General features: G+C 70.7%; 51 protein-coding genes (1 of these 51 only partly in view). 27 read left to right on the top strand and 24 right to left on the bottom strand.

Features of this window, described 5'->3' with window-relative positions:
• The 5 genes in view from opcA to tkt are tightly spaced (at most 43 nt apart) and all read right to left on the bottom strand, a layout consistent with a single transcriptional unit that may run on beyond the window.
• Positions 1-922, bottom strand: partial view of a glucose-6-phosphate dehydrogenase assembly protein OpcA gene (gene opcA / locus FXO23_RS34285; protein ID WP_158889999.1) — the 5' portion only. Its footprint begins 62 nt before the window's first position; 922 of the gene's 984 nt are visible here — the first part of the coding sequence; its start codon is at positions 920-922; the stop codon falls past the left edge of the window.
• Positions 919-2,448: a glucose-6-phosphate dehydrogenase gene (gene zwf / locus FXO23_RS34280; RefSeq protein ID WP_158889997.1), complete on the bottom strand. Its 1,530-nt coding sequence runs from the start codon at positions 2,446-2,448 to the stop codon at positions 919-921. Before zwf ends, opcA begins: the two co-directional genes overlap by 4 nt.
• The gene (locus FXO23_RS34275; RefSeq protein ID WP_158889995.1) at positions 2,445-4,070 is read right to left on the bottom strand and encodes a glucose-6-phosphate isomerase; all 1,626 of its coding nucleotides are present in this window, start codon (positions 4,068-4,070) and stop codon (positions 2,445-2,447) included. The genes zwf and FXO23_RS34275 overlap by 4 nt, the downstream gene beginning before the upstream one ends.
• A gap of 4 nt (positions 4,071-4,074) precedes the next feature.
• Complete coding sequence (gene tal, locus FXO23_RS34270) at positions 4,075-5,190, bottom strand: transaldolase (RefSeq protein ID WP_158889993.1); 1,116 nt, start codon at positions 5,188-5,190, stop codon at positions 4,075-4,077.
• 43 nt (positions 5,191-5,233) lie between these two features.
• On the bottom strand, positions 5,234-7,336 hold the full coding sequence (gene tkt / locus FXO23_RS34265; RefSeq protein WP_158889991.1) for a transketolase: 2,103 nt from the start codon (positions 7,334-7,336) through the stop codon (positions 5,234-5,236).
• Between the two features lie 320 nt (positions 7,337-7,656).
• Here tkt and FXO23_RS34260 point away from each other — a divergent pair, with 320 nt between their 5' ends.
• The 3 genes from FXO23_RS34260 to FXO23_RS34250 all read left to right on the top strand — a co-directional run bounded on the left by FXO23_RS34260 (position 7,657) and on the right by FXO23_RS34250 (position 11,650).
• Positions 7,657-8,634, top strand: coding sequence for a heme o synthase (locus FXO23_RS34260; protein ID WP_158889989.1), 978 nt, complete (start codon positions 7,657-7,659; stop codon positions 8,632-8,634).
• Between the two features lie 89 nt (positions 8,635-8,723).
• Positions 8,724-11,030 carry an ATP-binding domain-containing protein gene (locus FXO23_RS34255; RefSeq protein WP_158889987.1) on the top strand — a complete coding sequence of 769 codons (2,307 nt, stop codon included), beginning with the start codon at positions 8,724-8,726 and terminating at the stop codon, positions 11,028-11,030.
• Positions 11,031-11,065: 35 nt separating this feature from the next.
• Complete coding sequence (locus tag FXO23_RS34250; protein ID WP_158889985.1) at positions 11,066-11,650, top strand: FKBP-type peptidyl-prolyl cis-trans isomerase; 585 nt, start codon at positions 11,066-11,068, stop codon at positions 11,648-11,650.
• 237 nt (positions 11,651-11,887) lie between these two features.
• Here FXO23_RS34250 and FXO23_RS34245 read toward each other — a convergent pair whose 3' ends face one another.
• Positions 11,888-12,859 (bottom strand): quinone oxidoreductase family protein, encoded by a 972-nt coding sequence (locus tag FXO23_RS34245; protein ID WP_158889983.1) that lies wholly within the window; start codon positions 12,857-12,859, stop codon positions 11,888-11,890.
• Positions 12,860-12,956: 97 nt separating this feature from the next.
• Here FXO23_RS34245 and FXO23_RS34240 point away from each other — a divergent pair, with 97 nt between their 5' ends.
• From FXO23_RS34240 to FXO23_RS34230, 3 genes are read left to right on the top strand one after another with little or no spacing between them, the layout of a single operon-like run.
• Entirely contained in the window at positions 12,957-13,274 is a 318-nt protein-coding gene (locus FXO23_RS34240; RefSeq protein ID WP_158889981.1) for a hypothetical protein, read from the top strand.
• Positions 13,271-14,143, top strand: coding sequence for an ATP-grasp domain-containing protein (locus tag FXO23_RS34235; protein ID WP_158889979.1), 873 nt, complete (start codon positions 13,271-13,273; stop codon positions 14,141-14,143). Before FXO23_RS34240 ends, FXO23_RS34235 begins: the two co-directional genes overlap by 4 nt.
• 54 nt (positions 14,144-14,197) lie before the next feature.
• Positions 14,198-15,154 (top strand): DUF6528 family protein, encoded by a 957-nt coding sequence (locus FXO23_RS34230; protein ID WP_158889977.1) that lies wholly within the window; start codon positions 14,198-14,200, stop codon positions 15,152-15,154.
• A gap of 42 nt (positions 15,155-15,196) precedes the next feature.
• On the opposite strand, the gene FXO23_RS34225 is transcribed toward FXO23_RS34230, so the two are convergent.
• From FXO23_RS34225 to mptB, 6 genes are all read right to left on the bottom strand, one after another.
• Entirely contained in the window at positions 15,197-16,771 is a 1,575-nt protein-coding gene (locus FXO23_RS34225) for a CocE/NonD family hydrolase (protein WP_158889975.1), read from the bottom strand.
• Between the two features lie 134 nt (positions 16,772-16,905).
• The gene (locus tag FXO23_RS34220; protein ID WP_158889973.1) at positions 16,906-17,838 is read right to left on the bottom strand and encodes an acyl-CoA desaturase; all 933 of its coding nucleotides are present in this window, start codon (positions 17,836-17,838) and stop codon (positions 16,906-16,908) included.
• A 139-nt stretch (positions 17,839-17,977) separates the two neighbouring features.
• Positions 17,978-18,946 carry a COX15/CtaA family protein gene (locus FXO23_RS34215; protein ID WP_158889971.1) on the bottom strand — a complete coding sequence of 323 codons (969 nt, stop codon included), beginning with the start codon at positions 18,944-18,946 and terminating at the stop codon, positions 17,978-17,980.
• A 90-nt stretch (positions 18,947-19,036) separates the two neighbouring features.
• Positions 19,037-19,843, bottom strand: a complete 807-nt coding sequence (locus FXO23_RS34210; RefSeq protein WP_158889969.1) for an ABC transporter permease — start codon at positions 19,841-19,843, stop codon at positions 19,037-19,039.
• On the bottom strand, positions 19,840-20,766 hold the full coding sequence (locus FXO23_RS34205; RefSeq protein WP_158889967.1) for an ABC transporter ATP-binding protein: 927 nt from the start codon (positions 20,764-20,766) through the stop codon (positions 19,840-19,842). The genes FXO23_RS34210 and FXO23_RS34205 overlap by 4 nt, the downstream gene beginning before the upstream one ends.
• Positions 20,767-20,771: 5 nt before the next feature.
• Entirely contained in the window at positions 20,772-22,469 is a 1,698-nt protein-coding gene (gene mptB, locus FXO23_RS34200; RefSeq protein WP_179956963.1) for a polyprenol phosphomannose-dependent alpha 1,6 mannosyltransferase MptB, read from the bottom strand.
• 52 nt (positions 22,470-22,521) lie between these two features.
• Between mptB and FXO23_RS34195 the strand changes: the two genes are divergently transcribed.
• Genes FXO23_RS34195 through FXO23_RS34160 form a run of 8 tightly spaced genes read left to right on the top strand, consistent with a single transcriptional unit; the run spans position 22,522 to position 29,528 of the window.
• Positions 22,522-23,340, top strand: a complete 819-nt coding sequence (locus tag FXO23_RS34195) for a helix-turn-helix transcriptional regulator (RefSeq protein ID WP_179956962.1) — start codon at positions 22,522-22,524, stop codon at positions 23,338-23,340.
• A complete protein-coding gene (sufB, locus tag FXO23_RS34190; protein ID WP_158889965.1) occupies positions 23,337-24,785 on the top strand; it encodes a Fe-S cluster assembly protein SufB in 1,449 nt (482 codons plus the stop codon). Before FXO23_RS34195 ends, sufB begins: the two co-directional genes overlap by 4 nt.
• Entirely contained in the window at positions 24,785-25,957 is a 1,173-nt protein-coding gene (gene sufD, locus FXO23_RS34185; protein WP_158889963.1) for a Fe-S cluster assembly protein SufD, read from the top strand. Before sufB ends, sufD begins: the two co-directional genes overlap by 1 nt.
• Positions 25,958-26,001: 44 nt before the next feature.
• On the top strand, positions 26,002-26,772 hold the full coding sequence (sufC, locus tag FXO23_RS34180) for a Fe-S cluster assembly ATPase SufC (RefSeq protein ID WP_158889961.1): 771 nt from the start codon (positions 26,002-26,004) through the stop codon (positions 26,770-26,772).
• Between the two features lie 52 nt (positions 26,773-26,824).
• On the top strand, positions 26,825-28,102 hold the full coding sequence (locus tag FXO23_RS34175) for a cysteine desulfurase (protein WP_158889959.1): 1,278 nt from the start codon (positions 26,825-26,827) through the stop codon (positions 28,100-28,102).
• Between the two features lie 2 nt (positions 28,103-28,104).
• Complete coding sequence (gene sufU, locus FXO23_RS34170; protein ID WP_158889957.1) at positions 28,105-28,554, top strand: Fe-S cluster assembly sulfur transfer protein SufU; 450 nt, start codon at positions 28,105-28,107, stop codon at positions 28,552-28,554.
• Positions 28,551-28,961 carry a metal-sulfur cluster assembly factor gene (locus FXO23_RS34165; RefSeq protein ID WP_158889955.1) on the top strand — a complete coding sequence of 137 codons (411 nt, stop codon included), beginning with the start codon at positions 28,551-28,553 and terminating at the stop codon, positions 28,959-28,961. Before sufU ends, FXO23_RS34165 begins: the two co-directional genes overlap by 4 nt.
• Positions 28,962-29,021: 60 nt before the next feature.
• The gene (locus FXO23_RS34160) at positions 29,022-29,528 is read left to right on the top strand and encodes a hypothetical protein (protein ID WP_158889953.1); all 507 of its coding nucleotides are present in this window, start codon (positions 29,022-29,024) and stop codon (positions 29,526-29,528) included.
• 59 nt (positions 29,529-29,587) lie between these two features.
• Here FXO23_RS34160 and FXO23_RS34155 read toward each other — a convergent pair whose 3' ends face one another.
• The 3 genes from FXO23_RS34155 to FXO23_RS34145 form a co-directional block, all read right to left on the bottom strand.
• Complete coding sequence (locus FXO23_RS34155; RefSeq protein WP_158889951.1) at positions 29,588-30,493, bottom strand: S41 family peptidase; 906 nt, start codon at positions 30,491-30,493, stop codon at positions 29,588-29,590.
• A gap of 107 nt (positions 30,494-30,600) precedes the next feature.
• Positions 30,601-32,574, bottom strand: a complete 1,974-nt coding sequence (locus tag FXO23_RS34150; protein WP_158889949.1) for an ABC1 kinase family protein — start codon at positions 32,572-32,574, stop codon at positions 30,601-30,603.
• Positions 32,575-32,691: 117 nt separating this feature from the next.
• Entirely contained in the window at positions 32,692-33,000 is a 309-nt protein-coding gene (locus FXO23_RS34145; RefSeq protein WP_158889947.1) for a hypothetical protein, read from the bottom strand.
• 154 nt (positions 33,001-33,154) lie between these two features.
• On the opposite strand from FXO23_RS34145, the gene FXO23_RS34140 reads away from it, so the two are divergent.
• From FXO23_RS34140 to FXO23_RS34130, 3 genes are read left to right on the top strand one after another with little or no spacing between them, the layout of a single operon-like run.
• Complete coding sequence (locus tag FXO23_RS34140) at positions 33,155-33,691, top strand: snapalysin family zinc-dependent metalloprotease (RefSeq protein ID WP_158889945.1); 537 nt, start codon at positions 33,155-33,157, stop codon at positions 33,689-33,691.
• Between the two features lie 57 nt (positions 33,692-33,748).
• On the top strand, positions 33,749-34,981 hold the full coding sequence (locus FXO23_RS34135) for a sensor histidine kinase (RefSeq protein ID WP_158890083.1): 1,233 nt from the start codon (positions 33,749-33,751) through the stop codon (positions 34,979-34,981).
• Positions 34,978-35,634 (top strand): response regulator transcription factor, encoded by a 657-nt coding sequence (locus tag FXO23_RS34130; RefSeq protein ID WP_158889943.1) that lies wholly within the window; start codon positions 34,978-34,980, stop codon positions 35,632-35,634. Before FXO23_RS34135 ends, FXO23_RS34130 begins: the two co-directional genes overlap by 4 nt.
• Here FXO23_RS34130 and FXO23_RS34125 read toward each other — a convergent pair.
• Both FXO23_RS34125 and FXO23_RS34120 read right to left on the bottom strand, forming a co-directional pair.
• Positions 35,601-36,071, bottom strand: a complete 471-nt coding sequence (locus FXO23_RS34125; protein ID WP_158889941.1) for a helix-turn-helix domain-containing protein — start codon at positions 36,069-36,071, stop codon at positions 35,601-35,603. The genes FXO23_RS34130 and FXO23_RS34125 overlap by 34 nt on opposite strands.
• Complete coding sequence (locus tag FXO23_RS34120; RefSeq protein ID WP_158889939.1) at positions 36,064-36,261, bottom strand: hypothetical protein; 198 nt, start codon at positions 36,259-36,261, stop codon at positions 36,064-36,066. The genes FXO23_RS34125 and FXO23_RS34120 overlap by 8 nt, the downstream gene beginning before the upstream one ends.
• A gap of 94 nt (positions 36,262-36,355) precedes the next feature.
• Here FXO23_RS34120 and FXO23_RS34115 point away from each other — a divergent pair, with 94 nt between their 5' ends.
• Positions 36,356-37,117 (top strand): GntR family transcriptional regulator, encoded by a 762-nt coding sequence (locus FXO23_RS34115; protein ID WP_158889937.1) that lies wholly within the window; start codon positions 36,356-36,358, stop codon positions 37,115-37,117.
• On the opposite strand, the gene FXO23_RS34110 is transcribed toward FXO23_RS34115, so the two are convergent.
• On the bottom strand, positions 37,114-38,823 hold the full coding sequence (locus FXO23_RS34110; RefSeq protein WP_158889935.1) for a GGDEF domain-containing protein: 1,710 nt from the start codon (positions 38,821-38,823) through the stop codon (positions 37,114-37,116). The two genes, FXO23_RS34115 and FXO23_RS34110, sit on opposite strands and share 4 nt — an antisense overlap.
• Before the next feature lie 245 nt (positions 38,824-39,068).
• On the opposite strand from FXO23_RS34110, the gene FXO23_RS34105 reads away from it, so the two are divergent.
• From FXO23_RS34105 to FXO23_RS34085, 5 genes are all read left to right on the top strand, one after another.
• On the top strand, positions 39,069-40,637 hold the full coding sequence (locus tag FXO23_RS34105; RefSeq protein ID WP_158889933.1) for a deoxyguanosinetriphosphate triphosphohydrolase family protein: 1,569 nt from the start codon (positions 39,069-39,071) through the stop codon (positions 40,635-40,637).
• Between the two features lie 165 nt (positions 40,638-40,802).
• Positions 40,803-43,709: a S8 family serine peptidase gene (locus FXO23_RS34100; protein ID WP_246258200.1), complete on the top strand. Its 2,907-nt coding sequence runs from the start codon at positions 40,803-40,805 to the stop codon at positions 43,707-43,709.
• Between the two features lie 85 nt (positions 43,710-43,794).
• Positions 43,795-44,463, top strand: a complete 669-nt coding sequence (locus tag FXO23_RS34095) for an acVLRF1 family peptidyl-tRNA hydrolase (RefSeq protein ID WP_158889931.1) — start codon at positions 43,795-43,797, stop codon at positions 44,461-44,463.
• Positions 44,464-44,661: 198 nt separating this feature from the next.
• Positions 44,662-46,290, top strand: coding sequence for an ABC-F family ATP-binding cassette domain-containing protein (locus FXO23_RS34090; protein ID WP_158889929.1), 1,629 nt, complete (start codon positions 44,662-44,664; stop codon positions 46,288-46,290).
• Between the two features lie 179 nt (positions 46,291-46,469).
• A complete protein-coding gene (locus FXO23_RS34085; protein WP_005437638.1) occupies positions 46,470-46,679 on the top strand; it encodes a helix-turn-helix domain-containing protein in 210 nt (69 codons plus the stop codon).
• Here the strand turns inward: FXO23_RS34085 and FXO23_RS34080 are convergent.
• Positions 46,666-47,967 carry a glycosyltransferase 87 family protein gene (locus FXO23_RS34080; RefSeq protein ID WP_158889927.1) on the bottom strand — a complete coding sequence of 434 codons (1,302 nt, stop codon included), beginning with the start codon at positions 47,965-47,967 and terminating at the stop codon, positions 46,666-46,668. The genes FXO23_RS34085 and FXO23_RS34080 overlap by 14 nt on opposite strands.
• A gap of 185 nt (positions 47,968-48,152) precedes the next feature.
• Between FXO23_RS34080 and FXO23_RS34075 the strand changes: the two genes are divergently transcribed.
• Entirely contained in the window at positions 48,153-50,018 is a 1,866-nt protein-coding gene (locus FXO23_RS34075; RefSeq protein ID WP_158889925.1) for an ABC transporter ATP-binding protein, read from the top strand.
• 79 nt (positions 50,019-50,097) lie between these two features.
• On the opposite strand, the gene FXO23_RS34070 is transcribed toward FXO23_RS34075, so the two are convergent.
• Positions 50,098-50,826 (bottom strand): sugar isomerase domain-containing protein, encoded by a 729-nt coding sequence (locus FXO23_RS34070; protein ID WP_158889923.1) that lies wholly within the window; start codon positions 50,824-50,826, stop codon positions 50,098-50,100.
• 86 nt (positions 50,827-50,912) lie between these two features.
• On the opposite strand from FXO23_RS34070, the gene FXO23_RS34065 reads away from it, so the two are divergent.
• Complete coding sequence (locus tag FXO23_RS34065) at positions 50,913-51,599, top strand: alpha/beta fold hydrolase (protein WP_158889921.1); 687 nt, start codon at positions 50,913-50,915, stop codon at positions 51,597-51,599.
• Between the two features lie 113 nt (positions 51,600-51,712).
• Positions 51,713-52,891, top strand: a complete 1,179-nt coding sequence (locus FXO23_RS34060) for an LCP family protein (RefSeq protein WP_158889920.1) — start codon at positions 51,713-51,715, stop codon at positions 52,889-52,891.
• Here FXO23_RS34060 and FXO23_RS52360 read toward each other — a convergent pair.
• Entirely contained in the window at positions 52,888-53,121 is a 234-nt protein-coding gene (locus FXO23_RS52360; protein WP_281356669.1) for a DJ-1/PfpI family protein, read from the bottom strand. The two genes, FXO23_RS34060 and FXO23_RS52360, sit on opposite strands and share 4 nt — an antisense overlap.
• Entirely contained in the window at positions 53,016-53,477 is a 462-nt protein-coding gene (locus tag FXO23_RS52355) for a DJ-1/PfpI family protein (protein WP_281356666.1), read from the bottom strand. The genes FXO23_RS52360 and FXO23_RS52355 overlap by 106 nt, the downstream gene beginning before the upstream one ends.
• 72 nt (positions 53,478-53,549) lie before the next feature.
• Here FXO23_RS52355 and FXO23_RS34050 point away from each other — a divergent pair, with 72 nt between their 5' ends.
• A complete protein-coding gene (locus FXO23_RS34050) occupies positions 53,550-54,086 on the top strand; it encodes a GNAT family N-acetyltransferase (protein ID WP_158889918.1) in 537 nt (178 codons plus the stop codon).
• Between the two features lie 42 nt (positions 54,087-54,128).
• Here FXO23_RS34050 and FXO23_RS34045 read toward each other — a convergent pair whose 3' ends face one another.
• Positions 54,129-54,590 (bottom strand): peroxiredoxin, encoded by a 462-nt coding sequence (locus FXO23_RS34045; protein ID WP_158889916.1) that lies wholly within the window; start codon positions 54,588-54,590, stop codon positions 54,129-54,131.
• A 10-nt stretch (positions 54,591-54,600) separates the two neighbouring features.
• Positions 54,601-56,388: a putative bifunctional diguanylate cyclase/phosphodiesterase gene (locus tag FXO23_RS34040; RefSeq protein WP_158889914.1), complete on the bottom strand. Its 1,788-nt coding sequence runs from the start codon at positions 56,386-56,388 to the stop codon at positions 54,601-54,603.
• Between the last annotated feature and the right edge of the window lie 309 nt (positions 56,389-56,697).

Genomic DNA, 56,697 nt, shown 5'->3' with positions numbered 1-56,697 from the left:
CGGTCCCGGCGGACAGTTTGGCCAGCCCGCCCAGCGCGGCCTCGTAGATCTCGTCCGGGTCCAGGCGCCGCAGTTCCTCCACCAGGCAGTCCTTGTTGTCGCGCCGCTGCAGGGCGATCCGGCGGGTGGGCTGCCCCGGCTGGGTCAGCGTGCCGACCCGGCCGTCCGGGCGGCGCAGTTCGATCGCGCCGGAGCGGCGTTCCAGCGACACCGAGATGATGCCCTGCGCGCTCGAGCTCTTCACCCGCTTCACCGGCACCTTCAGGTACGCGGCCAGCCAACCGGCCAGCAGTTCGGTGGACGGCGAATCGGCTTCACCGGTCACCGTCGCCCCGTTGACCTTCTCGTAGGGCGGCAGGTCGAGCGCCGAGACGAGCTGGGCCCGCCAGTTCGTCAGCCGCGTCCAGGCCAGGTCGGAGTCGCCGTCGGCGTACGACTTCGAACGTGTGGTCAGCGCTCTTATCGGGTTCCGCTCCGCCGCCGAGTCGGTGATCCGGCGCTGGGCGAGCTGGCCCAGCGGGTCCTTGGCGGGGTCCTTCGGGCCGGTGCCCGGCCACCAGGTCACGATCGGCGCGTCCGGCAGCAGCAGGGGAACCACGGCGCTCTGCCCCTGCGCGGCGAGCGGGCCGTACAGGCGCAGCACGATCACCTCGCTGGCGCCCGCGTCCCCGCCGACGCGGATCTGGCCGTCGATGCGGGGCGCCGCGGTACGCGCGCCCTTGGCCACCACGATCACCCGCGACGGATGCTCCCGGCTGGCCTCGTTGGCCGCGTCGATCGCCTCCTCGAGCCGCTCGTCGTCCTCCGCGGCGATGACCAGGGTCAGCACCCGGCCGAGGGCGACCTGGCCGCCCCGCTCACGCAGTTCGACCAGCTTCTGGTTGACCTGCGAAGTCGTGGTCGAGGGCAGGTCGATGATCAAGGTCGCCTCCACTTACGTCCACTGCGGGCCAGCATCTCGTCGGCGGACGGTGGTCCCCAGGTGCCTGGGGCGTAGGACTCCGGGGCGCCCCGCTTGGCCCAGTGCTCGAGGATCGGGTCCAGGATCTCCCAGGAGAGTTCGACTTCCTCGTTCACCGGGAACAGCGAGGGCTCGCCGAGCAGCACGTCCAGGATCAGCCGTTCGTAGGCCTCCGGCGAGGACTCGGTGAACGCGTGGCCGTAACCGAAGTCCATCGTGACGTCCCGGACCTCCATGGTGTTGCCGGGCACCTTGGAGCCGAAGCGCAGGGTCACGCCCTCGTCCGGCTGCACCCGGATCACCAGCGCGTTCTGCCCGAGCTCCTCGGTCGCCGTGGAGTCGAAGGGCAGGTGCGGCGCGCGTTTGAAGACCACCGCGACCTCGGTGACCCGGCGCCCGAGCCGCTTGCCGGTGCGCAGGTAGAACGGCACCCCGGCCCAGCGCCGGTTCTGCACCTCCAGGGTCACCGCCGCGTAGGTCTCCGTGGTGGAGTCCTTGGCGAAACCCTCCTCCTGCAACAGGCCCGGCACCTTCTTGCCGCCCTGCCAGCCGCCGGCGTACTGCCCGCGCGCGGTGGTCTCGTCGAACGGCCCGGCCGGTTTGGTCGCCGCCAGCACCTTGACCTTCTCCGCCCGCAACTGCTTGGGCTCGAAGGAAAGCGGCTCCTCCATCGCGGTGAAGGCGAGCAACTGCAACAGGTGGTTCTGGATGACGTCCCGCGCCGCGCCGATGCCGTCGTAGTACCCCGCGCGGCCGCCGAGGCCGATGTCCTCGGCCATGGTGATCTGCACGTGGTCGACGTAGTTGGCGTTCCAGATCGGCTCGAACAGCTGGTTCGCGAAACGCAGGGCGAGGATGTTCTGGACGGTCTCCTTGCCGAGGTAGTGGTCGATGCGGAACACCGACTCCTCGGGGAAGACGTCGTTGACGATCGCGTTGAGTTCCTTGGCGCTGCGCAGATCGTGGCCGAACGGCTTCTCGATCACGACCCGGCGCCAGACGTCCTCACTGGACTGGGCCAGCCCGGACCGCGCCAGCTGCTTGGTCACCACCGGGAACGCGCCCGGCGGGATCGACAGGTAGAACGCCGTGTTGCCGCCGGTGCCGCGCTCCTCGTCCAGGGTGCGGACCGTTTCGGCGAGCCGGTCGAAGGCGTCGTCGTCGTCGAAGGTGCCCTGGACGAACCGGATCCCCTCGGCGAGCCGGTTCCACACCGACTCCCGGAACGGGGTGCGCGCGTGCTCGGCGACCGAATCGTGCACGAGCTCGCCGAAATCCTGGTCCTCCCAGTCCCGGCGGGCGAAGCCGACCAGCGAGAAACCCGCGGGCAGCAGGCCGCGGTGCGCGAGGTCGTAGATCGCCGGCATCAGCTTCTTGCGGGACAGGTCCCCGGTGACGCCGAAGATCACCAGGCTGGACGGCCCGGCGATCCTCGGCAACCGCTTGTCACGCGGATCCCGCAACGGGTTGTGCCACGAGCGATTCACTCGAAGGCCTCCTGTAGAGCCTTGATCAGGTGGGCCAGGCCCGCCGCCCGGTCGGTGAAGTGCAGCCGCACCACCGGTCGCCCGTGTCCGGCCAGCACCTGACCGTCGCCGAGCGCCTGGGCCAGTTGCAACGTGCCCAGAGTGTAGGGCCGGTCGGGCACCTCGAGGTCCGTTTCCACCGATCCGGTGAGCTGCAGGAAATTCCCGTTCTCGTGCCCGCCCTTGTGGTACTGGCCGGTCGAGTGCAGGAACCGCGGGCCCCAGCCGAACGTGGTCTGCACACCCGCGCGCTTGGCGATCTCGGCCCGCAGCAGGCTCGCCGACGCGTCGTCGAGCCGGTCCAGGTACGCCTGCACCGCGACGTACTGGCCCGCCGGATCCGAAGCGGCGCCGAGGAAACTCCGCAGCGCCTCGGCGAGCGACGAGCCGTCCAGCCCGTACACCTCGACCGGTCCGTCCACAAAGGATGGAGCTTGGTCGTCGCCGGAGCCCGCCGGTTTGTCCAGCAGGGATCGGGCGGCCTTCTTCGCCGCCTCCACGTCCGGCTGGTCGAACGGGTTGATTCCGAGCAACCGGCCGGCGACCGCGATCGCGTACTCCCACAACAGGAACTGCGCGCCCAGCGGCCCGGTCACCGAGACCTTGGCGGTGCCCGAAGCCGGGCCCACGGCCACCGGGGTCGCATCGGCTCCGGCGTCGGCGAACCCGGGCGCGGCCGGACCGTCCACCGCGACCGGCAGCAGTCCGGTGCCAAGTTTCCCGGTCGACTCGGCGATCAGCTGCTCGACCCAGTCGGCGAATCCGGTGATGCCCGAGCCCGTGTCGGCGAGCACGACCTTCTCGGCGCCGTCGGCGTGCGCGGCCCCGAGCGCCGCGGCCAGTCGCAGCGCGGGATTGTCCGCGCTGTCGGCGGCCAGCGTGTCGGCGACCCCGGCGGCCTGGTCGAGCAGCCGCGCCACGTCGGCCCCGGCGAGACCCGCCGGAACCAGGCCGAACGCGGTCAGCGCCGAGTAGCGCCCGCCGACGTGCGGATCGGCGAGGAACACCTTGCGGTAGCCCTCGGATTCGGCCAGTTCGGACAGCGGCGAACCGGGGTCGGTGACCACCACGATCCGCCTCGCCGCGTCGATCCCGGAGTCGGCGAACGCCTTGGCGAAGATCCGCCGGTGGCTGTCGGTCTCGACCGTGCCGCCGGATTTGGACGACACGACGAGCACGGTCCGCTGCAGGTCGCCGGCGAGCGCGTCGGCGACCTGGCCCGGGTCGGTGGTGTCCAGCACGGTCAGCGCGACGCCTTCGGTACCGGTGATCACCTCCGGTGCGAGCGACGAGCCGCCCATCCCGGCCAGCACGACCCGATCGACGCCCTCGCCGCGCAGTTCCGTGCGCAGCGCCTCGATCTCACCGATCAGCGGCCGGGACGATTTGTGCAACGTCGTCCAGGACAACCGGATCGACGCCTCGGACTCGGCCTCGGCGCCCCACAGGGTGGCGTCCTGCGCGGTCAGCTTCGACGCGACCTGGTCGGCGACCAGCTTGTCGACCAGGGGCGCCGCCTTGCCGCGTAGTTCGCCGTCGACGATCTCGACGGCCGTTTCGGCCGCCTGCGCTTCCGCCGCCATCGATTCAGCCCTTCGCCTTCTCGAGCTGGCCGGTGACGGTCGCCAGGAGCTCTTCCCAGGACTTCTCGAACTTCTCGACGCCCTCGTTCTCCAGCAGCAGGTAGACGTCGGCCAGATCGACGCCGGCCGCGGCCAGCTCGTCGAACACGGCCTTGGCCTGCTCGCCGGTGCCGGAGACCTGGTCGCCCTCGATCCGGGCGTGCTCGGCGACCGCGTCCAGGGTCTTCTCCGGCATGGTGTTCACGGTGTCGCGCACCACGAGCTGGTCGACGTACAGCGTCGGCGAGTAGTCCGGGTTCTTCACCCCGGTCGAGGCCCACAGCGGACGCTGCGCGTTGGCGCCCTCGGCGGCCAGCGCCTGCCAGCGATCGGTCGCGAAGCGTTCCTCGAACGCGGCGTAGGCGAGCCGGGCGTTGGCGATCGCCGCCTGGCCGCGCAGCGCCTTGGCCTCGTCGGTGCCGATCGCGTCCAGCCGCTTGTCGATCTCGGTGTCCACCCGGGACACGAAGAACGAGGCCACCGAGTGGATGCCGCGCAGGTCGTGGCCGTTGGCCTTGGCCTGCTCCAGTCCGGCGAAGAACGCGTCGATGACCGCCTTGTACCGCTCCACCGAGAAGATCAGCGTCACGTTCACGCTGATGCCTTCGCCGAGCGTCTTGGTGATCGCGGGCAGACCTTCCTCGGTGGCCGGGATCTTCACCAGGATGTTCGGCCGGTCCACGGTCTTCCAGAGGTCCTGCGCCTCGGCCACGGTCTTGTCGGAGTCCTTGGCCAGCCGCGGGTCCACCTCGATGGACACCCGGCCGTCCACCCCGTTCGTCGCGGTGTAGACGTCCCGGAACAGGTCCGCGGCGTTGCGCACGTCGGTGGTGGTCAGCTCGCGCACCGCGGCGTCCAGGCCCGCGCCGCGCGCGGCCAGCTCCCGGACCTGCTCGTCGTAAGCGTCCCCTTTGGACAGTGCGTTGGCGAAGATGGTCGGGTTGGTGGTCACACCCACGACGTGCTTGTCGCGGATGAGCTCGGCGAGATTGCCGGAGGTGAGACGCTCCCTCGACAGGTCGTCGAGCCAGATCGACACGCCCGCTTCGGAAAGCTGGCCCAGGCGATCGTTGCTGCTCATGACTTCCTCATCCCCTTCGAGACGGTTGCGAGTCGGTGTGGAGTTACTTTCCTGCCTTCTTGAGCGAGCGGCGCGCGGCGTCGACCACGGCGTCGGCGGTGAACCCGAACTCGCGGAAGAGGGTCTGGTAGTCGGCCGAGGCGCCGAAGTGCTCGATCGACACGGTCTCCCCGGCGTCGCCGACGAAGCGGTACCAGGGCTGCGCGATGCCCGCCTCGACCGCGACCCGGGCCTTGACGGTCGGCGGGATGACCGCGTCCCGGTAGGACTGGTCCTGCTGGTCGAACCACTCGACGCACGGCATCGACACCACGCTGGCCGGAATGCCGTCGGCCTCCAGGGTCTTGCGGGCCTCGACGGCCAGCTGCACCTCGGAACCGGTGGCGATCAGCACCACCTCGGGCGTGCCGTTGGACGCCTCGGCGAGCACGTACCCGCCCTTGGCCACGCCCTCGGCGCTGGTGCCCTCCAGCACCGGCACGTTCTGCCGGGTGAGCGCCAGGCCGGACGGGTGGTGGATGTCCTCCAGCGCCGCCTTCCAGGCCGCGGCGGTCTCGTTGGCGTCGGCCGGGCGGACCACGTTCAGGCCGGGGATCGCCCGCAGCGAGGCGAGCTGCTCGATCGGCTGGTGCGTCGGGCCGTCCTCACCGAGCCCGATCGAGTCGTGCGTCCACACGTAGAGGACCGGCGCCTTCATCAGCGCGGCGAGCCGGACCGGCGGGCGCATGTAGTCGCTGAAGATCAGGAACGTGGCGCCGTAGGGCCGGGTGCCGCCGTGCAGCGCGATCCCGTTGAGGATCGAGCCCATGGCGTGCTCGCGGACGCCGAAGTGCAGCGTGCGGCCGTACGGGTTGGCGCTCCACATGTCCGTGGACGCCTTCTCCGGACCGAACGAGTCGGCGCCGGAGATGGTGGTGTTGTTGCTCTCCGCGAGGTCGGCCGAACCGCCCCACAGTTCGGGCAGCGCGTCGCCGATCGCGTTGAGCACCGCGCCGGAGGCCTTCCGGGTCGCGACGCCCTTGGCGTCCGGCTCCCAGGTCGGTAGGTTGTCCGCCCAGCCCTCGGGCAGGGAGCGGGTGCGCAGCCGGTCGGCCAGCGCCTTGCGCTCCGGGTTCGCGGCGCCCCACGCGTCGAACTTCTCCTGCCATTCGGCGTGCGCCTTCTTGCCGCGCTCCAGGGCCTTGCGGGCGTGCTCGATGACCTCGTCCTCGACCTGGAAGTCCTTTTCCGGGTCGAAGTTCAGGATCTTCTTGACCGCGGCGACCTCGTCGGCGCCCAGCGCGGCGCCGTGCGCCTTGCCGGTGTTCATCTTGTTCGGCGCCGGGTAGCCGATCACCGTGCGCAGCAGGATGAAGGACGGGCGCTGGGTCTCCGCCTTGGCGGCCTTGATGGCCTCCTCGAGGGCGACCACGTCCTCACCGCCCTCGACGACCTGGACGTGCCAGCCGTAGGCCTCGTAGCGCTTGGCGGTGTCCTCGGACAGCGCGATGTTCGTGTCGTCCTCGATGGAGATCTTGTTGTCGTCGTAGATGACCACGAGGTTGCCGAGTTCCTGGCGGCCCGCGATGGAGGAGGCCTCGGAGGTGACGCCCTCCTCGATGTCCCCGTCGGAGGCGATCACGTAGATGAAGTGGTCGAAGATGCTCTCGCCCGCCGGGGCGTCCGGGTCGAGCAGGCCGCGCTCGCGGCGGGCGGCCATGGCCATGCCGACCGCGTTCGCCAGGCCCTGGCCGAGCGGCCCGGTGGTGGTCTCCACCCCGGGGGTGTGCCGGTACTCCGGGTGGCCCGGGGTCTTCGAGTCCCACTTGCGCAGCTGCTTGAGGTCCTCCAGCTCGAGGCCGTACCCGGCGAGGTAGAGCTGGATGTACAGGGTCAGGCTGCTGTGCCCGGCGGACAGGATGAACCGGTCGCGCGCCGGCCACTCCGGGTCGGCGGGGTCGTGGCGCATGATCCGCTGGAAGAGCGAGTAGGCCGTCGGGGCGAGGCTCATCGCGGTGCCGGGGTGGCCACTGCCACAGTTCTCCACGGCGTCGGCGGCGAGGACGCGGACGGTATCCACCGCGCGGGTGTCCAGGTCGGTCCAGTCGCCGGGCACGTTACGCCGGGTTAGAGGGTTGTTCTCGCTGGTAGAGGCGATTTCGGACACTGACTCGAACTCCCCGTCCTGAAGGTTGTTGCTGACACTTGGCTCCGTCGAGCCGCTGGGCGCGCCCGCACTTGTCTCAATCGATCCCGAAGACAAGATATTCCTGCTCCGGGCCGTGCGCACGGTTACCGACGAGCCGACGCGCGCCAGCCTAATGGTTGGGGTTTCACCGGCCACGTCCCCCGACACGCGGGTACCCGCGATCATCTCGACGTAACACCGCGTCTAACATTCGGAGCGGGCGTCAATCCCGACCCGTGCTGGGGTTCCACCACAAACCGCCGGGAGCCTGCGCCCCCCGATCTGACGCAGGGAGTGAAATGTCGTTGGTGAACGCTGCGCACGGCCGCAGTGACAGCACCAGCGCCGTGCATCCAACCGGCGAGCGACCGCACGGACGGCGAAGCTTCCGCCAGGTGGTCGGCGCCTATGCCGCGCTCGCGAAGCCGCGGGTCATCGAATTGCTGCTGGTGACCACGATCCCCGCGATGTTCCTCGCCGGGCGGACCATCCCGTCGCCGTGGCTGGTGCTCGCGACCCTGGTCGGCGGCACCATGGCGGCCGGCAGTGCCAACGCGTTGAACTGCGTGATCGACGCGGACATCGACAAGGTGATGAAGCGCACCAAGCGGCGGCCGCTGGTGCGCGACTCGGTGCCGCGCCGCGGCGCGCTGATCTTCGGGCTGGCGCTCGGCGTCGCGTCGTTCGCCGTGCTCTACCTCACCGTGAACCTGCTCGCCGCGGTGCTCGCGATCGCGACGATCCTGTTCTACATCTTCGTGTACACGCTGCTGCTCAAGCGCCGGACCGCGCAGAACGTGGTGTGGGGCGGCGCGGCCGGGTGCATGCCGGTGGTGATCGGCTGGGCCGCGGTCTCCGGGACCGTGGAGTGGCCCGCGTTCGTGATGTTCGGGGTGATCTTCTTCTGGACCCCGCCGCACACCTGGGCGCTGGCGATGAAGTACCGCGAGGACTACGAGCGCGCCGGGGTGCCGATGCTGCCGGTGGTCGCGCCGCCGCAGCACGTCGCCAAGCAGATCGTCATCTACTCGTGGGTGATGGTCGGCTGGACGCTGCTCCTGCTGCCCGCGACGAGCTGGCTGTACGCCTCGTTCGCCGCGCTGGCGGGCGCCTGGTTCCTGTTCTACGCGCACCGGCTCTACGCCTCCGTGCGCGCCGGGGCGGAGACCAAGCCCATGGCGTTGTTCCACCGGTCGAACACCTACCTGATGATCGTGTTCTGCGCGCTCGCGGTCGACTCGGCGATCGGGCTGCCGACGCTCGGCCTGCCCTTCTGACGGGCACTTTTCTTCGCTCGGCGGGAATCACTCCGCGGTTCCGGTCGTTGAGAAGCAGGAATCTCCCCCGAAGCGAAGGCAGGCCCTGATTGTCCGTGGCTTCCAGAGACCGGGAACCCGACACCACCACCGAGATCGCCGCCGAGCAGGACTATGTCTCGGCGCTGTACCGCAAGCTCGACGCCGAACGCGAGGACGCGCAGCGGCGGCTGACCGCGACGCTCGCCGAGACCGGGGGCACGCCGCAGGCCCGTACCGAGCGGGACGTGTCGACCACGATGTACTCCGAGCGGCTCGCCCAGTTGAGTTCGGTCGAACAGGGACTGTGCTTCGGCCGCCTCGACTTCCACGCCGGTGAGACCGCCTACATCGGGCGCCTCGGCCTGTTCGACGAGGAGCGCGACTACCACCCGCTGCTGATCGACTGGCGCGCCCCGGTCGCGCGGCCGTTCTACCTGGCCACCGCCGCGTCGCCGGACGGGGTGCGCCGGCGGCGGCACATCCGCACGCTCAGCCGCCGCGTGGTCGGTGTGGACGACGAGATCCTCGATCTGCACGCCGCCGACCAGGGTCACGACCTCGGGCTCGCGGGCGAGGCGGCGTTGCTGGCCGCGCTGGAGCGCAAGCGCACCGGTGAGATGAGCGACATCGTCGCCACCATCCAGTCCGAGCAGGACGAGATCATCCGGGACGGGCTGAACGGCGTGGTGGTCGTCCAGGGCGGTCCGGGCACCGGGAAGACCGCGGTGGCCCTGCACCGCGCCGCCTACCTGCTCTACACCTACCGCCGCCAGCTCAGCACGCGCGGGGTGCTGGTGGTCGGCCCGAACCCGACCTTCCTCCGGTACATCGGCCAGGTCCTGCCGTCGCTGGGGGAGACCGGGGTCCTGCTGCGGACCATGGGCGGGCTGTTCCCCGGGATCACCGCGGACGGGACGGACACCGCGGCGGCGGCCGCGGTCAAGGGGCGCGCGGTCATGGCCGAGGTGCTCGCGGACGCGGTCGCCGATCGGCAGATCCTGCCCGGCGACGTCCTCGAGATCGACGTCGAAGGGGATGTGCTGACCCTGGACCGCGCCACCGTCGACCACGCCCGGGGCAAGGCCCGGCGCACCCAGCGGCCGCACAACCTGGCCCGGCGGGTGTTCGTGGACGCGCTGCTCGACGCGCTCACCGACCAGTCGGCGGAGCGGACCGAGAACGACGTGTTCGAGGGGCTGCCGGAGATCCCGTTCGAGGAGGACGAGCAGCCGGACACCGAGGTGCTCGACGCGCGCGACCACGCCGCGATCCGGGCGGAGTTGGCCGCGGACCAGAACGTGCGGGCCGCGCTCGATTCGCTGTGGCCGACGCTCACCCCGCAGCGGCTGCTGCGCGATCTGCTGGGCTCGGCCGAGCGGCTGGAGTCGGCGGCGGGGGAGCGGCTCACCGCGGCCGAACGGGCCGCCGTGGCGCGGGAACCGGGTTCGCCCTGGACCCCGGCGGACGTGCCGCTGCTGGACGAACTGGCCGAGCTGCTCGGCGAGGACGACACCGAGGCCCGCGCGGAGCAGGCGCGCCGCGAACGGGAGGAGCGGGCCTACGCCGAGGGCGTGCTGCACATCCTCGAACAGGACGAGGAGATCATCGACGAGGAGGTGCTCCGGGTCAGCGACATCCTGGACACCGAACTGCTGGCCGAACGCCAGCAGCGGCGCAGCGACCTGACCGCGGCGCAGCGGGCCGCCCTGGACCGGACGTGGACGTTCGGGCACGTGATCGTGGACGAGGCGCAGGAACTGTCCGCAATGGACTGGCGGCTGCTGATGCGGCGCTGCCCGAGCCGGTCGATGACCCTGGTCGGCGATGTCGCCCAGACCGGCGCCCCGGCGGGCGCTTCGTCGTGGCACGAGGTGCTCGGCCCGTATGTCGAGGACCGGTGGCGGCTGCGTGAGCTGACCGTGAACTACCGCACCCCGGCCGAGATCATGGAGCTGGCCGCGCACGCACTGGCCAAAGTGGACCCATCGCTGAGCGTGCCCGCCTCGGTGCGGGAAACCGGGGTCGCGCCCCGGCATCTCCGGGTGGACCCGGCCGGGCTTACCGCCCAGCTGGGGGAGCTGGTGGCACGCGAACTCGACGCCGTCGACGGCGGCACGGTCGCCGTGCTGACCCCGGCAGGCCGGTTGGCGGAGGTCCGCGACGCGCTGCCGGAGGATCCGCGGCTGTCCGTTTCCGGGGTCGAGGAGGCCAAGGGCCTGGAGTTCGACGCGGTGGTGCTGGTCTCGCCGGACGAGATCGTCGCCGAGTCCGCCCGCGGGTGGAACGACCTCTACGTCGCCCTGACCCGGGCGACCCAGCGCCTCGGCGTCCTGCACACCGGCCCCGAGGTGCTGCCCGTGTCCCGGATGTCCTGAACGTTCCCGGTCAGCGCCCGGATAAGGTGATCGCCATGCGTAACGCTGGCAAGATCATGATCGTGGTGGCCGCCGCCCTGAGCCTGGGCGCCTGTGCCAATTCCGAGGAGGCGTCCACCGCGCCGGCCGTCACCGGCCCTCCGCTCGTGGGAACGCCGCCGCCGTCGTCGTCCGCGAGCAGCAGCGCGGCCGCCGAGCCGGACAACCACGCCAGGGAGTGCACCGCCGAGGACATCAAGGTCACCGGCGACCCGGGCAAGAAGCCGGAGATCACCATTCCGGACACCTGCAAGGCGCCGACCAAGCTGCTGTCCAAGGACCTCCAGGCGGGCACCGGCGCCGAGGCCAAGGCCGGCACCGCGGTGCAGATGAACTACCAGCTCGTCGCCTGGTCGACCAAGCAGCAGAAGGACAGCTCCTTCGACCGGGGTGAGCCGTTCCCGCTGACGCTCGGGCAGGGCCAGGTCATCCAGGGCTGGGACCAGGGCCTGGTCGGGATCAAGCAGGGCGCCCGCCGTCTGCTCGTCGTGCCGCCGAACCTGGGCTACGGCGCCGCGCCGAACCACCCGCTGAAGACCGAGACGCTGGTCTTCGTGGTCGACGCCGTAAAGGTCGGCTGACCGCCCCCGGCGACTTCCCCCACCGAAACGGGGAACTCACGGCGCTTGGGCAAGCACGCACGCCCCGAAAGCCGCATTGGGAACCTTCAACGTCCCCAATGCCGCATCGGCGCGCGGCAGGCGGGGCCCACAGGCGCGAGTTCCCCGTTCCGGGCGTGCGAGTTCCCCATCTCGGTAGGTCGGCCCATCCCACGAGCACGGCGCGAAGCCACACCTCAGCGCGGGACCGGAGTCGTATCAGGGAATGAGCAGCACCTTGCCGGTCGTCTTGCGGGCCTGCAGGTCCTCGTGGGCCTGTCGTGCGTCGGCGAGCGGGTACGTGGCGCCGATCCGCACCTGGAGCGAGCCGTCGGCCACCGCCGCGAACAGCTCGCCGATCCGCCACTCCAGCTCCTCGCGGGTCTGCACGTAGTCGCCGCTCGTCGGCCGGGTCAGGTACACCGAACCGGCCTTGTTGAGCCGTTGCGGGTCGATCGGCGGCACCGGCCCGCTGGACGCGCCGAACAGCGCCAGCAGCCCCCGCTTGCGCAGACTGGCCAGACTGCCGTCCACAGTGGACTTGCCGACCCCGTCGTAGACGACGTGCACCCCCTCGCCGCCGGTGAGCTTCCGGGTGGCCTCGGCGAAATCCACCTGGTCGTAGCGGATCACCTCGTCGGCCCCGGCCTCGCGGGCGAGCGCCTCCTTCGCGGCGGTGGACACCGTGCCGATCACCCGGGCGCCCCGCGCCTTCGCCAGCTGGATGAGCAGCAGCCCGACCCCACCGGCCGCCGCGTGCACCAGGATCGTTTCGCCCTCCTGGACCGGATAGGTCGAGGCGACCAGGTAGTGCGCGGTGATCCCCTGCAACGGCAGCGCGGCGGCGAGCTGATCGGATACGCCGTCCGGGACGCGCACCGCGGAGTCGGCGGGCACCAGCGCCCGCTGCGCGTAGCTGCCGGGCACGCCTTGCCAGGCCACCCGGTCGCCCGGGGCGAACCCGTTCACGTCCGAGCCGACCGCGGCGATCTGCCCGGCGCCCTCCAGGCCGAGGGTGTGGGGCAGCGGGATCGGGTAGATCCCGGCGCGCTGGTAGGTGTCGATGTAGTTCACGCCCGCGGCCGCCACGTCGACCAGGAGTTCGCGCGGGCCCGGCTCGCCGGTCTCCACCTCGGCGACCTCGAGCACCTCGGGGCCTCCGGTCTGCCGAACCTGCACTGCCGTGGGCATGCGTCCTCCTCGCTTCGGGTCACGTTCTCGGCCAGTACAACTATGGCCGCCGACACGATGTTCCACCTCCCGGGCACTGGACGCCTAAGATCGGGTCGTGGCTGAAGAGAAGACCGAAGAGACCCCGGCGCCGACCGCGCGGCAGCTCGCCGCGGCCCGGCGCTTCGTGGCCGCGCACGGCAAGCCCTCGCGGGCGGTCGTCGAGAACATCGGCCGCGCCGGCGCTCGCGTGGTGCTGGTCGGCGCGGACGGCGCGCTCGGCGACGTGGTCGTGCCCGGCCCCGCGACCGGCGAGGCGCTCGTCGAGGCGGTCGCCGATCTGGGGTCCGCCACCTGGGACGCGGACACGGTGAACGCGACCGTGATCGGCCCGGAGCACCGGCGCCGCATGGCCGGTCCCCGCGCCCGCCGGTGACCGCGCACGCGATTCTCGTCGGCTGCGCCAAGCTGCCCGAGGGGGACGGCGACGAGCACGCCGTGCCCGCCGCCCTGGGCGACCTCGGCTTCACCACGGCCTGGTCCGCCTGGGACGATCCGGAGACCGACTTCGCCGCCGCCGAGGTGGTGGTCCTCCGCGCGACCTGGGACTACCCGGATCGCCGGGCCGAGTTCCTGGACTGGTGCGAGTCCGTCCCGGCGCTGCGCAACGCGGCGCCGGTGGTCCGCTGGAACACCGACAAGGCCTACCTGGCCGATTTGATCGCCGCCGGGGTCCCGGCCGTGCCCACCGAACTGGTCGAACCGGGCGCCGCCGCGCGCTGGCCGGACCGGGAGTTCGTGCTCAAACCGTCGATCGGGGTCGGTTCGATCGGCGCGGCGCGGTTCGCCCCCGGCGAGGCCGACGCCGCGGCCGCGCATCTGGCCAGGCTGCACGACGCCGGGCAGACGGCCCTCCTGCAGCCGTATCAGTCCGCTGTGGACAGTTCGGGGGAGACCGCGCTCGTCTTCTTCGGTGGCGTGTACTCGCACGCGTTCGCCAAGGGCGCCATGCTCACCGGGTCCACAGTGGACGGATCGGGGCTGTATGTCGCGGAGGAGCTCGGCGCGGCCGAACCCGCGGCGGCCGAGCGGAAACTCGCCGAGGACGCGCTGGACGCGGCCGCGGACCTGCTCGGCATCCTGCGGGCCGAACTGCTCTACGCCCGGGTGGACGTGGTGCGCGGGGACGACGGCGCGCCGGTCGTCCTGGAACTCGAGCTGGCCGAGCCTTCGCTCGGGTTCGGCCAGGCCGACCGGGGTGCGCCGCTGCGGTTCGCCTCGGCGGTGCGGCAGCAACTGGCCTGATCTTGTTCGGCGGCCGGTCACCTGCCGGTCAGCCGCACGCGGTTGGGTGGGGGAATGCGGAGATTCCGAAGACTCACCACCCTCGCGTTCGTCCTGCTCGCCGGGCTGCTGACCCCGGTCACCGCCGCCGAGGCGCACGGCGATCCCGGTTCGATCGCGATCACCGAACAGGCGTCCCGGCGCATCCTGGTGCTCCCGGCGACCCGGGCGGCCTGGACCGGCGCGAAACCCAGCTGGGCGTGGGCGCCCAGCGCCACCAACGGACTCGGTGACCTCGCCCGCGCCTGGACCAACCCCGACGAGGCCAAACTCGCCACCCGCGACGGCCGGAAGTACCTGCTGACCACCGCATCCGGCGGATTCGCCGCGGTGGTGCCCTATCCCGAGGGGAACACCGCCTACTGGGCCGCCGACGTCGAGGCCAGGAACAACCCGCACAGCATCGAACTGCTGCCGGACGGCAACGTCGCCGTCGCGGCCAGCACCGGCGGCTGGGTGCGGATCTACACCGCGTCCCAGGGCGCCCGTTCCACTACGTTCGCCGAGTTCCCGCTGACCGGCGCGCACGGCGTGGTCTGGGACGCCGAGCGGAACGTGCTGTGGGTCCTGGGGACTCACGAACTGGTGGCGCTCAAGGTGACCGGGACGGCGGCGGCGCCGAAGCTGACCGCCGTGCGGACGTTCGCGTTGCCCACCGAGGGCGGGCACGATCTGCAGCCGGTGCCCGGGCGGGCGGATCTGCTGTGGCTGACCACCGAGACGCGGGTGTACCAGTTCGGCAAGGACTCCGGGCAGTTCTCGCGGCGGTATCGCGGCTCGGGCGAGATCGACCGGCCGGACGTCAAGAGCGTGACCACCAGCCCGGCGACCGGCCGGGTGCTCACCGCCTCGGTTCAGCCCGGGCACGTGTGCACGTGGTGCACGGACACCGTGGATCTCGCGCTGCCGCACGGAAAGCTGACCCTGCGCGGCGCCTGGATCTACAAGGCCCGGTGGTGGCCCGGGGCCTGAGGCGAGGGGCCGCGCTCGGCGGTGAGCGCGGCCCCTTTCCGTTCAGGCTTGCGGAATTCGCAACCAGGAAGGGTCCGTTGTGGACGATCCGAACCCGACGGTCGAACCCGGCGCGCTCTTGCTGCCGTAGCGCCCGTCGACCGTGTCGACGACCAGCGCGAGGTGGTGTCCGGCCGGGACGTCCCACACGGTGGGCTCCAGGTCGAACTCGAGGCCCTGCGGTTGCCCGGGCGTGGCGCCGCGCAGCGTGTAGGGCTTGGTGCTGACCAGGCGGCCGGAGCCGCGGGCGTCCACGTCGTACAGGTAGGCGAACAGGGTCGCCTCCGGCGCGCTCGTGGTCACCGTCGTGTGCAGGCGGGGCGCCCCGCTGATCCGGGTGTTCGCGGGATACGCCGGTCCGGACCAGACCGCGGCGGCCTTGCGGTCCACCTGGCCGATCGACACCCCGGTGGGAATGTTGAACAAACCCTGCAGGTACCCGTTGACGAGGATGAATCCGCTGTCGGCGCCGGTGGCCACCCCGCCCTTGATCGAGGAGTTCCAGGCGCCGGGATTTCCTTGCAGCGACTCGGATCCGCCGAGGTAGAGGGTGGACGTGGTCGCGGTGGCCGAGGCCCAGTCCGGATAGCTGCGCCAGGTGCCGCCGTCGATGGCGGGCTTGAGGTGGACCGGGTTGTCCGCATCGATGCCGTTGTGCACCCCGCGCAGGTAGTGGTCGAACCACCGGGTGGCGTTGTCCCACACCTCGTTGGGCAGGCCGATCGCGCCGATGGCCTCGTTCAGCGCGTGGTCCCCGGCGGCGAGCATGAGCCGTTTCGGGCCGGTGAGCTTGGTGAAGAAATCGGTGAGCTGGCTGGGCGGGAACATCGACTCGTTCCACGCGTTGGCCAGGAACACCGCGGGTTTGCGGGCATTGATCGCGGCCAGTTGCGTGGCGGCCGAACGTTCCGGGTTCAGCGGCACCAGGGCCTCGTAGTTGCCCTTCAGCGCTTCCTTCTCGTAGGGCACGAATTCCGGGTCCATCCGCCCGGTGAGGTGGCCGGCCGCGAGCAGCCCGTACCCGGCCTGCAGGCTGGGCGTGTGGTTCGGGTACAGCGAGGCGACCAGATCCGCCCAGCCGCTCAGCGCGGCGACCGCCTTGACCCGCGGATCCGCGGCGGCCGCGAGCAGGGACTGCCCGGCGCCGTAGGAGATCCCGGCGACGCCGACGCGTTCGGCGTCCCCGCGGGCGTGGGTGATGCCCCAGTCGATCACGCGGCTGACGTCGGCGGTCGTCTTGCGGCCCGCCACGTCGATCCCGCCGCCGGAATCCCAGAAACCGCGGCTGGTGTAGCTGATCACCGCGTAGCCGCCTTCGCGGGCGAGTTTCTGGCCCGCGCCCACATATTCCACCCACGGCGCGCTCCAGCTCGCCGGGAGCACCAGGAGCGGATGCGGGCCGGGACCCCAGCCGGTCGGCTCGATGACCGCGGCGCTGATCTCGATGCCGCCGTCCCCGGGGATCTTCAGCACCCTGGTGGTGGACCCCGCCGATTCGGCGCTGCCCGGCGGCGCCCCGGCGATCAGCCCCGTCAGCGCCACCACCACGGCGATCGCGACAACCCGTGCCCTGCGCATCAAACCTCCTCGTATGACCCGGACCGGATGAAACGTCGATGCGCCGGGTCAAACGAGGCTACCGGTTAGTAGGTAACGCGTCTTTTCAGATTTGGTCAGGACGTGACAGGTTGCGGGCGGTGCGTGCCGGTGGGCTAGGCGGGTTTCACCCGTTTGGCCGCGAGCCGCTCGGGTTTCGGCCAGCGGACGTTCCGCGCCCAGCCGAGCTTCTCGAAGATCCAGATCAGCCGTGCCGACACGTCGATCTGGCCGCGCAGCACACCGTGCCGGGCGCAGGTCGGGTCGGCGTGGTGCGAGTTGTGCCAGGACTCGCCCATGGACAGGATCGCCAGCGGCCAGAAGTTCGCCGCCTTGTCCCGGCTGGCGAACGGCCGGTCACCGACCATGTGGCAGATCGAGTTCACCGACCAGGTCACGTGGTGCGAGAACGCGATGCGGACCAGCCCGGCCCAGAAGAACGCGGTCACCGCGCCCCACACCGACCACGTGAGCAGCCCGCCCAGCGCGGCGGGCAGCACCAGGCTGAGCGTGATCCAGAGCCAGAAGAACCGGTTCACCACGCGCAGGTCCTTGTCGGCCATCAGATCGGGGGCGAACCGCTCGTAGTTCGTCAGCTCGCGCTTGAACATCCAGCCCATGTGCGCGTGCCAGAACCCGCGCAGCAGCGCGACCGGCGAGGAGCCGAACAGCCAGGGGGAGTGCGGATCGCCTTCCCGGTCGGCGAACGCGTGGTGGCGGCGGTGGTTGGCCACCCAGAAGATCACCGAGCCCTGGACGGCGAAGCTGCCGGTGATCGCGAGGGCGACCCGCAGGGCGCGGTTGGTCTTGAAGGCGCCGTGCGTGAAGTAGCGGTGGTAGCCGACGGTCACACCGAGCGTGCCGACCGTGTAGAAGACCGCGGCGAGGCCGAGGTCCACCCAGTTCAGGCCCCAGCCCCAGGCGATGGGCAGCGCGGCCACCAACGCGAGGAACGGGACCAGCAGGAAAGTCTTGAGGACGATCATCTGTGCGGTGGATCGTTCGCCGGAAACCAGCGGTTTCACGCCGCTTCGCTCGTCGATGGTCATGGGCGGGGAGGACCTCACTTCGGTCGGCACCAAAAGGGACATTCTTCGCGGAGAGTTCCCGCCCGCGAGCCTAACGGCACGGTCTGGCGCGCACGCCGCGCGTGCGTTACGGAAGTATGACCGTCGCCCTACCGGACGGTCACCGCGCGGGGGTCAGTTCCGGGGACTCGGCGGGTGCGGACGCGAACACGCCGCGGTCGCGCGCCGCGCACCACAGCGCCGCGGTGGCGACGATCACCACGGCCGAGCCGAACACGTGGAACGACACCAGCTCCTCCGGCACGCCCAGGAGGTACTGCAGCGAACCGAGCCCGCCCTGGGCGAGCGCGACCACCCAGGCGACTCCGTAGCGGCGCCACAGCTTCGCGGGCGCCCCGGAGCGCAGCAACTGCACCCCGAAGGCGGCCAGGACGAGCAGGTAGACGACCAGCAGCGCGCCGTGGATCTGCGCGAGGGTTTCGATCGGCGCCTGCAGGCGGTGCGTGTCCGGGTCGCCGCCGTGCGGGCCCGCGCCGGTCACCGTGGTGCCCGCGATGAGAACCGCCCACAGCGCGACCACGAGGGCGATCAGCAGGGCGCGGCCGGAGGCCGGGATGAGCCAGCGGGGTGGCTGCTCGCCCTCGTTGAACGCGTGCAGCAGCAGCACCGCGCACCACACCAGGGGAGTGGACGCGAGGAAGTGGATCGCCACCGTCCACCATTCCAGCTTGGCGAGCACGGTGATCCCGCCGACGATCGCCTGCAGCACCACCCCGCCCGGCATCAGCCAGGCGAGCTTGACCAGGCGGCGGCGTTCCGGGTGGTCGATCTGGATCCGCCACGCGGCCAGCACGCACAGCGCGGCGACGACGATCACGACCCCGGTGAGCATCCGGTTGCCGAATTCGATCCACTGGTTCAGGGCGTGGTGCTCGGGGTGGTCGACCGGGAACATGCTGCCGGAGACGCATTGCGGCCAGGTGGGGCAGCCGAGCCCGGACCCGGTGACCCGGACGATCGAGCCGGTGACTCCGATCCCGCCCTGGGTGAGCACCGCGGCGATCGCGATGGCCCGCTGGACCGCGGGCGAGGGGTAGGGCAAACGAGCGACGAGAGAGCGGAGCTGCACGCTCCGATGGTAGGCCGCCCTCCCTGAGAACCCGGCCGGACCCCACGCCTCACCGAAAACGGCGGCACTTCCGGCGCGCCGTGGCCCCGGTCAGGTGAGACGGGTGGTGCGGGTCGCCAGGGCGGCGGCCGCGGCGCCCCAGACGGCGAGAACCGCGATCGGACCGCCCGCGAAGCGGCCGTCGAGCAGGGCCGCGCGCAGGCCCTCGGCCAGGGCGCCGGACGGCAGCAGCTCCACCACGGTGGCGACGCCGGAGGGCAGCGTCGCCGGCGCCAGCAGGATGCCGCCCGCCAGCAGCAGGACGAACCACACGATGTTCGCCAGCGCCAGCACGGCTTCCGCCCGCAGCGAGCCGCCGAGCAGCACGCCCAGCGCGCCGAACGCGAGCGTCCCGATCACCAGCAACGGCACCGCCAACGCGAGCCCCGCCCCGGACGGCGTCCACCCCAGCAGCGCCGCGACCGCGCCCAGCACCAGGACCTGCAACACGACGACAACCAGCGCGGCCACCACCCGGCCGGCCACCAGCAGCCAGCGGGGGAGCGCGGTCGCCGAGAGCCGTTTGAGCACGCCGTAGCGGCGGTCGAACCCGAGCGCGATCGCCTGCCCGGTGAACGCCGACGACATCACCGCGAGCGCGAAGATCCGCGGGGTCACCCAGTCCACTTTGGACGCCGAGCCGAGGTCGCCGGTGGGCAGGATGTCCAGCAGGCTCAACCCGATCAGCAGCGCCAGCGGGATCAGCAGGGTGAGCAGGATCTGCTCGCCGTGGCGCAGGGTCAGGCTGGTTTCCACCCGCGCGTGGGTGAGCAGCATCCGCCCCAGTTTCCCGGCGCCGGGATCGGGGGTGAACGTGCCGGGCGCGAAGCGGGCCTCGGCGCCGCGTGTGGTGGTCATCCGCGTAGTTCCCGTCCGGTCAGCTCCAGGAAGACCTCTTCGAGATCCCGCCTGCCGACGTGCAGTTCCTCGGCGAGCACCCCCTGCTGCGCGCACCACGCGGTGACCGTGGACACCACCTGCGGGTCGACCCGGCCGAGCACGCGGTAGGCGCCCGGCGCGGATTCGTGCACCAGGTAGCCCTCGGGCAGCGCCGCGGACAGCAGTTCGGTGTCCAACCCCTTGCGTGCCTTGAACCGCAACTGCGCGACCTCGGAGTCCTCCTCGGTCAGCGCGCGCGGGGAGCCGGTGGCGATCACCTTGCCGTGGTCGACGATCACCACGTCGTCGGCCAGCGCCTCGGCTTCCTCCATGAGGTGCGTGGTGAGCAGCACGCTCACCCCGTCCGACCGCAACGCGGCGAGCAGGTCCCAGACCAGCCGCCGCGCCTGCGGGTCCATCCCGGCCGTCGGCTCGTCCAGGAACACCAGTTCCGGGCGCCCGACGAGCGCGCAGGCGAGCGAAAGCCGTTGCTGCTGGCCGCCGGAGAGCCGTTTGAACGGGGTGCGCCGGACCGACCCCAGCCCGAGCACCTCCAGCAGCCACATCGGGTCCAGCGGATGCGCGGCGCACGCGGCGACCAGGCGCAGCATCTCCTCGGCGCGGACGCCGGGGTAGGCGCCGCCGCCCTGCGGCATGACCCCGATCCGGGGGCGCAGCGCGGCCCCCTGCCGGGCCGGGTCGAGCCCGAGGACCCGGACCGTACCGGCGTCGGCGCGCAGGAATCCTTCGCAGACCTCGACGGTGGTGGTCTTCCCGGCGCCGTTGGGGCCGAGCAGCGCGAGCAGGCTGCCCCGGGGCATCCGCAGGTCGAGCCCGTCGACCGCGGTGGTGTTTCCGTAGCGCTTCACCAGCCCGGTGATCTCGACGGCGGCTGTTCCCACGACGGTCAAGAGTACGCAGTCGGCTCGGCGAGCTTCTCCGTGGTCCGGTCACCGCGCCGGAGCAGGCCCGGCGCGGCCCGGCGGGCGAGCAGCAACGCCAGCACGACCACCACCGCGCCCGCCAGATATGCCTGGGGCACCACGTAGATCCGGCCGCCGTACGAACCGCCGTTGGGGAACGCGGGAAACGCGAGCGCCACGCTGACGATCGTGGCCGCGACCCGGAAGCGCGAGGTCCCGGCCGCCGCGGCGAGCGGGATCACCGCCCAGAGCATGTACCAGGGCTGCAGCGCGACGTGCAGGACGCTGACCGCGCCGAGGGACACGCCGAGCCCGATGATCGGCCGGTACCGCCACTGGAAGCTGTCCCACAGGAACTTGACCGTGATCGCGGCGGCCACCAGGTAGCCGAGCAGGCTCAGGATCGGCACCAGCGCGTCGGTGTGGTTGCCCAGGCCGAGCGCCATGCCGAGCAGCCCGCCGAGATTGGACAGCTCCGAGATGGGCGAGATCCAGCTGCGCACCATGCCCGGGGTGCCCATATTGCCGACCCAGCCGAACCCCAGTCCGGAACCCAGGCACACCACGACCATGACCACCGCGCCGATCCCGGTGACGAACACCGCGGCCCGGAACAGGTCCTTCAACCGGCCGTGCCATCGCCGGGCGATCATCACCCCGAGGAACGGCAGCGCGACCAACGCCTGGAACTTCACCGCCCCGCCGAGCGTGATCACCACCGCGCCGAGGATCAGGAACCGCAGCTCGCCGGGCGCCAGCGGGGGCGGGGTGTCGCCCTTGACCCGGATCGGCAGCTTGCGCAGCCCCAGTTCCAGCCCGGCCACCATCAGCCCGAGCGCCAGGGAGTCGTTGTGCGCGCCCGCGACCAGGTGGAACAGCACCAGCGGGTTCACCGCGCCGAGCCACAGCGCGGTGACCGGCTGCACGCCGAACCGCCGCGCGAGCCGGGGCAGCGCCCACACGATCAGCACGACCCCGATCAGCGCGAGCCCGCGGTGCAGCAGGACGCCGGTGACGATGTTGTTGCCGGAGATGCTGGCGAGCCAGCCGCCGAAGCGCAGGTACAGCGGGCCGTAGGGCGGGGAGGTTTCCCGCCACATGTTCGAGACCCCGGCGGTGAGCGGATCACCGACGCCGAGCGCGTCCGCCGGACCGAGCGAATACGGGTCCATGCCGCGGTGCACGATCTCGCTCTGCGCGAGGTAGGCGTAGACGTCCCGGGAGAACAGCGGGGGGATGAACAGCAGCGGCGTCAGCCACATCACCAGCGTGCGGCTCATCTGACCGCTGGTGGCCAGGCGGTTCCGGCCGGGGCGGGCGAACCGGCCCAGCAGCAGCCAGCCGATCACCATCATGGCCATCCCGGCGAAGGCGATGGCCAGCGAGACGGTCGGGATCCGGATGAACAGCCGCAGCACCGGGATGTTCTGCACCGGGTTCACCACCGGGGCGGCGCCCGCGCCGAGCGAGCCGACCGCGAGGAGCAGCGCGCCGACCGTGCCGAACCGGCGCACGATGTCCAGGGTTCGTCGCTCTCCGTGTTCGAGTGGATCCGCGTCGCGTGGCCGCACCGGTGACTCGGCCGCCACGGTCGTGCGGCCACCGGCCTCCGGCTGGGTTTCCTGCTCGCCAACTGCCACGTGCGGAGCGTATCGACTCCCGGCGGGCGTGACTCCGGTCACCACTTGTTGACCTCTCTTTGCCCGTGCCGGGGAAATACGACACACTTATGTTGTGAAAAAGACGGGCACTGGCGAGCACCGGGACGGCGAAGACCGCCGTGCCGAGGTGAGCGGTGTGCCCGTGCAGGTCACGGCCGAGGGCCGCACCCGGCACGAGGTGGCCAGGCTGCTCCTGGAAGAGGGGCCGTTGACCGCCGTGGTGGTCGCCGAACGGCTGGGCATCAGCCCGACCGCGGTGCGCCGCCACCTGGACGCGTTGCTGGCCGACGGGGAGGCCACCACCCGGGACGCGCCGCGGCGCGGTCCGCGGGGCCGGGGCCGTCCCGCGAAGCTGTTCCTGCTCACCGAGGCGGGGCGGGCCCGGTTCGGGCACGCCTACGACGACCTCGCGGTCGCCGCGATCCGCTTCCTCGCCGAGCACGTGGGGGAGGAAGCGGTGCGCGCGTTCGCCGAGCGCCGGGTCGCCGCGCTCGTCGAACCGCACAAGGAGGCGGTCACCGGCGAGGCCGAGCCGGCCGCGCGGGCCGAGGCCCTCGCGACCGCACTGACCAGGGAGGGTTACGCTGCGTCGACCCGACAGGTCGGTGCCGGGGAGCAGCTGTGCCAGCACCACTGCCCGGTCGCCCACGTCGCGGCGGAGTTCCCGCAGCTGTGCGAGGCCGAAACCGCGGCCTTCGCCAAGCTGCTGGGCACCCACGTGCAGCGGCTGGCGACCATCGCACGCGGTGACGCCGCGTGCACAACCCACGTACCCGCCGCGGCGGGTAGCCCGGACACACCAAGGCCGGGGAGCACGGAACCCGCCGGAACGGCCGAGCCGGACGGCGGGCGGAACGCACCACGGATCCCGAATGGAGGGAAACCCGCATGACTGCCGCTGCCGAGCAGCGCACCCCCACCACGGCGCCCCTGAGCCAAGAAGAGACCATCGAGTCCCTTGGCAAGTACGCCTTCGGCTGGGCCGACTCCGACGAGGCGGGCGCCAGTGCCCGTCGCGGGCTCAACGAGGAAGTCGTCACCGACATCTCCGCGAAGAAGTCCGAGCCGGAGTGGATGCGCGAGACGCGCCTCAAGGCGCTGAAGCTGTTCGACCGCAAGCCGATGCCCAACTGGGGCGCGGACCTGTCCGGGATCGACTTCGACAACATCAAGTACTTCGTGCGCTCGACCGAGAAGCAGGCGACGAGCTGGGAAGACCTTCCCGAGGACATCAAGAACACCTACGACAAGCTGGGGATCCCGGAGGCGGAGAAGCAACGCCTGGTCGCCGGGGTCGCCGCGCAGTACGAGTCCGAGGTCGTCTACCACCAGATCCGCGAGGACCTGGAGGCCCAGGGCGTGATCTTCCTGGACACCGACACCGGTCTCAAGGAGCACCCGGAGCTGTTCAAGGAGTACTTCGGCTCGGTCATCCCGGCCGGGGACAACAAGTTCTCCGCGCTGAACACCGCGGTGTGGTCCGGCGGCTCGTTCATCTACGTGCCGAAGGGCGTGCACGTCGACATCCCGCTGCAGGCCTACTTCCGGATCAACACCGAGAACATGGGCCAGTTCGAGCGGACCCTGATCATCGTCGACGAAGACGCCTACGTGCACTACGTCGAGGGTTGCACCGCGCCGATCTACCAGTCCGACTCGCTGCACTCGGCGGTCGTGGAGATCATCGTGAAGAAGGGCGGCCGCTGCCGCTACACGACCATCCAGAACTGGTCGAACAACGTCTACAACCTGGTCACCAAGCGCGCCAAGGCCGAAGAGGGCGCGACCATGGAGTGGGTCGACGGCAACATCGGCTCCAAGGTGACCATGAAGTACCCGTCGGTGTTCCTGATGGGCGAGCACGCCAAGGGCGAGGTGCTCTCGGTCGCGTTCGCCGGTGAGGGCCAGCACCAGGACGCCGGGGCGAAGATGGAGCACCTGGCGCCGCACACCTCCTCGACGATCGTGTCGAAGTCGGTGGCGCGCGGCGGCGGGCGGACCTCGTACCGCGGCCTGGTCAAGGTGGCCAAGCGGGCGCACCACTCGCGCTCCAGCGTGGTGTGCGACGCGCTGCTGGTGGACACCATCTCGCGTTCGGACACCTACCCGTACGTGGACATCCGCAACGACGACGTGTCGATGGGCCACGAGGCGACCGTGTCCAAGGTCAGCGAGGACCAGCTGTTCTACCTGATGTCCCGCGGCCTCACCGAGGAAGAGGCGATGGCCATGGTGGTGCGCGGTTTCGTCGAGCCGATCGCGCGCGAGCTGCCGATGGAGTACGCGCTGGAACTGAACCGCCTGATCGAGCTGCAGATGGAAGGGGCCGTCGGCTGATGACGGTGGCAGAGAACAACGTCGCCGAGACCTTGCGGGAGGGCGCCGTCATCCCGGCGTCTTCCCGCGGCGAGCGATTCACCTCCTACGACGTCGAGGCCTTCGAGGTCCCCGGCGGGCGCGAGGAGAACTGGCGGTTCACGCCGATGAAGCGGCTGCGGGGCCTGCACGACGGTTCCGCGGTCGGCACCGGTGAGATCAAGGTCGAGGCGGACGCCGCACCCGAGGTCACCGTCGAGACGGTCGGCCGCGACGACGAGCGGCTCGGCCAGGCGGGGGTGCCCAGCGACCGGATCGCGGCGCAGGCCTACTCGTCCTTCCCCGCGGCGACCCTGGTCACCGTGCCGAAGGAGACCAAGGCGTCCAAGCCGACCACGATCACCCTGACCGGTCCGGGCGAGGGCCACACCGCCTACGGCCACGTCCAGGTGCGCGCGGAGGCGTTCGCCGAGGCCGCGATCGTGCTCGACCACGTCGGCTCCGGCACGTATGCGGACAACGTGGAGTTCGTGATCGGCGACGGCGCGAAGCTCACCGTGGTCAGCGTGCAGGACTGGGCGGACGACGCGGTGCACGTGTCCGAGCAGCACCTCAAGCTGGGCCGGGACGCGACCCTCAAGCACATCGTGGTCACCCTGGGCGGCGACCTGGTGCGGGTGTCGCCGACCGCGACCTTCGCCGATCGCGGCGGGGACGTGGAGATGCTCGGGCTGTACTTCGCCGACGCGGGGCAGCACCAGGAGAACCGGCTGTTCGTCGACCACGCGGTGCCCAACTGCACGTCCAACGTGATGTACAAGGGCGCGCTGCAGGGCGAGGACGCGCACGGGGTGTGGATCGGGGACGTGCTCATCCGGGCCGCCGCCGAGGGAACCCAGACCTACGAGCTGAACCGGAACCTGGTGCTCACCGAGGGCGCCCGCGCCGACTCGGTGCCGAACCTGGAGATCGAGACCGGTGAGATCGAGGGCGCCGGGCACGCCAGCGCGACCGGCCGGTTCGACGACGAGCAGCTGTTCTACCTGCAGTCGCGCGGGATCCCGGAGGAGTCGGCGCGCCGCCTGGTGGTGCGCGGGTTCTTCCACGAGATCCTGATGAAGATCGACATCCCGGAGGTGCGGGAGCGCCTGCAGGACGCGATCGAAGCCGAACTCGAAGCCGTCGGCGCCTGACCGACCCCGTACTTTTCCGCCGCAGAATAGAGAAACGAAGAAGAATGGCCACTCTGGAAATCAAGGACCTGCGCGCCGCCGTCACCACCGACGAGGGCGCCAAGGAGATCCTCAAGGGCGTGAACCTGACGATCAAGTCGGGGGAGACGCACGCGATCATGGGCCCGAACGGCTCCGGCAAGTCCACTTTGTCCTACGCCATCGCCGGGCACCCGAAGTACGAGGTGACCTCCGGTGAGGTGCTGCTGGACGGCGAGAACGTGCTCGAGATGAGCGTCGACGAGCGCGCCCGCGCCGGGCTGTTCCTCGCCATGCAGTACCCGGTCGAGGTGCCCGGTGTGTCGATGTCCAACTTCCTGCGCACCGCGGCCACCGCGGTCCGCGGCGAGGCCCCGAAGTTGCGCCACTGGGTCAAGGAGGTCAAGGAGGAGATGGGCCGCCTGGACATCTCTTCCGAGTTCGCCGAGCGCAGCGTGAACGAAGGCTTCTCCGGCGGGGAGAAGAAGCGCCACGAGATCCTGCAGCTGGCGCTGCTCAAGCCGAAGTTCGCGATCCTGGACGAGACCGACTCCGGCCTGGACGTGGACGCGCTGCGCGTGGTTTCCCAGGGCGTCAACGAGTACAAGGCGAACAACGAGGTCGGCGTCATGCTGATCACGCACTACACCCGGATCCTCAAGCACATCACCCCGGATTTCGTGCACGTGTTCGCGGACGGGAAGATCGCCGAGTCCGGTGGCGTTGAACTGGCTGACGAGCTGGAGGAGAACGGCTACGTGAAGTACGCGGGCAAGAGCGAGCCCGCGGCGGTCTGAGCGACCGGCCCCCGTTCCCGAACTGACCTGCCACCGAGAGGAGTTGGCGCGGATGACCACCACCGCTGCGCCGCTTGATGTCGCCGCCCTGCGCGCCGACTTCCCCATCCTGTCCCGTACCGTGCGGGACGGGAAGCCCTTGGTGTACTTGGATTCTGGGGCTACCTCGCAGCGCCCGACCCAGGTGCTGGACGCCGAGCGGCGGTTCCTGGAGACCTCGAACGCCCCGGTGCACCGCGGTGCGTACCAGCTCGCGGAGGAGGCCACCGACGCCTACGAGTACGCCCGGGCGCGTACCGGGGAGTTCGTCGGCGCCTCGCCGCAGGAACTGGTGTTCACCAAGAACGCCACCGAGGGCGTGAACCTCGTGGCGTACGCGATGAGCAACGCCGCGACCGCGGGCCCGGAGGCCGAGCGGTTCGTGGTGGGGCCCGGTGACGAGATCGTGGTCACCGAGATGGAGCACCACGCGAACCTGGTGCCGTGGCAGCAGGTGTGCCAGCGGACCGGCGCGACCCTGCGCTGGCTCGGCCTCACCGAGGACGGGCGCCTCGATCTGTCCGACTTGGACGAAGTGGTGAACGAGCGGACCAAGGTCGTCGCGTTCGTGCACCAGTCGAACGTTCTCGGCACGGTCAACCCGGTCGAGCCGATCGTGCGGCGCGCCCGGCAGGTCGGCGCGCTGACCGTGCTCGACGCGTGCCAGTCGGTGCCGCACGGCCCGGTCGACTTCCGCGAGCTGGGTGTGGACTTCGCGGTGTTCGCGCCGCACAAGATGCTCGCGCCCAGCGGCATCGGCGTGCTCTACGGGCGCCGCGAACTGCTCGAGGCGATGCCGCCGTTCCTCACCGGCGGCTCGATGATCGAGCTGGTCACCATGGAGCGCACCACGTTCGCGCCGCCGCCGCAGCGGTTCGAGGCCGGATCGCCGATGACCTCGCAGGCCGTCGGGCTCGGCGCGGCCGTGGACTACCTCACCTCGGTCGGCATGGACCGGGTCGCGGCGCACGAGCACCTGCTGCTCGAAGCGGCGCTGCCGGGGCTGGCCGGGATTCCCGGGGTGCGGATCCTCGGCCCGGCCGACACGACCGACCGTGGCGCGACCGTGGCCTTCGCGATCGACGGGGTGCATCCGCACGACGCCGGTCAGGTGCTGGACAGCCTGGGCATCGCGGTTCGGGTGGGGCACCACTGCGCGTGGCCGCTGCACCGGGCCTGTCACGTTCCCGCCAGCATCCGCGCCTCGTTCTACCTGTACAACGATCTGTCCGAAGTGGACGCTCTGGTGGACGGGGTGCGCGAGGCGCAGCGGTTCTTCGGGGTGGCGTGACGATGAACCTGGAGAGCATGTACCAGGAGATCATCCTGGACCACTACAAGAACCCGCACGGCCGCGGCCTGCGGGAGCCGTTCGACGCCGAGTCGTTCCAGGTGAACCCGACCTGCGGCGACGAGGTGACCCTGCGGGTGAAACTGAACGACGGCAAGGTCGCCGACATCTCCTACGAGGGCCAGGGCTGCTCGATCAGCCAGGCTTCCACGTCGGTCTTGACTGATCTCGTCGTCGGGCACACGGTGGAAGAGGCGTTCACGACGATGGACGCGTTCGTCGAGCTGATGCAGGGACGCGGTCAGGTGGAACCGGACGAGGACGTGCTGGAGGACGGCGTGGCGTTCGCCGGGGTCGCCAAGTACCCGGCCCGGGTGAAATGCGCGCTGCTCGGCTGGATGGCGTTCAAGGACGCGGTTTCGAGCGCCGGTGCGAACGGAGAGGCTTCATGACAGAAGAGCAGACGCAGACCAAGGCTCCCGAACATCGCGAGGGCCGGACGGCTGCCGACCTGCCGGAGCAGGCGCAGGCGAGTGCCGACGTCGCGAAGGTGGAGGACGTCGAGGAGGCCATGCGGGACGTGGTCGACCCCGAGCTCGGCATCAACGTGGTCGACCTGGGCCTGGTCTACGACATCCGGGTCGAGCCGGACAACACGGCGACCATCGACATGACCCTGACCTCGGCGGCCTGCCCGCTGACCGACGTGATCGAGGACCAGACGGCCTCGGTGCTCACCGGTGGCGCGGGCCTGGTCAGCGACTTCCGGATCAACTGGGTCTGGATGCCGCCGTGGGGTCCGGAGAAGATCACCGAGGACGGCCGCGAACAGCTGCGGGCCCTCGGCTTCACCGTCTGAGCATTCCGCGGGCGGAGAAATCGGGCTGCGACACACCCGGCGATTGGGCACAATCGCCGGGTGTTCGGCATCGAGGGATACCGCCCGGAGTGGCTCAACGGCCTGCGCGCGATCGAGGCCGCCCACCGCGACCGGCTCGGCGCCCTCATCGGCCGGAGGCTCAGCCACGCCTGGCTGGTCTGGGACGCCGAGGACGACGAATGGTTCGCCGACGGGCCGGTTCTCCTCGACTTCGAAGGTGAACGGGCCGAGGTCGCGCACCAGAAGTTCGACGAACTCTCCATCACCTGGAACACGATGGATCCGGGCGAACCGATCGCCCGGGACGAGTTCTTCGACCTCCGGTGGCGCGACGACGCCCACGCCGAACTCGCCGCGCTGCACGGCGAGCCGCTCCGGGCCGTCGAGTTCCTGGAGTGGTCGGGGGACGATCTGGCCCGCGGCATGGTCGCCGTGAGTTTCCTCTTCACCCGGGGGCAGGTGACGATCAGCAACGGCCTCGACGAGAACCAGCTCGACTTCGGCCCGCCGGATCCTTGCTACCGCTGCCACCCGCTCAACGCCTGAGCCAGCCGTATAACGACCTATACAGCACCGCTTTGTAGAATTCGGTCCGCTGTAGCCGGTCAGCGCTCGGTAGTCGCCTTCAACCACGCCACGGAGGCGGAGAGGGCAGCGCCCTCGTCGACCGGTTCATCCGGTTCGATGGGATCGTTGCCGTATACCCGGCCCGTCCGGTCGGCCTCGACGGCGGTGGTGACCGCGAGGAGGGCGCCGTCCGGCAGTTCGAACGCGGCGTTCCCGGTGGCCAGCCCGGCGGTGGGGGAGCCGAAGGTGCGCACGTTCGGCAGGCCGAGGAACGCGATCAGGGTGGCTTCGCCCGCGCTGCAGGTCTGTTCCCCGATCAGCACCGCGATCGGCGCGCCGGGTTCGGCCAGGCGGTACTCGTGGGCGACCGGTGACTGCGCCGTGTCCTCCACCGACACCACGCCGCCGTGCAGCCGCCACTCGGTCTGCCGCCCTTCGGCGTCCACGAACGCCCCGAGCGTGCCGTCGCCGAGCAGGGGAGCGAGCACCGTGAGCATCGGGTACATGTTGCCCCCGGTGTTCGCGCGCAGGTCGACGATCCACCCGGCGGGCCGTTGCTCGTCGAGTTCGCGCACGAGCGCCATCCCGGTCCGCACGTACCGCTCGTCGGCCTCGTCGCTCGCCCTGGCCTCGGGGATGTTCAGGTATCCGAAGCGCTTTTCGACGAGCTGACCGGAAGGCATCGGCTCGTCCGCACCCGTTCCGCCGAACGCCTCGGCGGCGATTTCGGGCGGGACCAGGACCGTGTGCGGATTGCCCAGCCGGGCGATGACGCGGTCGATCACCCGGTAGGTGTCCCGCGGCCCGCTCGCGCCGTCGAGCCGTGCGAGCGCGTCGGCGCGGACGGCCGGCCAGTCGAGTGCCGTGCGGTCGAACGCGTGCTGCTCCAGCAGGTCGAGGGCGTGGTCCAAATAGTCCCGCGCCGATCTGTCGTCGTCGGTCATCCCTGACCCCCAGTCGGTTGCCTCCCGCCAGGTTAGCGACCGATCCGGCACTCCGGGGGAAGAGCGCCGCCTTTGCGCGTGCGAGGACTGACCGTCCTTTGCGGACATCACTCCCGGGAGCGGCCGGAGTTCCGGCGCTGAGTGCGGAAGACGACGAACAGCAGCCGCAGCCCGACCAGAGCGCTGATCACCAGCAGGTTGTAGCCGAACATCTGGTTCAGCGTCACCTCGTCGAGGACCTTCGGCCCGCCGGTACTGGCCAGCAGGAGCACCGCCATCAACCCGGTCGCCGCGCCGACGAACGCGAGCAGGATCTCGTGCACCAGCCCGGTCACCACACCGCGATCCCGCTCGTCGGCGAACAACCGGACGTTCACCGACAACCGGCCCTGCTCCAGCGCGCCGCTGATCCGGTCGAGGCGGCGGGGCAGCCGCCGGAGCACCGGCAGCAGCGCCATCAGCTCGTCGGTCGCCGCCTGCCGCAACGAATCCGGCCGCAGCCGGGCGCCCAGTTGCGCGGTCGCGAACGCCCGCGACTCGACCACGATGTTGAACCCCGGCGCCAGCAGGGCGAGCGTGCCCTCCAGGGTGGCGAGCGCGCGGAACACGGCCGCGATCGGCGGCGGTACGGCGAGCCGGAACTCCGCGATCACCCGGAACAGATCGGTGAACATGTCCAGATCCGGCGCCTGCCCGGCGGAGAAGTGCTTGGCCACCAAGGCACCGAGCACGCGCTCCAGGCGTTGCTCGTCGATCTCGTCCGGCCGGTCCACGATCTCCAGCAGCCCGTCCCGCAACGCGGCGGCGTCGCCGCGGTCCACCGCCAGCAGCAGCGCCCGCAACCCGTCGCGGAGCCCGGCGTCCAGGCGCCCCACCGAACCGAAGTCGAGCAGGCCCAGCCGCCCGTCGGCCAGCAGCAGCACGTTTCCGGGATGCGGATCGGCGTGGAACACCCCGTGCAGCATCACCTGGCGCAGCAGGCATTCCAGCAGCGACCGGGCGAGCGGGGTGCGCTGGTCGGCGGCGACCTCGTTCCCGGCGGCGCCGAGCGGCACCCCGTCCAGCCGCCGCATCACCAGCACCCGCTCGGTCGAGAGCTGCTCGTGCACCCGGGGCAGGGACACGGCGCCCTCGCCGTACGCGGCGGTGACCGTGCCGATATTGCGCGCCTCCACGCGGAAATCGAGTTCCTCGGTGAGCGCTTCGGCGAAACCCTCGGCGAGTTCGACGACGCCGAGCGCCCGGGCCCACTTCGCGCGCTGGTGCAGGGAAGCGGCGACGCGGTGCACGATGTCCAGGTCCCGTTCCACGAGTTGGCCGATGCCGGGGCGCCGCACCTTGACCACGACGTCCGCACCGGACCGCAGTTTGGCCCGGTACACCTGGGCGATCGACGCGGCCGCGAGCGGTTCGGGGTCGAATTCGGCGAAGATCTCGTCCGGCGGCGCGCCGAGTTCGTCGCGCAGCACCTGCTCGACCTCGGCGGCCGGGGCGAACGCGACCCGGTCCTGCAGCCGGCTCAGCTCGTCGATGAACGCGGGCGGCAGCAGGTCGGGGCGGGTGGACAGGAGCTGTCCCAGTTTGACGAAGGTGACCCCGCCGTCCTCGAGCGCGCGGCGCAGCGACCGGGCGAGCTTGGCGTGCCGGTGGTCGCCGAGTTCGGGGTCGCGGCGTCCGGCCAGATAGGGGCCGAGGCCGTGTTTGATGGCGATCCGGGTGATCTGGGAATAGCGGCGTGCCCGCGCCACCCGGCGGCGCAGGGAGCGGATCCGGCCGATCGGGCCGAGTCCGCCGCCGCTCGGCGCCGCCATCTCGGCGACGAACAGAAAGAGCAAGGTGGCCAGGAAAGCACTACCGGCCAAGGGAATCAGCAGTCCGGCGAACGCGCCGGGGTGGCCCTGGACGGACCGTGGCAGGGCGGTGACGAACATTCCGGCGACGGCCCAGCCGACGCAGGCGCCGATCAGTGCGCGCAGGGTGCCGATGCGGACGCCGAGCACGCGCCGGGCCGCGACCATCAGGGGCCACAGCATCAGCAGGTAGAGCGGCAGGGTCAGCAAACCCAGCAACGCAGAGGTCATCGAGGAGGTCCGAACGTCGGGCCCGGCGGCGGGCGGTGGCGCGGTCACCGGAGATCCAAGCACGTCCGGCGCCCGGTGTTCTCCCGCCCAGGGGTGAAACCGGACCCGTAAGGGTCCTTAAAGGACGAACAGCACGAGCGCGGTGGCGGCCGCGCCGAGAACGAGGAGCAGGGTGAGCACCAGCAGGACGGCGGTCCGCGCGGAGCGGCGCGGGGCGGTGGCCTGCTCGAGCGCGTTCGCCCACGGGGTCCGCGTCCACGGCGGGGTGGTGTGGCCCAGTGCGACGGGCATCGGGGCCAGTTCGGCGGGCACCCGGTAGAGCGCGGCGGGCGGGACGAACGGGGCGTTCGGAATGGACACGGGCTGCGTGCGGTCGGCGTTGGGATTGTGTCTGCCGACGGGAGTGTGCGCGACTGCTGCGGTCATGGCTGCCTCTTCGCTTCGCTCGGCGTTTGCTTCTGCCACTCCGATGCGCTCGTCCGTCCCGTGGTTCCCCTACTTTCGGATGTGGCTCGTCCCGGTCCGTACCCCTACCGTGACTGTCCGCAATGTTTACACCAGGTCGGGATGGAGTGGGCAAATGACGAACAAGCGCCGGATGCTGGCCGGAGCGGTGGCCTTCGCGGCCGCGCTGGGCACCCAGCTGGCGGGTGCGCCGGGCGCCGGGGCGGCCGAGGCCGTCACGCTGCACTACGACTCCAGCGGCGCGCCGGACTACCTCGCGCAGATCGACCAGGCCGCGGCCAACTGGAACGCGGCGGTCCAGAACGTCAAGCTGGAACGCGGCGGTTCGGCCACCATCATCTTCCACGAGACGCACGACGGCCGCGGTTCCCACACCAACACCGACGGGCACGGGCACGGCGACATCTACCTCGACTCGAAGCAGGTCGACGAGGGCAACGACGTCACGCGGATCGCCGCGCACGAGGTCGGCCACAACCTCGGCCTGCCCGACCACTACGAAGGCCCGTGCTCAGAGCTGATGTCCGGCCACGGCCCGGGCACCTCCTGCAAGAACGCGAAGCCGGACGCCCAGGAGTCCGCCAAGGTCGACGAGAACTTCGCGAACGGCCTGGCCGCGGTGGTCGAACAGGCCCGCCGAGCGGTCGCGTAGGTCCCGCCCGGGAGGGAGGCGCCGCCGGTCACCGTCTGCGACGATCAGCGGGTGGTGATGCGGCGGGTGCTCGGCCCGGTGGTGAGCCGGTCCACCTATCGCCGGTGGGCCTACCTGATCCTGGGCGGGGCGATGCTGGTGCCCTACCTGCTGTTCGCCGCCGTGGTGCTCCCGTTCACGCTCTCCAGCCCATCCACCGGTCAGGTCCTGTGGGCCGGCGCGGTGGTCGCCCTGCTGGTGATGGCGGTGACCTCGTTCATTCCCGCGGTCCGCGTGCTCGAGGGCGCCGCGGTGCGGGAGCTGCTGGACGACCCCGCGCCGGGGGCGACCTTCGGGCCGACCACTGACTGGCCGGTCCGCTGGCGCTCCTGTGCGATGTTCATGCTGCATGTCGTCGTGGGCGGATTCATCAGCTTCGCGACGCTCGTCCTGCCCGTGTTCATCGTGCTGTGCGCGGGCGCCCCGTTCACCGGCCGGATCAACTACGGGGACGGCGGCCCGGCCCTGGTTCCCCGGGGATGGGCGAGCGCGTGGATCCCCGCGGTGCTGCTGGCCGCCACGGTCGGCCTCTTCTACTTGGTTTCGCTGGCAGGCAAACTGCTCGCCCTGGCCGCGGGCGCCCTGCTCGGGGTCTCCGCCGGAGAACGGATCGCGCAGCTGGAGCGGCGCACCGAACAGCTCGCCGAACGCAACCGGCTGGCCCGCGAACTGCACGACTCGGTCGGGCACGCGCTGAGCGTGGTGACCATCCAGGCGGGTGCCGCCCGCCGCATCCTGCGCAAGGATCCCGAGTTCGCGGAACGCGCGCTCGGCGCGATCGAGGACGCCGCGCGCGCCGCGCTGGACGACCTCGACCACGTGCTCGGGCTGCTGCGCGAGGACGCGGCGGGCAAGGCCCCGCAGGCGAGCCTCGCCGAACTGCCGGCGTTGTTGTCCGCGACTCGTTTGGCCGGGGTCGCGGTGGAGGCCGACGTGCGCGGCGAACTGGCCGCCCTGCCACCGGTCGTCTCCCGGGAGGCGTACCGGATCCTGCAGGAATCGCTGACCAATGTGCTGCGCCACGCCGGTAAGGTCCCGGTCACGCTCCGGCTGGCGGTCGCGGACGAGGAACTGCGGCTCTCGGTGCGCAATCCGACCGGCGCCGCACCGGCGCGTTCGAGGCGGAACGGCGGCCGCGGTCTGCGCGGGATGGCGGAACGGGTCGAGGTCCTGCGCGGGGAGTTCCGCGCCGGGCGGAACGAGGACGAGTGGGAAGTAGAGGTGCGGTTGCCGTGGGGGAGCGGGACGTGAATATCGGGGTGCTGCTGGTCGACGACGAGGAGCTGATCCGGGCGGGGCTGCGCGCGATCGTCGACTCCGAACCGGATCTGTCGGTGGTCGGCGAGGCCGCGGACGGCGCCGAAGTGCCGGGCCTGGTCGCCCGCGTGCACCCGGACGTGGTGCTGATGGACGTGCGCATGCCGTCGGTGGACGGGATCCGGGCCACCGAGCACTTGGTGTCCACAGTGGATTCGCCACCGAAGGTGGTCGTGGTGACCACGTTCGAGAACGACGACTACGTCTACGACGCGCTGCGGGTGGGCGCGAGCGGATTCCTGCTGAAACGCGCCCGGCCCGAGGAGATCATCGCCGCGATCCGCACCGTGGTGTCCGGCGATTCGCTGCTCTTCCCCGCGGCCATCCGGCGCCTCGCCGCGGCCCGCCAGGCCAAGGCCGGTGCGCCCAAGCGGCTCGGCGCGGTGCCGCTGACCGAGCGGGAGGCCGAGGTATTGCGGCTGGTGGCCACCGGTCTGTCCAATGTGGAAATCGCGGAGAAACTCTTCCTCGGCGTGCAGACGGTCAAGACGCACGTCGGCAACATCCTCGCCAAACTCGGCGCCCGCGACCGCACGCAGGCCGTGATCAAGGCCTACGAATCCGGCTTCATCACCCCGTCGACGTAGTCACGCCGTCGTCGCCACGCGGTCGAGAGCAGGTCGCCGGGTGGTATGCCGAGAACCGTGCACAGATCGACAAGCCGCCGCACCGTGAAATCTCGTTCGGCCCGTTCGAATCGGGACAGTTGCGGAACGGAAAGGGTGTCGCCCAGCGCGGCGCACACCATGCCCAGTGTCCAACCGCGACTCAACCGGGCCCGCCGCAGCCCACCGCCCAATGCGATCGCGATGCGCCGGAACTCCGCCTCGTGGTCCCGAATTTCCTCGTACACCGCCTCGCAGGCATGACACTCGTAGATCATGACCGACTTCCTTTTCGAGCTGACCTGGTAGGTGCCGCCGCACAGCAGGCGTACGAACATGCCGTCCGGCGGCCGGGTACGCCACAGCGTCCGGTGCCGGAGACCACCGAGGACCGGGCGGTAGGCGCCGTTCTCATCCATGGTGTGTTCCCTCGCATTCCGGGCACGGCGGCTGCTCGCCTCCGACGGCGTCCGCGTGGGTGATCGCGAACGACTTCCCGCATCGGGTCCGCACCACGGCGCCGTCGCGCGTGCGCGTCGTGGCGACCACGCGATGTTTGAAACCGGCCGCGTTCTGCCGCGGTAGCCCGTCCAGATCGCCCGCCCTCATGACAGCTCCCGCTGGTCAACTCGTCTTTACCAGTTTACGATGACATGGGACCGTCAACTGGTCAAGACGAGTAAGCCTGTGGAGAATGTGCGAGATGGTGGATCGAACGAGCGGAGTACCCGCGTTTCGCCAGGTTGCCGCCGACCTGCGGGAGAAGATCACCGCTGGTCAGTACGCACCTGGCAGCCAATTGCCCAGTGAACGCGACCTCGTGGAGACCTACGGGGTATCGCGGCCGACGATCCGCGACGCGGTGAACGTACTGCGCACCGAAGGCATCGTGGTGGCCGAGCACGGCCGAGGTGTTTTCGTTCGGCCTCCGGCGAGTATCCAACGGATCTCCCGCAACCGGCTGTCGCGGGAAGCCCGGGAACGCAACGAAGGCGCCTTCCTCGCCGATGCTGCCGCACTTGGCTTCACGCCGTCCTCTTCGGTCAAGGTCAACTTCGAGGCCGCGGACAATCGCACCGCCGGGTATCTCGACATCGAGCCCGGCGACGAGGTCACCGTGAGGGATCGGGTGATGCGGGCCAACGGGCTCGTAGTGCAACTCGCGGTGTCGCGCCTACCCCGCGCCCTCACGCGCGGCACCGCGATCGAAGAAGTCGACACCGGTAAGGGCGGCGCCTACGCCAGGCTCGAAGAGGCCGGGCACCTGATCGGCAGGTTCGCCGAACACGTCGGCGCCCGCATGCCGACTCCGCAAGAGGCTTCCGCATTGCAGGTCACCCCGGGCGTTCCGGTCATCACGGTGACCCGCGTGGCCTACGGACAGGACGGCAAACCGTTGGAGATGAACGACATGGTCCTGCCCGCCGACCGGTACGAACTCTCCTACGAATGGGAAGCCGACTAGGCCGTCGCGGTGATCGGGCCGTGTGGTTCGAACAGCGGGTTGCGCCCGTTGCCGCGCAGGACTTCGACGCGTTCCGAGCCCGGGCGGCCCAGCACCCAGCTCGATCCGGACACCTGCTTGGCGCGGGCCTTGAGCGGGGCGAGCAGTTTCGAAGCCTCCCGGTAGGAACCGATCGACGTGCTGGCGCACACCAGGGTCGCCAGCGACACGGTCACCGGCCTGCCCTCCGCCGACCACGGGGTGTCCAACAGCGCACCGGCCACCGTGGCGATCTCGTCGACGTCGCACGCGATCAGGAAGTCGTCCCCGCCGACGTGGCTCACGGTCATCCGCTTCAGGCGACCGGCCAGGTCGGTCAGGGTGCGGCCGAGCGCGCGGATCAGATCGTCCCCGGCGGCGAACCCGACCGTGTCGTTGACCGATTTGAACGAGTCGACGTCCAGCCAGGCGACCACGAACGGTTCGCGGCACGCCGCCCGCCGGTCGACGTCGCGGGCCATGGTGTCGCTGCCGGGCAGCCGGGTGAGCGGGCTCAGCGCGGCGGCCTCCTCGATCTTCGCCTCGGCGACGCCGCGGACGACCTCGGTCACCAGGACCACGCCGAGGCAGCAGCCGTCGTCGTCGACCACCACGACGTCGTCGCCGGTGCGGGCCCAGTCTGCGTCGGTGACCAGCTCGAGCAGCTCCAGCGCACCCGCGTTGGCGTTGATGACGTGCGGCGGGTCGGCCAGCCGATCGGCGGGCCGCTTGGCGTGCAGGGCGTGCCCGTACGGCCCGGCCATCGAGCTGAGGAACCGGGTCCGGTCGATCGACCACTGTGGACGATTGTCCTCGTCGACCCCGACGATGCCGGACGGCCCGTCCGCGTCGGCGAGTTCGGCCCGCACGTCCTCGCAGGTCGCGGTGTGCGGCAGCGTGCTGGCCGGCCGCAGGAAGTCGCGGACCCGGGGGGCGGCGAGCGGACCCGGGGTCACCCGATCGTCCGCGTCCGGGGTGGCCGCGGTGATCACCCCGGTCCAGTCGAGTCCCTCACCCGCCGGGGTGAACAGGTTCCCCTGCGCGATGCGCACCCCGAGCTTGCGCGCCGCCAGGAGTTGCGCTTCGGACTCGAGTCCGGTCGCCACCAGCCGGGTGTGGGTCCGCGCGGTGAAGTGCAGCAGCGATTCGACCACGGCCGCCGCCGACAGGTCGCCGGGCAGCCGGTGCAGCACGCTGCGGTCCAGCTTTACCATGTCGACCGGTGCCGAGGAGAGCAGCGTCAGCGGGAGATCGCCGCGGCCGAGCCCGTCCAGGGCGAGCCGGAAGCCGAGCCGGTTCAGCCGGTGCATCCCGGCGAGCAGCTGCTCGGGCCAGATCTGGGCGAACGGCGGGCCGATCTCCAGCACCACCTCGCGCGGGCGGCGGCCGATCCGGGCCAGCGAGTCCAGCAGCGGGTCGAGCGCGGCGTCCGGTGCCGCGGCCGAGTAAGCGGTGAGGTTGAGGTGCAAGGGGAGCAGCGTCTGATGCTCGGCCTCGCAGCGAACGGCGTTCGCCGCCAGGGCGACATCCACCTCGACCAGTCTGCGCTCTCTGCGAGCGAGGTCGAGCAACTCGTGGGCGGAGCCCTTACTGGGGCGGGCCAGCGCTTCGAGCGCGACCACGCCGCCGGTGTGCAGGCTGTACAACGGCTGGAACGCGAAGCGAACTGCATCGAGGGAAGCGCGCACGCATAGATAGTCGGTGCTGCGCCGGTCAGATGAAATGAATGTCGACTGATGTTCAACGGGAAGACACCGGGTTTAGCCGGATCGGCGTAATTCGAACCATGTTTCCCGGAAAGTGGAACGCGGAGTAGTCCCGTGATGTGGAACATTCCCGCTGTTTGGTCCAATGCGGTGACTTTCTGGCCGGAGCCGCACGGCGGGTCGGCCTCGGCCCGTAGCCGCGCCGCCCGGGGGATTACGGTGATCGCATGGCAACCGATCCCCGGACGCGACGACGCCAAGGCGCAGCGGAACCCACCGGCGCGGCGGGCGAGTTCCCCGATCTGGCGGCCGGCCCGTTCCGGGTGGACCGCGACCGCATCGGCGGCTCGCCGTTCTTCGCCCGGCTCGGCGGGGTGACCCAGGTGGTGAGCGCGACCGGTTCGGGGCTGCTGCACAACCGGCTCACACACAGCCTGAAGGTCGCCCAGGTGGCCCGGGCGATCACCGAGCGGATCACCGGCAGCGCGGACACCGCCGAACTGGCGGAGAAGCTCGGCGGCTGCGATCCGGAGGTCGTCGAGGCGGCCTCGCTCGCGCACGATCTCGGCCACCCGCCGTTCGGGCATCTCGGGGAACGCGTGCTCGACCGGATCGCCCGGCACCGGTTCGGCCTCGCCGACGGTTTCGAGGGCAACGCGCAGACCTTCCGCATCCTGACCACCACCGACGTGCGCGGGCCGTCCGCGATCGGGCTCGACCTGACCGCCGCGGTCCGGGCGTCGGTGCTGAAGTACCCGTGGGCGCGGCTGCACTACCCCGCCCCGCACCCGTCCCGGATGCCGATCCTGCCCCGCGGGGCCGCCGAACCGGCCGACGCCCCGGGCACCGGGTCGAGCAAGTTTTCCACCTACTGCACGGAAATCGACGACTTCGATCAGGCCCGGGCGCCATTCGGACGGATCGAACCGTGGCAGCAGACCGTGGAAGCGTCGGTGATGGACACCGCGGACGACCTCGCCTACGCGATCCACGATCTCCAGGACTTCCACCGAATCGGCGTGCTGCAGCACGCCTCGGTCGCGGCCGAACTCGGCGAGTGGGCGGCGCACGCGATCGAACTGTCCGAAATGGACGATGCTCGACTGTCCGCCGAATCCCGGCAACCGGGCCGGTCGCTGGAACGCCTGCGCCGCCGGATGCACGCGAAGGACTCCTGGATCGTCGACGACGACGCGTTCGCCCAGGCGGTCGCCCGGGTGCGGGCCGAACTGGTCGACGGCCTGCTGGCCAACGCGTTCGACGGGTCGATCGAGGCCGAACAGGCGATCGCGGCGTTCTCCGCGCGCTGGAGCGCCCGGCTCGTGGGTGGCGTGCTGCTCCTGGCGGACCCGCCGGTCCGCAGCGGGCACGTGGCCCTGGCGCCGGCGCAGTGGCACGAAGTCCAGGTGCTCAAGTTCGTGCACCGCCGGTTCGTCCTGCTCCGCCCCGACCTCGCCCTGCACCAGCGCGGGCAGGCCAGCGTGCTGACCAATCTCGTCGACGCGCTCGACGCCTGGCTGGGCGACCGCGACGAGGTTTCCCGGCTGCCGCGGCGCCTGCACGATCTGGTGGAACTCGCCGACGCGGAGTACACGAGCCTGGCCGCTCGGGCGCCGGAGTTGCTGATCGGGGCCACCGGTGAACCGGTGACCGGAGCCGACGCCGTGCACGGGCTGGCCCGCGGGCGGGCGGTGGTGGACTTCGTGTCCTCATTGACCGATCAACAGGCGGTAGGCCTTTTGGAGGCACTGTCCGGCCGTTCGACGCAACCGTGGTCGGATTCCTTCGTGCTCTAGGCGCGGAAGGAATCCCTGCCAGCGCGTAACAAAAGGATTTCCCGCAAGCGTCACTCGAACGGCTGCGGTGCGCCGTAAACCCTTTGTGCTTAGGTGGATCCCACCGGTGATCACCGGTATTGGTCAGCGTGAGTCGGGGCACGCGCCGAGCAATCGGAGGCGCACGTGCGTCGAACGCATTCACCTGGAAGAAGAATCCTGGCCGGGGCGGCTTGCCTGATCGCCGCGCTCGGCCTGGCCACTCCCTCCGTCGCGGCGGCCGAACCCGCGTCCCCGTCGGACGCGTTGTCCGGCAACGCCGAGCGGCAGATCGGCGCACTGCAGGAGCTCAAGCGGTCGCAGTCCGCCGGGGAATCCAAACTGGACAGTCGGCTGCTCCTCGAACAGCGGCTGCGCGGCCAGCGCATGGCCGCCGCCGCGGTGCCCCGGGTCCAGTCCGGGGCGAACGTCTCACCGGCCGGGACCGTGCTGGTCGACATCCGCGCGCCTCAGGTCTCGCCGGACCTGCTGGGTGGTCTGCGCGCGGCCGGCGCCGGAATCCGGGTCGTGTCCGAGCGCTACGGGAGCATCCGGGCCGAGGTGCCGATCGACGCCGTCCAGGCGATCGCCGACCGCCCCGACGTGCGCGCGGTGGAGACCGCCGACGAGGCGATCACCGCCCGCGAACTCGCCACCCCGGATTCCGGCCGCGCGGTCGCCGCGCGCATTGAGTCCAAAGAGGACAAAGCCGCCCGGATAGCCGCGGAACTGCGCAGGGCGACCGAAATCCAGGCCGCGCCGATCACCGGCGAGGGCGACCGTGCGCACAACGCCGACACCGCGCGCCAGCAGTTCGGCGTCACCGGCGTCGGCGTCAAGGTGTGCGCGCTGTCCGACGGCGTGGATTCGCTCGCCGCGTCGAAGGCGCGCGGCGAACTCCCAGCCGCGGTCGACGTGCTGCCCGGCCAGGAGGGCAACGGCGACGAGGGCACCGCGATGCTGGAGATCCTGCACGACGTGGCGCCCGGGGCCGAACTCGGTTTCGCCACGGCGTTCAACTCCGACGCCGGATTCGCCGACAACATCCGCGCGCTGCGCTTCCAGGCGCACTGCGACGTGATCGTGGACGACGTCCTGTACTTCAAGGAATCGCCGTTCCAGGACTGGATCATCGCCCAGGCGGTGAACGACGTGACCGCGGACGGCGCGCTCTACTTCTCCTCGGCGGGGAACGAGGGCAACGTGGCCGACGGGACCTCGGGGCACTGGGAGGGCGATTTCGTCGATTCCGGCCGCCCGATCGGCAAGTACGCCGGTACCGCGCACAACTTCGCCGGTGCGGCGGGCACGCAGGTCTACCAGCCGATCTCCAACGCCTCCTCGGCGGGCAAGCCGGTGACGCTGTTCTGGTCCGATCCGATCGGCCGGTCCGCCAACGACTACGACCTGTACCTGTTGGACGCCGCCGGAAACGTGCTGAGCTTCAGCCAGAACAACCAGACCGGCACGCAGGATCCCTACGAGCGGCTGAACACGCCGGCACTCGGCGGCACCGGGCTGCGGCTCGCGATCGTCAAGTTCTCCGGCGAGACCCGGTACCTGTCGCTTTCCGCGCTGCGCGGGCGGTTCTCCGATTCGGCGGACGGGCTCAAGGCATACACCACACCGGGCGTGACGGTCGGCCATTCGGCCGCGCGGCAGGCGTTCAGCGTCGCGGCCGCCCCGGCGGCCAAGGCGTTCGGCCGCCCGCTCGAACCCGGCGACCCGGCCAACCCGGCCGGTCCGTACCCGGGCGCGTACGGCTCGGCCAGCAAGAACGAGCGGTTCAGCTCCGACGGTCCGCGCCGCGTCTTCTACCAGGCCGACGGCACGGCGATCACTCCGGGCAACGTGTCGTCCTCCGGCGGTGAGGTGCGCCAGAAGCCGGACCTGACCGCGGCCGACGGCGTCCGCACGAGCGTCGCCGGATTCGACCCGTTCTTCGGCACGTCCGCGGCCGCGCCGCATGCCGCGGCGATCGCCGCGCTGGTGCTGTCCGGCAATCCCGGGCTGCCCCCGGCCGACGTCCGCCAGGCGTTGCTGAACACCGCGGTCGACATCGGCGCCCCGGGCGTCGACGCGGTGACCGGCGCCGGTGTGCTCCTCGCCGACCGGGTGCTCGACTACACCGGGGCGAGCCCGCAACCGCTCGCGGTCGCGCAACGGCCGGCCGTCGCTCCCGCGGACGGCGGCGCCTACCTCGATCCCGGTGACACGGCCAAGGTGACCCTGCCGGTGACGAACCTGGGCGATGGCCCGGCGGTGTCCACGAGCGTCGTGCTGACCAGCACGACCCCGGGGGTGACCGTTTCGCCGCGATCGAAGTCCTACGGCACGATCAGCCCGCGCCAGACCGGTATCAACGAGTTCACCTTCACCGTTCCGGCGAACCACGAACTCGGCGTCCCGGTCGTGCTGAACGCGCGGGTGACCTTCGCGGGCGCGCTGTCGCCGCGGATCGCGCAGTTCTCGTTCCCGGTCGGCCGCCCGTCGCCGGAGGTCCATACCTTCGCCTACACCGGCGCGCCGGTGGCGATTCCGGACAACAGCCCGATCGGCGCCAGCGTGTCGATCCCGGTGACCGGCGTCGGGCGCGCGTCGAAGGTGGTCTTCTCGGTCGACGGCACCGCGTGCACCACCGAGCAGGGCGCCACGACGGTCGGGATCGACCACAGTTACGTCGGTGACCTGGTCGGCACGCTGACCTCGCCGACCGGGGCGAAGGCGGTGCTGTTCCAGCGCAACGGCTCGTCGGGCAACAACCTGTGCCAGGTGGTGTTCGACGACGGCGCCGCGCAGCCGTTCAGCGGGGCGCTCGCCTCGAACGCGCCATTCACCGGCACCTGGCGGCCGGCGCAGCCGCTGGCGGCGCTCACGGCGATCCCGGCGGACGGCACGTGGACGTTCACCGCGGTCGACACGGCCCTCACGGACACCGGTTCGGTGCACGCGGTTTCCTTGCACGTCAACGGTTTCGCGTCCAGCGCGGCCCCCGCCGAACGTCCGGCCACCACCCGCCCGGACGTCCGCAACGGCCCCGCGCGTCCCGTGTAGTCCCGCCAACTGTCATGAGGGGACCCCTCCGGACGAAATCCGTCCGGAGGGGTCCCCTCATGACACTTCCCGTACGGTGCGTGGGGTGAGCAAGGTTCGTCAGGTGGCGGGGGGCGGGCGTGCCGTCGAGGTGGCGCCCGAGCGGCTCGCCGGGTGGTTCGACCGGTTCGCCGACCGGAACGACGGGGTGCGCGCCACCCGGCTCGGCGCCGAGGAGATGGTGGTCACCGGCGGCAACGGCACGACCGCGACCGCGGCGGTGCCGTTCCCGCCCCTGGACGCCGCGGGCACGCACGAAGGTCCGGTGATCGGACCGTTCGTCGAGCACGCGAACCGATCCCGCCGGATCGGCCTGCTGCTGGTGCGCCTCGGCGGGCACAGCGTGGGCACCGCCGAGGACGGGAAGGTGCTCGTTTCCCGCACCGACCGGCACCTGGTGCACGGGCGCTCCGCCGCGGGCGGCTGGTCGCAGCAGCGGTTCGCCCGGCGGCGCGAAGGCCAGGCGCGGCAGGCGTTGCGCGCGGCCGCCGAGGACGCGCTGGAGGTGCTCGGCCCGCGGCTGGCCGAGCTGGACGCGGTGGTGCTCGGCGGCGACGCGCGGGCACTCGACGAGCTCCGCGAAGATCGGCGGCTGGCCCCGCTCTTCGCGCTGGCCCGGGGCCGGATCCTGGACATCGCCGAACCCCGGCGGGCGGTGCTCGACGAGGCCGCGGAGCGCGCCCGGGCGGTGGAGATCGTGGTCCGCGACGCCTGACCACACAGGTCTGGACCAGTGTGGACGCGGTGAGGCTCGACACGGTCGGAAAATTCGGTGGACCGGGATCCGTACACTGAGTCTCGTGGACATCCTGTTGGAGTAGCGCTCGCCCGGTCGCACGCCCTGATCGCAGGGCCGGTGCGCACCGGTCGCCGAAGCCTGCCCTGTCCGCCCCGCGTTTTCCCGGGAGTTTCCTTGATTACGGCCACCGGCCTCGAACTGCGCGCTGGTTCGCGCATTCTCCTCGCCGACACCACCCTCCGCATCCAGCCGGGCGACCGGATCGGCCTGGTCGGGCGCAACGGCGCCGGCAAGACCACCACGCTGAAGGTGCTCGCCGGCGAGGGTGAGCCCTATGCCGGGGACGTCCGCCACGGCAGCGAACTCGGTTACCTGCCGCAGGATCCGCGCGAAGGTGATCTTTCGGTCACCGCGAAGGACCGCGTGCTGTCCGCGCGCGGCCTGGACACCCTGCTGCGTGACATGGAGAAGGCCCAGTCCGCCATGTCCGAACTCGTCGACGACAACGCGCGGGACAAGGCGGTCCGCCGCTACGGTCGCCTCGAGGAGCGGTTCGCCGCGCTGGGCGGGTATGCCGCCGAGAGCGAGGCGGCCCGGATCTGCGCGAACCTCGGCCTGGCCGACCGGGTGCTGACCCAGTCGCTGCGCACGCTCTCCGGTGGTCAGCGCCGCCGGGTCGAGCTGGCGCGCATCCTGTTCGCCGCTTCCGAAGCCGGTGCGGGCGGCCGTTCCGACACGATCCTGCTGCTCGACGAGCCGACCAACCACCTGGACGCGGATTCGATCAACTGGCTGCGCGGTTTCCTCAAGGCGCACGAGGGCGGGCTGGTGGTGATCAGCCACGATGTCGAACTGCTCGCCGAGGTGGTCAACAAGGTCTGGTTCCTGGACGCCACGCGCGGCGAACTCGACCACTACAACATGACCTGGCAGCGCTACCTCGACGCGCGCGCGACGGACGAGAAGCGCCGCCGCCGGGAACGGGCCAACGCGGAGAAGAAAGCTTCCGCGTTGCAACAGCAGGCCGCGAAACTCGGCGCCAAGGCCACGAAGGCGGTGGCCGCCAAGAACATGGCGCGCCGGGCCGAGCAGATGCTGGCGAATCTCGACGAGACCCGGCAGGCGGACAAGGTCGCCAAGATCAAGTTCCCGGCTCCGGCCCCGTGCGGTAAGACTCCGCTCACCGCCGAAGGATTGTCGAAGTCGTACGGTTCACTGGAAATCTTCACGGGTGTCGATCTCGCGATCGATCGTGGTTCGAAAGTCGTCGTACTGGGCTTGAATGGCGCGGGAAAAACCACGCTGCTTCGCCTACTTGGGGGCATGGAGACGGCTGATACCGGCCAGACGGTGGCGGGGCACGGCCTGCGGTTGGGCTACTACGCGCAGGAGCACGAAACGCTCGACCACGACGCGACCGTATGGGAGAACATCCGGCATCTCGCGCCCGACACCGGTGCGCAGGAACTGCGGAACCTGCTGGGTTCCTTCCTGTTCACCGGGGAACAACTCGAGCAACCGGCCGGAACGCTGTCCGGTGGCGAGAAGACCCGGCTCGCGCTGGCGGGCCTGGTCTCCAGTGCTGCCAACGTTTTGCTGCTCGACGAGCCGACCAACAACCTCGATCCGGCGAGCCGCGCGCAGGTGCTCGACGCGTTGCGGAGCTACACCGGCGCGGTCGTGCTCGTCACGCACGACCCGGGTGCGGTGGAAGCGCTCGAGCCCGAGCGAGTGATCCTGCTGCCGGACGGCACCGAGGATCATTGGTCTTCAGATTATCTGGAACTTGTCCAACTTGCGTGATCCGTACCTCCATCCGGGTGCTTAGTTGATGTTGAGCAAGCACTGGAATGGCCCAATGTAGCCCCGTTTTTGGCAGGATTTACGCCCGTCGTCTGGCATTCCTGGCCGCGGTGTTCGATCATTGCGGCGGTAGGGGCCGAATGTGGCCCAGAACACTCTCGGGTGGAAGGCGGAACGACGTGGCTGACCTGAAGAAGGGCGCGCGAATCACCGGAAACACGCGCGACAAGCTGGCCGCTGACCTGAAGAAGAAATACGAGAAGGGGGCCAGTATTCGGGCGCTGGCCGAGTCAACCGGACGCTCCTACGGTTTCGTGCACCGGGTGCTTTCGGAATCGGGGGTTCAGTTGCGGGGGCGTGGCGGCGCCACCAGGGTCAAGAAGAAGTAACGAACTCGTCTCTTTCGGCTTCCGCGCTGCGGCAGCCGAGCATCGCGCCGAGCAGCACCAGCGGGTAGACCAGGTAGCCGTACCGGGTCGCCGGGGTGAGAAGCGTGAACGCGCCGAGTCCGATGGCCGTGCGCAGCATGGCGTCGGAGGCTGTCGTGGGCGGTCGCCGCACCAGCCACACCAGGATCGCGATCGCGGCCGCGCCCAGTAGGGCGAACGACGCCACCTTGCCGACCGTTCCGGTGCTCGCGATGAGGTGACCGGGAAGCGGGCTCGCGGCCGGGGAGGTCACGACACCCATCCCGGCGGGGAACCAGAGCAGGTGCTCGAGGAACGACTTCGGGTCCACGAGCAACACGGGCACGTTGAGCAGCGCGCACATGGCGAGCCAGGCCGTGACGAACCGCGCGAGGCCGCGTTTGCCCAGCCGGGCCAGCACCAGCATCGCGGGTACCGGGGTGGCGATGGCCGCGGTGAGTTTCGCGCTACTCACCAACGCGAGCAGGATCGCCGCGGCCACCGGGCGATCGCGTGCGGCGAGCACGATTCCCACGATGATCAGCCCGACGATGGCGAGGTCGGGCCCCTGGGTCGCCCAGTTGTACGCGGTCATCGGGAACACCACGGCGAGTTGTGCCGCGCGGACCGGAACCTTCGGCCGGCCGAGCAGCTTGAGCGCGATCAGCACGCAGGCGCAGGCGACCAGGGCGAACATCAGCCGTGCGTCGGTGAGCGCGTCGTTGACCGGGGTGCCGCCGAAGAGCGCCCGCGGCAGGCCGAACAGCGACATCACCGGCCCGTACGGCGTGTAGTCGTTCACCTCCGGCGGCCTGCCCAGGGCAGTCACGTCCACATAGGGCGTGCCGCGCTCGAGCAGCAGGTCGCCGGAGCGTTCGATCACCCACACCTCGGGCTGGGCGCTCCACGACCACGGGGTGATCAGCCAGTCCACGCCGGTCAACCGGCGGACCACCAGGACGCCCAGCGGCACCACCATGCCGATCACGAACGCCGCGGCGACGCCGGCCCAGCGGGACTGCCACCAGCCGGTCGCCGCGCGTCCCGCGCGCGCCCGGAGCAGGAGCCAGCCGGAATGCGCCGCGGCCAGGCCGTAGCCCGCGACCGCGAAGTTGCCCCAGATCCGGAAGCCGTAGAACTCGTTGGTGAGGGCGACGATCAGGGCGTAGCCCGCGCAGGCCAAGTAGAACGCGAGGTCCAGGGGGAGCGGGTTGTCCGTCCACGCCCGCCGCAGTGCGCGCGGAACCCATCGCGTTGCCGCCACCGCCATTTCCCGCTCCCCGCCGCCGATCGACCCCTGTGAAACGCAGGTTACCCACGCTGCCGGATCGGGCTTCACGACGGTGGAGAATTTTCGGCCGATCGGGAAGGATCTCGTTCGGCAAGGCGTTGTCCAGGTCATACCTGGCAAAAACTTCGAGTAATCTGTAGCTATCTGGGAGGGTGGAGGGCGACGTGGACAACACCTGGATGTTGATGCGGTCGGTGATGGAATCGGCCAACGCGCCGAAGGGGCTCACCAAGGGGACCGTCCGGCGGGTGGCCAAGTTCGCCCGGCCGCATTGGCGAAGGCTCGCGGTGTTCCTGGTTCTGACGGTGATCTCCGCGGTGCTCGCGGTCACCACGCCGCTGCTGGCGGGCCGGGTGGTCGACGCGATCGTGGGCGGCGGCAGCGTTTCCGTGGTGGTGGGGCTCGCGGTCCTGATCGCCGGGCTGGCGATCGTCGACGCGGGCCTGGGGCTCGTGGAGCGCTGGCAGTCCGCGCGCATCGGCGAGGGGCTGATCTACGACCTGCGGCGTGCGGTGTTCGAGCACGTCCAGCGCATGCCGATCGCGTTCTTCACCAGGACCCGCACCGGCGCGCTGGTCAGCCGGCTGAACAACGACGTGATCGGCGCGCAGCGCACTTTCACCGCCACGCTGTCCGGTCTGGTCACCAACGTGATCCAGCTGGTGCTCTCGCTGGCGGTGATGGTGACGCTGTCCTGGCAGGTGACCGCGCTCGCCCTGATGCTGCTGCCGATCTTCGTGCTGCCCGCACGCCGGATGGGCCGCCGGATGGCCGATCTGCAGCGGGAATCCGCGCAACTCAACGCGGGCATGACCACGCAGATGACGGAACGGTTCTCGGCGCCGGGCGCCACCCTGGTGAAACTGTTCGGGCGGCCGCGTGCGGAAGCCGGCGAGTTCGGCCTGCGCGCGGGGCGGGTGCGGGACATCGGGGTGCGCACCGCGATGCTCACCCGATGGTTCATGACCAGCCTGACCCTGGTTTCCGCGCTCGCGCAGGCCCTGGTCTACGGGCTCGGCGGCTGGCTCGCGCTGCGCGGCGATCTCGCCGCGGGAACCGTGGTGGCGCTGGCGTTGCTGCTCACCCGCCTGTACACCCCGCTCACCGCGCTGGCGAACGTCCGGGTGGACGTGATGACCGCGCTGGTCTCGTTCGAGCGCGTCTTCGAGGTGCTCGACCTGGACCCGATGATCACCGAGAAACCGGACGCGAAGGCGGTTCCCGCCGGTGGGGTTTCGGTGGAGTTCTCCGACGTTCGGTTCGGCTACCCGGCGGCGGACCGGTACTCGCTGGCCTCGCTGGAAGAAGTGTCCACTTTGGATAACCGGGGTGGGGAAGAGGTCCTGCACGGCATCAGCTTCCGCGCCGAGCCGGGGCAGATGATCGCGCTCGTCGGCTCCTCGGGCGCGGGCAAGTCGACGATCGCCTCCCTGTTGCCGCGTCTGTACGATGTGGACAGTGGCGCGATCCGCCTGTCCGATGTGGATGTCCGTGACCTGAGTTTCGCCTCGCTGCGGGAAACCGTGGGCGTGGTCACCCAGGACGGCCACCTCTTCCACGACACCATCCGCGCGAACCTGACCTACGCCCGACCGGAGGCGACCGAGACGGAGATCTGGCACGCCCTGGAACGGGCGCGGCTGGGCGAACTCATCCGCGGCCTGCCGGACGGGCTGGACACCGTGGTGGGCGAGCGCGGCTACCGGCTCTCCGGCGGGGAACGGCAGCGGCTCACCATCGCGCGGTTGCTGCTGGCGCAGCCGCGGGTGATCGTGCTCGACGAGGCCACCGCGCACCTGGATTCCGAATCCGAGGTCGCCGTCGGCGAGGCGCTCTCGCACGCGCTGACCGGGCGCACGGCCCTGGTCATCGCCCACCGGCTGTCCACGGTCCGCGCGGCGGACCAGATCCTGGTGGTCGAGGCGGGGGAGATCGTCGAACGCGGCACGCACGAGGAACTCCTCGCCGCCGACGGCCGCTACGCCGAGCTGTACCACACCCAGTTCGCCGAAGAACCCGCCGCCGCGTAGGTCGCCAGAACTTCCATGAGGGGACCCCTCCGGACAGATTTCGTCTGGAGGGGTCCCCTCATGGCGGTTCGACCCCGCGTCAGCGCAGGGCCGGGACGCGGGGTTCGTAGTGGGTGAACAGTGCGGCGTTCGCCTCGTCGCCACCATCCACATTGGAGCTTCGCCAGAGCGGAACCGCCAGCCCTTCGGAGTCCGCGCGCCGCACCACCGTGGCCAGCACCAGGTTCCACAGGAACGCGTTGAGCACAGTGGACAGTGCCGCGGTGCGCGGATTCTCCGGCGGGAAGCTCGAGTCACCGGGCCGCACCCCGGTGTCCAGGACGACGCTCGCCTCCTCGATCAGCGTGCTGCCCGCCCGGCGCGGCGCGGCGGCGACCGAAGCCCGCGAGCTGACCGCGACCACCGGCGCACCCGCGGCGCGCGCGCCGGCGGCGAGTTCCACCGGGTACGGGTTCACGCCCGAGGTGGAGAACACCACCAGCACGTCGTCCGGCCCGGGGGAGCGTTCGGCGAGCACCTCGGCGGCCAGGCCGGTGCGGCGCTCGGTCGCGGTGCTGGCCCGCGCGCCGTGCAGCGGCAGCAACTCGGGGTGGTAGACCGGGTAGACGCAGGCGAGCCCGCCCGCCCGGTAGAAGGTCTCCGCGACGGCGGCCAGCGAATGCCCGGCGCCCGCGGTGAACACCAGCGCGTCCTTGCGGATGCAGTTCAGCACCAGCGAAGCCGCCTCGTCCACCTCCTTCGCGTTGCGGGCCTCCGCCTGGGCCAGCGCGTCGGAAACCAGGCCGCCGATCTCGGTGGTGCTCACCACAATCTCCCGTCTTCGCCGAACCTTGAGATGATCTCGCCGACCGAGACGTTAATGCAGTAGCTCACGTGCGCGAAGGAGGCAGACAGGTGACGGACCGGACGCCGGAGTTGTCCGTACTGCGCTCGCCGGCACCCGTCCGCGCGGTCGCGCTCGTGCTGCACGGCGGCTCCGAGCACAGCCAGGAGGCCGTCCCGCCGTGGTGGCTCGCCTACCTGCGCATGGTGCCGCTGGCCCGGGCGATCCACCGCGCTGGTGCCCGACGGGGGATCGAGGTCCGGCTGCTGCGCAACCGGCTGCAAGGCTGGAACGGACCGGCCGAGGACCCGGTGGCCGACGCCCGCTGGGCGCTGGAGCGCATCCGGGCCGACCACCCGGACGTACCCATCGCGCTGATCGGGCATTCCATGGGCGGCCGGGTCGCGCTGCGGGTGGCCGACGATCCGGCGGTGGCCGGGGTGTGCGCGCTCGCGCCGTGGACCCCCGAAGGCGAGCCGGTGGAGCCGGTGCGCGGCCGGTCGGTGCTCATCGTGCACGGCGTGCTCGACCGGACGACCAGCCCGGCCGAGTCGTACGCCTTCGCGCGCCGGGCCGAGGCCGGGGCGGCCCGGCTGGCCCGGGTCGAACTGGCTCGTGAGAGCCACGCGATGCTGTTCCGGTGGGGTGCCTGGACCCGGTTGTCGCGCGCCTTCACCCTGGACGTGCTCGGCCCCGCGCATCCCGTCGCCGGGCTGTGGACCAGGCCTCTCCAGCAGCGGCTGCGGATCCCGCTCTGAGGGTTCACCCGCTGGTCACCCAACCCACAAGGGGTGTCGGACGTCTCCTTTGCAGCCGGTGCGGTTTAGTAGACAACCGCAGTCGGCCGCGGACGGGAAAGGTGAGTCAGAGGATGAGTTACGGCGGAGACTACGGCGGCTACCCGCCGCGCTCGGGGCCGAACCAGCCACCGAGGCGTCCGCGGCAGCCCCAGCACACCGCGATGATGCCGCTGCCCGAGCGGGAGCGGCAGTACGGCGACCACATGCCGCCCCAGGCCCCGAACCGGTCGGGCCCGCCGCGGCAGCGCCCCCCGCAGGGGCAGCCGCCGATACGGCCCCGGCCGCCGCGGAAGCGGCGCTGGGGTGTCGGCCGGATCCTGCTCACCCTGGTCCTGGTGTTCGTGGTGTTTCTCGCCGGCGTGTGGGTGTACCTGGAGTTCTCCATCAACCGGGTCGACGCGTTGCACGACTACTCGAACCGGCCCGCCGCGGCTTCGGGCACCAACTGGCTGATCGTCGGCTCGGACAGCCGGGACGGGCTGAGCACCGGCGACGAGGAACGCCTGCGCACCGGGGACAGCGCGGCGGCCGGTGGCGGCCAGCGCACCGACACGATCATGGTCGCGCACATCCCGGACAACGACACCCCGGCGACCCTGCTGAGCCTGCCGCGGGACTCCGAGGTGAAGGTGCCCGGCCACGGCACCACCAAGATCAACGCGGCGTTCTCGATCGGCGGGCCGTCGTTGCTGGTGGAGACCGTCGAACAGGCCACCGGGCTGCGGATGGACCACTACGCGGAGATCGGTTTCGGCGGGTTCGCCAACATCGTGGACGCCATCGGCGGCGTGAACATGTGCATCGACAAGGAAATGCACGACACGGTGACTGATATCACCATCCCGGCGGGCTGCCAGGACCTGGACGGCGCGCAGGCGCTCGGGTTCGTCCGGATGCGGCACAGCGAGGCCACGCCGCGCTCGGACCTCGACCGGGCGGCCAACCAGCGCAAGTTCATCGGCGCGCTGGTCAGCGAGATGTCCAGCCCGGCCACCTTCCTCAACCCGTTCGACCTGTTCCCGCTGCTCGGGGCCGCGCCGGACGCGTTGACCATGGACTCCGGCGACCACGTGCACAACCTGGTCGGGCTGGCCTGGGCGATGCGCGGGATCTCCTCCGGCGGCGTGGTCACCACGACCGTCCCGGTGACCTCCGCGTCCGCCGAGAAGTGGGACAAGACCAAGTCGAAGCAGCTCTTCGACGCCCTGCGCGGCGACACGCCCATCCCGGACAGCGCCATCCTGAACTAGCGGGCCGGGGTGAACCTCGGGTACTCCAGGTTCTCGGTGACCGCGGCGGCGAGTTCGGCGCCCGCGAAGCGTTCGACGAGCCAGAGCGCCAGGTCGATGCCCGAGGTCACCCCGCCGCTGGTGATCAGGTCGCCGTCGTCGACGACCCGTTCGGGCACCACCTCGGCGCCCAGTTCGGCGAGTTCGGCGACGGCGGAATGATGCGTGTTCGCCCGCCGGCCGGTGACCAGACCGGCGTGCGCGAGCAGCATGGTGCCGGTGCACACCCGGCGAGGATCGGCGTGGCCGCCCGCGCCCGCTCGAGCAGCGGCAGCCAGTCGCCGCGCCGCACCTCGCCCCAGGCCCCGGCTGCCGCACGGGAACCCCAGCCGCCGCCGGGAACCACCAGCACATCGGCGCCGGGGCGGTACCGCGCGTCCGGTTCGAAACGCAGCCCGGTCGAGGAAACCAGGGGAGCCGGCTCTTCCCGCGTCACCAGGCGCACCTCGAAATCCGCGCCCCGATCGGCGGCGCCGCGCAGCACCCGCAGCGGGCCGAACACGTCGAGGTCGTCGTTTCCCGGAAACGCCACGATGTCTATGCGCACGAACCGACCCTAACCGTGTGAGCAATCGGAAATTCGCTGCGCGGGCAGGTCCGGATCGGGGAGTATCGGGATATGGACACCCCCGCGGAAGAGTTGGCCGACGGTGACCTCGTGCTGCGCCGATGGCGGCTCGACGACGCGGACGCCGCCTACCGCGCGGTCAGCGAGTCGATCGATCACCTCGCCCCGTGGACCGCCTGGGCCGTCCACGGCTACACCGAGCGGGATGCCGTCGAATTCGTCGAGCGCTGCCAGGACAACTGGCGCAACGGCGAGTCGTACGACTACGCGATCGTCACCGCGCGCGGCACGATCGTCGGCGGCTGCGGGATGATGGCCCGCATCGGTCCCGGCGGCCTGGAGATCGGTTACTGGATCGGCAAGCGGTACACCGGCCGGGGCCTCGCGACGCGGGCGACCGCGCTACTCGTCGACGAGGCGTTCCGGATCGGCGCCGACCGGGTGGAGATCGTGCACGACGCCGCGAACGTCCGCAGCGGCGCGATTCCGGCGCGGCTCGGGTTCACCGAGGTGCACCGGGGGCCGCGCCAGGGCACGCTCACCCCGGGGGAGAGCGGAATCGACGTGGTGTGGCGGCTCGAGCGCTAGGTGGTCGTGAGTGGACAGGCCGGTTCTAACCGGTCCGAACACTCACGACCTCGCCTTGCGGGCGCGGAGCACTTCGAGTGCCCGGTCCGCGTGCACGCCCATCCGCAGTTCGCTCTTGATCACTTCGAGCACCCGGCGGTCGGTGTCGATGACGAAGGTCTGCCGCCGGGTCAGCAACGGACCGAACTTGCGGCGCACCCCGAACCGGGTGGCGACCGCACCGTCCGGATCGGACAGCAGCGGGAAGTCGAAACCGTGCGCGCTGGAGAACTGTTCCTGCTTGGCCACCGAATCCGGGCTGATGCCGATCCGCTGCGCGCCGACTTCGGCGAACTCCTTGGCCAGGTCCCGGAAATGGCAGCTCTCCGCGGTGCAGCCCTTGGTCATCGCCGCCGGGTAGAAGAACAGCACGACCGGTCCGGTGGAGAGGAACTCAGCCAGGCCGCGCTGCTGCCCGTTCTCGTCGGCGAGGGTGAAGTCCGGGGCGAGTTCGCCAGCGTCCATGTCGACCACCCTAGTTCGTGTGGCGTTCGATCATCTCGTCTACTTCGTCACCCGAGGCCGAAGTCCCGACGAACTCACCGCGTGCCGCGAGCACGCCGTGCTCCCGCAGCCGGGCGGCCTGGTCGGCGCTGCGCACGCCTTCGGCGCCCACCCGCAGTTTCAACTCGTTGGCCCGGGCGATGAGATGGGTCAGGTGCCGGGCGGCGGCCTCGTCCGGTTCTCCGGCGAACGCGTCCACCACCGGCCCGCTCAGGATCACGTGCCGGACCGGCAGCCGGTGGGTCGGGATCAGTTCGAGATCTGCGGTGCCGGCCACGGTGAGCACGAGCTGCGCGCCGAGATCGGACAGCACGGACAGCGAGTCGAGCACCTCGCCGCGCGGATCGACGATCGACGAGCCGTCGGTGCACAGCCGCAGCGCCCGGCCGGGCAGGTTCAGGCGGTCGAGCTGTTCCTTCACCAGCAGCACGAGATCGGGGTCGATGGCCAACCGCTTGGGCAGCCGGATGCAGACATCGGGCGCCTTGTCGCCGAACTGGGCGCGCCAGCGGGCCGTCGCGGCCAGGGATTCGGCGAGCAGCCACTTGCCCAGCGGGATGGTCATCCCGGTCGTCTCGGCCAGCGGGTAGAACTCGTCGGAATCCAGTTCGCCGAGTTCGGGGTGGTTCCAGCGCAGTCCCGCGTTGACCGCCGCCAGCTCGCCGGTCCGGGCGAGTTTGACCGTCGGCTGGTACACCAGCGAGAACTCGCCGTTCTCCAGCGCGCCGGCGATCACCGCGCCGAGCCGGTACCGCGCCCGGTCTTGGGCGTCGAGTTCCGGGTCGAACAGCATCCACTGCGCCTTACCGGCTTCCTTCGCCCGGTGCAGGGCGATCTCCGCGGCCCGCATCAGGTCCTCGGGCCCGCCGTCGGCGACGTCGCGGACGACGATGCCCGCGCTCGCGCTCACTCCGATCCCGTGGCCGTCGAGGTACATCGGTTCGGCCAGGTCGTCGAGCGCCCGTTCGACCAGCGTGATCACCTCGGACGGGGTGAGCACGCCGCGCATCAGCACCGCGAAGCCGTCCCCGGACAACCGGGCGACGAAACCGTCGTTCTTCCCGAACACCGCGGCGAGCTTGCTCGCCACGCCGCGCAGCACCTGATCGCCGACCCCGGCGCCGAGCCCGTCGTTGATCACCTTGAAGCCGTCGACGTCGAGGTAGATCAGCGCGACCTGGTGCCGGGCGCCGGTGCCCAGGGTCGCTTCCAGCTTGGTCTTGAAGCTCGACCCGTTCGCCAGCCCGGTCAGCGAGTCGTGCACGTTCTGGTGCCGCAGGGTTTCCTGCAGCAGGTGGATCTCGTTGGCGTCCTGCACCATCAGGACCGGATAGGCCGCGCCGGGGCTGTCCCCGGGCAGGTGGGCGAGGGTGATGTCCGCCCAGATCGGCACCTCTTCGGCGTGTTCGAGCAGCACCCGCTGCTGGTACTGCTCGAGTTCGACCGACTCGAGTTCGTCGAGCCCGACGCGCAGACTGGTGGCGTCCCGCTCGGTGGCGCCGAGATCGGCGATGTTCTTGCCGCGCAACGAATCCGGCCGGTGGCCGAGGAGTTTGCAGAGTGCTTCGTTCGCCTCGACGATGAAACCGCTTTGATCGGCGAGGGCGATGCCGATCGGAGCGGCCGAATAGAGCGCGATGAAGCGGAGTACGGCCGCCCGCCGGGAGGCCTCCGAAGCCGCGAGCGCGTCGCGGGCGACGTCGAGCAGGATGCCCTCCAGCTCGTCCGGGGGAAGAGATACTCCTTTCGTGTCGGACATCGTGGTCGCCCATTTCCGGACGACCTCAACCAACCCTGGTGTGCCACCAGGCTCAGGCACGCTCCACCTCTTCACGGACTGACGAAGGCCAGTTCAACGGGCATGAGTATCCCGCTGGACCCACACTAGGTGCGAATCGGCCGAAGTTGAGCACACGCCATCACGTCATTGGCGCAGTGTCTACCGGCTGAACGAGTGATGCGGGGTGTCCAAGTCATCACCTTTCGTGATGGCATCTGCGTCCGAACGCACTAGACGACCTATTCCAAGGGGTGCGAGGTCGAAGACGTAGGCGAGGGTGTCCATGAT

The organism is Amycolatopsis anabasis, assembly GCF_009765355.1.
Lineage (GTDB): Bacteria > Actinomycetota > Actinomycetes > Mycobacteriales > Pseudonocardiaceae > Amycolatopsis > Amycolatopsis anabasis.
Note: the sequence above shows the minus strand (reverse complement) of the source record. Positions and strands in the feature narration are given on the sequence as shown.

Excerpts from the sequence above, each read along its gene's own strand:
- FXO23_RS34105 (WP_158889933.1), top strand. The coding sequence starts at position 39,069 with ATGGCAACCGATCCCCGGACGCGACGACGCCAAGGCGCAGCGGAACCC.
- FXO23_RS34040 (WP_158889914.1), bottom strand. The coding sequence starts at position 56,388 with ATGTCCGACACGAAAGGAGTATCTCTTCCCCCGGACGAGCTGGAGGGC.
- FXO23_RS34120 (WP_158889939.1), bottom strand. The coding sequence starts at position 36,261 with ATGAGGGCGGGCGATCTGGACGGGCTACCGCGGCAGAACGCGGCCGGT.
- sufC (WP_158889961.1), top strand. The coding sequence starts at position 26,002 with ATGGCCACTCTGGAAATCAAGGACCTGCGCGCCGCCGTCACCACCGAC.
- FXO23_RS34230 (WP_158889977.1), top strand. The coding sequence starts at position 14,198 with ATGCGGAGATTCCGAAGACTCACCACCCTCGCGTTCGTCCTGCTCGCC.
- FXO23_RS34125 (WP_158889941.1), bottom strand. The coding sequence starts at position 36,071 with ATGGATGAGAACGGCGCCTACCGCCCGGTCCTCGGTGGTCTCCGGCAC.
- FXO23_RS34150 (WP_158889949.1), bottom strand. The coding sequence starts at position 32,574 with ATGACCTCTGCGTTGCTGGGTTTGCTGACCCTGCCGCTCTACCTGCTG.
- FXO23_RS34245 (WP_158889983.1), bottom strand. The coding sequence starts at position 12,859 with ATGCCCACGGCAGTGCAGGTTCGGCAGACCGGAGGCCCCGAGGTGCTC.
- sufB (WP_158889965.1), top strand. The coding sequence starts at position 23,337 with ATGACTGCCGCTGCCGAGCAGCGCACCCCCACCACGGCGCCCCTGAGC.
- FXO23_RS34260 (WP_158889989.1), top strand. The coding sequence starts at position 7,657 with ATGTCGTTGGTGAACGCTGCGCACGGCCGCAGTGACAGCACCAGCGCC.
- sufD (WP_158889963.1), top strand. The coding sequence starts at position 24,785 with ATGACGGTGGCAGAGAACAACGTCGCCGAGACCTTGCGGGAGGGCGCC.
- FXO23_RS34145 (WP_158889947.1), bottom strand. The coding sequence starts at position 33,000 with ATGACCGCAGCAGTCGCGCACACTCCCGTCGGCAGACACAATCCCAAC.
- FXO23_RS34140 (WP_158889945.1), top strand. The coding sequence starts at position 33,155 with ATGACGAACAAGCGCCGGATGCTGGCCGGAGCGGTGGCCTTCGCGGCC.
- FXO23_RS34080 (WP_158889927.1), bottom strand. The coding sequence starts at position 47,967 with ATGGCGGTGGCGGCAACGCGATGGGTTCCGCGCGCACTGCGGCGGGCG.
- FXO23_RS34275 (WP_158889995.1), bottom strand. The coding sequence starts at position 4,070 with ATGGCGGCGGAAGCGCAGGCGGCCGAAACGGCCGTCGAGATCGTCGAC.
- FXO23_RS34225 (WP_158889975.1), bottom strand. The coding sequence starts at position 16,771 with ATGCGCAGGGCACGGGTTGTCGCGATCGCCGTGGTGGTGGCGCTGACG.
- FXO23_RS34210 (WP_158889969.1), bottom strand. The coding sequence starts at position 19,843 with ATGACCACCACACGCGGCGCCGAGGCCCGCTTCGCGCCCGGCACGTTC.
- FXO23_RS34115 (WP_158889937.1), top strand. The coding sequence starts at position 36,356 with ATGGTGGATCGAACGAGCGGAGTACCCGCGTTTCGCCAGGTTGCCGCC.
- FXO23_RS34155 (WP_158889951.1), bottom strand. The coding sequence starts at position 30,493 with ATGACCGACGACGACAGATCGGCGCGGGACTATTTGGACCACGCCCTC.
- FXO23_RS34220 (WP_158889973.1), bottom strand. The coding sequence starts at position 17,838 with ATGACCATCGACGAGCGAAGCGGCGTGAAACCGCTGGTTTCCGGCGAA.
- sufU (WP_158889957.1), top strand. The coding sequence starts at position 28,105 with ATGAACCTGGAGAGCATGTACCAGGAGATCATCCTGGACCACTACAAG.
- FXO23_RS34060 (WP_158889920.1), top strand. The coding sequence starts at position 51,713 with ATGAGTTACGGCGGAGACTACGGCGGCTACCCGCCGCGCTCGGGGCCG.
- FXO23_RS34175 (WP_158889959.1), top strand. The coding sequence starts at position 26,825 with ATGACCACCACCGCTGCGCCGCTTGATGTCGCCGCCCTGCGCGCCGAC.
- FXO23_RS34135 (WP_158890083.1), top strand. The coding sequence starts at position 33,749 with ATGCGGCGGGTGCTCGGCCCGGTGGTGAGCCGGTCCACCTATCGCCGG.
- FXO23_RS34050 (WP_158889918.1), top strand. The coding sequence starts at position 53,550 with ATGGACACCCCCGCGGAAGAGTTGGCCGACGGTGACCTCGTGCTGCGC.
- tal (WP_158889993.1), bottom strand. The coding sequence starts at position 5,190 with ATGAGCAGCAACGATCGCCTGGGCCAGCTTTCCGAAGCGGGCGTGTCG.
- FXO23_RS34165 (WP_158889955.1), top strand. The coding sequence starts at position 28,551 with ATGACAGAAGAGCAGACGCAGACCAAGGCTCCCGAACATCGCGAGGGC.
- FXO23_RS34250 (WP_158889985.1), top strand. The coding sequence starts at position 11,066 with ATGCGTAACGCTGGCAAGATCATGATCGTGGTGGCCGCCGCCCTGAGC.
- FXO23_RS34045 (WP_158889916.1), bottom strand. The coding sequence starts at position 54,590 with ATGGACGCTGGCGAACTCGCCCCGGACTTCACCCTCGCCGACGAGAAC.